This is a genomic window from Gillisella terrae, from assembly GCF_004801395.1.
GTDB classification, from domain to species: Bacteria; Pseudomonadota; Alphaproteobacteria; order Rhizobiales; family Rhizobiaceae; genus Allorhizobium; species Allorhizobium terrae.
Window position 1 is genome coordinate 1 of record NZ_SSOA01000016.1, and the last position, 57,671, is coordinate 57,671.

Consider the following 57,671-nt stretch of genomic DNA (forward strand, 5'->3'; position numbering starts at 1 on the left):
CGTGAAACGCCCCTGCGCCAATGGTACTTCGTCTTAAGACGCGGGAGAGTAGGTCGCTGCCAGGTCTGCTAAAGGCAATCGTTGATACAAACACATCAAAACAATCTTCTCACACAAACATCGGCCCCGCCGAAAATTCAATGGGTCGCTCAAGCGGCCCTTTTGCATTCAAAGCTCAAATATTACGCGGGGTGGAGCAGCCCGGTAGCTCGTCAGGCTCATAACCTGAAGGCCGCAGGTTCAAATCCTGCCCCCGCAACCAAATTCATCAAAAACCCCGTATAACATGTTGCGGGGTTTTTCGATTCTTGGGCGACGGTACATACAGGTGTCAAAAGACAGTGTTGCTTCCTTGCCAAGACTTATCCTAGCTGAAATGGGTGGAGGGCTGCATAGAAGGTTCCGCAATTAAATTTCTTGCAGCAGATTAAAGGTGTTACAGCGTCCTTTGTGCGCCATGCACGGCGCACGGCGCTGTAAGTGCCTCATTAGCATCATTTGAAGCGCCGCGCGGAGGAGCGTTTTCTGATGGGGCTTTTGTGTCGGTGTCGTCGAGCTCTCCAAGCTCTTCTTTCAGCCGCTGACGAGCTCGGTTCATCCGACTTTTGATCGTGCCAACTCTGCATCCATGTATCTTGGCGACTTCCTCATAACTCTCGTTCATCAAAGTTACCAGAACAAGAACATCGCGGTATTGCTGAGGAATGCGCATCAAAGCGCTGTGTACGTCACGCGCGTGCGCGCTCCATTCTTGTGTGGCAGGTGTCGTCAGGGTGTTTAGCATGCCGTCTGGTATGCCAACAGTTTCTCGTTTGCGTTTTCGATACCGGGTGCTGAATGTGTTTCGCATGATCGTAAAAAGCCAGGATTTCAGCCGAGTCCCTTCCTTGTATTGATCAAAGCTGTTAATGGCACGCACCAGCGTTTCTTGAACCAGATCATCTGCATCTTCTGGATTGCTGCAAAATGTCCAAGCGAACGCACGCAGTGCGGGTATCAGCTCCACGATTTCTTCTCGTGCCATACTTATACCTGCTATCCTGGATTTCAGTTGGAGTTATTGGTAAACAACGTGCACAATCAGCAAATGTTCCGGGTAAATCGCGCAACCACGGTTGCGTTTGATTTGTTGGACCAGTCTCCGCAGATAAATTTGCTTGAAAGAAGGGTTGTCCGCAGCCTTTTTTCCGGTGACCAACGCTTTAGTGGGAAGCTGATTAATCCGCCTGTAAAATTATCGACTATCTCTATTGTCGGGATGTTCCGCTGCTTGATCCGATATAGCGGCACAAATCATGCAGATTTGCGGGCCAAGACAGATTAATAAGCCCCATGGAAAAGCAAATATGCAAAGAAAACCGTCCGAAATCTGCGAAGCTTTCGGAACGCCTTGGATTTTAAAGGCGCAAGATCAGCGTCGCCATCAATATTACAGGTCAGTAGCAGCACATGAGTCATGAAGACACCACCGTTTTGGGCGAAATTTCAATAGCAAAGCTTGATCGTCACCATCTGCAAGGAGGATTGAATCTTTCGCAAGAGTTTTCTTGGCCGTACCGTCTGGAGGATTGGGCCTTCGCATTTGAGATTGGAGAGGGTGTTGTCCTGGAGCGGAACGGCGAGGTTCTCGGCACTGCTCTCTGGTGGTGCTATGGACAATCTTATGCAGCCGCGGGCATGATTATTGTGACGGAGAAAGCGCAGGGTGGGGGCAATGGATCACGTTTGTTCGATGCGCTGTTGCAAGCAACCGAGGGGCGCAACGTTCTCCTCAATGCCACTGCAGAAGGGCTACCGCTCTATCTTCGCCGTGGCTTTGAAAAGTGGGGGATGGTGCACCAGCATCAATGCGTCCTGCACAAGGGATATACGGTGAAGCACCGTGATGACATACGCGATGCGGTTGCCAGTGATTTCGGCCGTATTCAAGCTCTCGACTGTCAAGCGATTGGGATGCCGCGCGAAAGACTTGTAAATGCGCTGTTAAATGCCGGAGAAGCAATCGTGCTGGAGCGCGAAGGGCAGATCTCGGGGTTTTCCCTCCGCAGGCGTTTTGGCCGCGGCTATGTTGTCGGGCCGGTTGCAGCAAGTGGTGTTGAAGATGCAAAATGCCTGATAGAGGCGCAGCTCGCCAAACTTGCCGGAGAGTTCGTGCGCATTGATGTTTATGCCGAAGACGGATTGAGTGAATGGCTGGAGGAGCGGGGTCTTAAACAGGTGAGTGAGGCCATATCGATGGTGAAGGGCGTGTTGCCCACTGCAACAGCGCCAATGCATATGTATGCTGTTTCCAATCAATCGTTCAGCTAAAGCATGTCTCGTTTTATTGTCCGCAATGAAACGAGACATGCGAAAAAAGAAAGAGCGACTGCATCATTCCTTAAATCGGAGTGGATTTAAGGAGGAGATTATGGCGCAGATGAAACGTGCCACACCCCATGCACCATTTCTGGCGCAACAGCTCCCGATATCTGCGGCTTCATGAATTTGAGAGAGCCGAGCAACAGGTGCTTTATCAAGGCTGGTTGTTATTTTTCAATGCCATGAAAACGGCTGTGGCCAGCATTGCAATCAGCGCTGCCGCAGACGTGAGCAATACGGCATGCGCAGATGAGAATGCCTGTTTGCCCGCGATAATCAAGGAGGCTGCGCTGGCACTGGAAAGCTGTTTGGCGATCACATAGGTATCGCCAATCGAGTGACGAGCAGCGTCGGCAAGCTCTGGCGCTATGCCGGCGGGCACCACCATTGCCGAGGCATAGACCGCCGAAAGCGCCACTCCAAAAAAGGTGATGCCGAGGCCTGCGCCCAACTCGTAGCCCATCGCCTCTAATGCGCCCCCAGAACCGCCCTTTTCGGCCTCGACTGCCCCCATGATGGCAATTGATGAAGCGGTAAGGCCTATGCTCAAGGCAAGACCTAGCGCCACGAGGAGAGCGGAAATGATCTCCCTGTGATGATGAAAATCAAACTGCGCAAGTGCAGCCAGAGACGCGGCCGCAGTGATAAGCGAAAGGCTTGCTACACGGCGCAGCCCGAAGCGGTTGGACAAAAAGCCTGCGATGGGACCACCAACGCCTGCGGCCACCATGATTGGCAGCATGAAAAATCCTGCCTGTAGGGGGGATTTGTCCAGCACAAATTGCAGCTCTTGTGCAATTGTCAGTTCAACGCCAGCAAGTGCTCCGGACGTTACCACAGCCATTGCAATTCCCACCACAATCGGTCGACGTGTTAACAGCGACAGATCGAGCATGGGATTTACTGCGCGGCGTTGGCTTTTGACAAAGAAGGTGAGGGCAACCACGCCAAAGATTGCTGCCGATAAGGCAACCCACAAGGATTGCTTGCCACTGAAGCCGGATTTTACGGCAAAAACCAGCGCGACAATACCGACGATCAGCATAAGGGCCTGATTCAGGTGCCAGTCACCCAATTTGCCGCGCTGGCTGCGTGGCAACGCATAGGCGATGGCCGGGCAAATCAGCACAACAACGGGAATGTTGATGAGAAAAACAGATCCCCACCAGAAATGTTCAAGCAGTGCGCCGCCCACCAACGGACCAACGGCAGCTCCCGCCGAGCCGACTGTTCCCCATAAACCCAGCGCGATTGCGCGTTCACCGGGGTCTTCAAAGGTGAGGCGGATAATTCCCAGCACACAAGGCATAATCATGGAGGCACCGAAGGCAAGCAAGATGCGCCCGCCAATCAGCATGGTGGGAGTGGTCGAGAATGCCGCCACGATAGAAGCGAGGCCGAAAACGGCAAGCCCTGTCAACAGCAGTTTGCGATACCCGATGCGATCGGCCAGCGTACCCATGGGCACGAGAAGTCCCGCCATCAGCAGAGAATAGATGTCGATGATCCAGAGAACCTGCGTGGTTGAGGCCTGCAATGCCAATGTCAGGGACGGAACCGCGATGTGCAGGATTGTCATATCCAGCACGACCGGCAAAAAGGCCAGCATGACCGCAACAAGAATCAGCCATCGCCGTTTGCGAGAATAGGAGGGGATCGTGAACTCATTGGTGTCTGGCAAAGGTGACATTTTTACGCCTGCGGTTACGCCTGTTTTGCGAAAACTGTAGCATCTCGCCGCAATCCGGCTTTGCACGCTACAGGCCAGTGCGTTGTCTCAAACGCATGGCCCATTATGACCTATCGATGCCGTTTTGCGGTTTGATGTAGAATTTGTGGAGATTGTGTGCAGGCGACGCGCTGAGTCTGAATGCGGTACGCGAAATTGCCGGTTAAACTCAAGAATCGGGCATTCGAAGGGATATTTCAAACGTCGCTCCACCTTTTGGTGAGCGTCGGTACCGGATTTTACCGCCATGGGCCTCAACGATGGCGCGCACGACGGACAAGCCTAAGCCATTGCCACTTGCTTCATTGAAGCCAGCATGAGCACCGCGCTTGAATGGCTCAAATGCCCAAGGCTCGAGCTCACTTGGAAGACCCGGGCCTTCGTCTGAAACACAGATAACGGCCAGTTGGTTTTCCTGTGAAAGCGTGATCTCTATCGTGCCGCGCACAGCGTAGCGTCGAGCATTGGTGACCAGCGCCAACAGAGCTTGACGAATGCGCAGCGCATCTGCGCGCACAACGATATCAGCCAGATCAAGGGTGAGGTGGAAGCCCGCTGCGTTCAGTTCCGGCTCCATCACATGCATGAGATTATGGATCTCATCGTGAAGCCGGATTGGCTCTATGTGCAGATCCAGATGTCCGCTGTCGGCGAGTGTCACAGTTCTGAGATCTTCGACCAATCGAGCCAGAGAATCCACCTGGAGGATCAGGCTTTGCAGCGAGCACTCGTCAGGCTCGAACACACCATCGATAATGCCTTGCAAACGCCCCTTCAAAATCGTCAAGGGCGTTCGCAATTCATGGGCAATCATGGCGTTCCACAGGGTCACATCCGCTGCCATATCTTGCAGGCGCTGGGCCATGGCATTGAAATCGCTCACCAGATGGGCCGTTTCACCCAGCGAATGGTCTCCAGGTGTGGCACGGGCAGAAAGATCGCCATCCTTGATGCGTCTGGCGCTTTGGGCCAAGGATTCGAGGGGCTCAAGAATGCGCCTTGCCAGACGCACCGAGGCAATGGCTGCCATGATCAGAGCAAGGAAAATTAACACGGACAGCACAAGGAAATCTGTGCCCGTCAGCAACCCATCTTCGCTTTCGCTCCAGGGGCTGAAATAGAAGATGATGCTGAAGGCCAGATAGGTGCCAAAAAACACCAGCAGTCCTGCGATAACGGTCACAGCCGACATGGCCAGCAATATTTGGCGGCTCAATCCCTGACGCAGCATCATGCCTCAATCACTAATCTATATCCAATGCCGCGGATACTGGCCAACATGCCCTCTGCTCCGGCCAACTCCAGCTTTTTTCGCAATTTGCTGAGGTGGCTATCCACCGTGCGGTCCATGGCGTCAGAACCGGGAAGACAGGCATCAATCAACTCGCCACGGGTGAAGGCCTTGCTTGGGGTGCGTGCCAGATGGGCAAGCAACCTGAACTCGGTCAGCGTCAACGTCACCGGTTTCACCACACCATTGGATTCAAGGCTCACCTGATAGCTGTCAAGATCAATGGTCAAGCGCCCGACACGGATGGTCGCACCGGTATTGGCAAGGCCAGCCCGGCGCAAAATTGCTTTGGCTCGGGCAACGACCTCGATAGGATTAAAGGGTTTGACGATGTAATCGTCTGCGCCAATGCGCAAACCTTGCAGTCGGTCCACCTCTTTGTCGAGGGCCGTGATCATGATGACGGGCGTGTTGCCGCGTCTTCGCAGTTCGGCCAGCACCTCCCAACCGTCCAGGCGTGGCATTGTGACATCGATCAGCGCAATATCGGGTTTGAGCGCCAGATGCAACTCAAGCGCGACCTTGCCGTCGCGAGCGTGCACGGTGCGAAACCCTTCGCGGATAAAATAAGCTTCGAGGATGTTGGCGATTTCAACATCATCCTCGGCGATCAAAACAAGTGCTGTCATGAGAATTCCGTCTCCTTGGCTTCATGATTGCCATTGAAATTGGCTGCCGTCGAGCATTCATTCGTCGCCTCCATCGCTTGTTAACACAACCTCCACAAAGCCGAAACGTCAGGCGCTTAAGGCCCATGGGATGAAATGCGACTTAGGCTTTGGGCCTCTTATGTTTTGGATGGTAATCGATCATGCGCCGCAAACCTCGTTCAATCAAAATTGCTTTGCTTATCGCCTCAATGGGCTTTCTGGCAGCTTGCAGCGATGAAAAGGCCGCCCAGCAGGCACCAAACCCTGAGCCGTCTGTGACCGAGCGTGTCAGTGTTTTGTCCGTGCAGCCAACCAAAGTCGTTGTCTACGATGAATTGCCGGGCCGGGTATCTGCCTATAATACCGCTGAAATACGGGCTCAGGTCAGCGGCATTATAGAAAAGAAACTGTTTGAGGAAGGTGCGACGATTGATGCTCATGCGCCGCTTTTCCAGATCGACCCCGCGCTGTTCATGGCAGAAGTGGATGCAAGTGCTGCGGTGCTGGCGCGCGTTGAGGCCGAGTTGTCGAACGCTCGCATCAAATTTGAACGCACCGAGCTGTTATCCTCCAAGCAGATCAACAGTGCGGAAGCCCTGAACAATGCCGCCGCTGCCCTTGCGCAAGCCAAGGCCAATGTCGCGGAAGCGCAAGCCAATCTGGCGCGGCGCAAGCTGGAACTGTCCTATGCCACGATCAAGAGCCCGATTGCGGGCATCATTGGCCGGTCATTCCTCGGTGAAGGTGGGCTTGCATCGTCATCGGCCACCACGCCTTTGGCGGTGGTGCAGCAGATTGACAAAGTCTATGTCGATGTCCGGCAATCCTTGATGAGCAAGGAAACACTGGAGGATATGGCGACGAAGGCTGAGGAAGCAGCCCTTGATCTTCCTGTTAAAATCTACAGGATTGCTGGCCAGGCTTATGATCAGCCGGGCAAAATGCTGTTTTCGGATATCACGGTTGATACCTCCACGGGCAGTGTCGGGCTCAGGGTTCTGGTTCCGAACCCTGATCAGCAATTGCTGCCTGGCATGTATGTCCGCGCCAAAGTGCCACGTGCCATCTACAATGACGCATTGATGGTGCCGCAAGAAGCGGTATTGCGCGAGCCATCCGGGCGGCCGCAACTGGTCGTGGTCGATAAGGATTCTCACGGCAGTCGGCGCAATGTCTCCTTGGGCCCACTTGTGGATGGCCAATATATTGTCCTCTCCGGCCTCAGCGCCACAGACAATGTTGTCGTGCTCGGAAAAGACCGTGTGCAAGATGGCGTGACGCTGGAGACAACGCCCTATACGCCATCCGCCCCTGAAGTGAAGGGTTGAGGACCACCAATCATGCCACAGTTTTTCATCAACAGGCCCGTGTTTGCATGGGTCATCGCTATTCTTATTGTCATTGCTGGCGTTGTTTCCATTCCGCAGCTTCCTGTGTCGCGGTTTCCGGTCATTGCTCCACCAAGCGTGTCAATTTTTGCGACTTACACCGGTGCGACGCCGCAAACCATCAATGACAGCGTGACCGGCTTGATCGAGCGCGAGCTTTCAAGCGTCAAGAACATCCTCTATTTTGACTCATCGGCGGATTCATCCGGCAGCGCCAATATTACCGTGACGTTCAAGCCAGGCACCAACCCTGAGCTTGCCCAGGTGGATGTGCAAAACCGCTTGAAAGCCATTGAGCCAAGATTGCCAGAACAGGTGCGCCGTGCGGGCCTGACGGTGGAGGCAGCGTCTTCGGGCTTCCTGATGATCGTTTCGCTCAAATCGTCAAATGGTAAGGTAGATCCGCTGGGGCTGGACGATTATCTGGTGCGCAATATTGCGCCGGAACTTAAGCGCGTGGCGGGGGTTGGCCGCGTGCAATCGTTCGGCTCTGAAGCGGCGATGCGCGTCTGGGTGGATCCTGTTAAGCTGGTTTCCTATTCCTTGTCGATGACAGAAATCACGCAGGCCATCCAGACGCAGAATGTGCAGGTGGCCGCTGGCCGGGTTGGTGAAGCGCCGACAGTGCCGGGCCAGAAGGTCAGCGTTCCTCTCAGTGTTTCCGGGCAATTGCAGAGCCCTGAGGAGTTTGCCAGGATTATTCTGCGCTCCAATCCCGATGGCTCCAAGCTGACGCTGGGCGATGTGGCGAGAATCGAGGTTGGATCGCAGACATCAAGCTTCTCGATCATGGATGGTGGCAGGCCTGCGACGGCTGCGGCCATTCAGCTGAGCCCCGGTGCCAATGCGGTCAGCACATCGCAAGGTGTCCGCGACCGGCTGGCTGAACTGGCCACCACCATGCCTGCGGGTATGGAATATGCCATTTCCTATGATACGGCACCCTTCGTAAAGGTGTCGATCCAGAAGGTTTTGCAAACCCTGCTGGAGGCTATGGTGTTGGTGTTCCTCATCATGCTGTTGTTTTTGCAAAACATTCGCTACACCCTGATTCCGGCCATCGTTGCGCCGATTGCGCTGCTTGGCACGTTTGCGGTGATGTTTGCCATTGGCTACTCGATCAACGTTCTGACCATGTTTGGCATGGTGCTGGCCATTGGCATCATTGTGGATGATGCGATTGTGGTGGTTGAAAATGTCGAGCGCATCATGGCCAAAGAGGGGCTTTCGCCGCGCAAGGCGACCCAAAAAGCCATGACGGAAATTTCAAGCGCGGTGATTGGCATCACCCTTGTTTTGACGGCCGTTTTCCTGCCGATGGGCATGGCCAGTGGCTCTGTCGGGGCAATTTATCGACAGTTTACGGTGTCGATGGCTGTTTCCATCCTGTTTTCGGCCTTTCTGGCGCTCAGCCTGACACCGGCCCTTTGCGCAACCTTGCTCAAGCCGATTGCTGCGGATCACCACACGCGCACCGGCTTTTTTGCCCGCTTCAATCGTGGGTTTGAACATCTGACAGCGCGCTATGCGGGTTGGGTTGGTGTATTGATCAACAAGACCGGGCGGGTCATGGTGATTTATGCCGCGATTCTCGCAGCGCTGGCCTCTGGCTATAATTCTTTGCCAACGGCATTTGTGCCGCAAGAGGATCAGGGCTCCTTCATGACCTCTTTCACGCTTCCTGCCGATGCGACAGCGGAGCGGACAAGGGCGGTGGTTAATCTCTTTGAAGAGCATGTCAAAACCCGGCCCGATATCGTCAACAATTTGACTGTGATGGGATTCGGTTTTTCGGGTTCTGGCCCCAACACGGCCCAGTCTTTCACCACGCTCAAACCATGGGGTGAACGCACCACCACGTTGGATGAGGAGCTTGCGGCGGCAACGGCAGCCATGTCTGCGGCCACGGAAGGCGAGATCTTCAGCCTGAAACCGCCGACGATTGATGAGCTGGGTACGACCTCAGGCTTTGCCCTGCGTCTGCAAGACCGCGCCAATCGCGGAGACGCGGCACTTCTTGCCGCATCTTCACAGCTCACGCAGCTGGCAGCCAAGAGCAAATTGCTGTCTGATGTGCGTGTTGATGGTTTGCCGAGCGGGCCAAGTGTGACCTTGAAGATTGACCGCGCCAAGGCGGCAGCACTGGGTGTGGCTTATTCCGCCATCAACGACACGCTCAGTGGTGCGGTTGGCTCCACCTATATCAATGATTTTCCGCGCGATGGTCGTTTGCAGCAGGTTATTGTGCAGGCTGAAGCCACGAGCCGGATGCAAGTGGAGGACGTGCTGAATCTGCATGTCAGAAATGATACGGGCAAGATGGTGCAGCTAGCGGAGTTTGTGACGGCGGAATGGTCGACCATTCCTTTGCAGGTCACACGTTACAATGGTTACCCCTCGATGAGCATTTCCGGCTCGGCCACGGCTGGCACCTCCAGCGGCGTTGCAATGGCGGAAATGGAGCGTTTGGCCAAGCAATTGCCCAAGGGCTTTGCCGTGGAATGGACGGGACAATCGTTGCAAGAGCGGCTTTCGGGTGCGCAGGCCCCGATGCTGATGGCGTTCTCCTTCCTGATCGTCTTCCTGGTGCTGGCGGCCTTGTATGAAAGTTGGACGGTGCCACTCTCGGTCATGCTGGTGGTGCCACTCGGTGTCATCGGCGCGGTGATTGCTGTTCATCTGCGGGGCTTGGAAAACGATGTGTTTTTCAAAGTCGGATTGATTACGCTGATTGGCCTTTCTGCCAAAAACGCGGTTCTGATTGTCGAATTTGCGCGTAAACTGCAACAAGACGGCGAAAGCCTGAAAGACGCCGTCATCTTGGCAGCACGGCTGAGACTGCGCCCGATAGTGATGACATCACTGGCCTTTTCGCTGGGCATCGTGCCTCTGGTCATTGCGCGGGGTGCGAGCTCGGAAACGCAGCGTGCGATTGGCACCGGCCTGTTTGGCGGCATGATTTCGGCAACGGTTCTGGCTGTGCTGTTTGTGCCGGTCTTCTACGTGATTGTCATCAAGCTGTTTGGAAGAGGCAAGCGCAATCAGGAAAGTGACGTGTGATCGATTGAGACAGCAATACCGCCAGTCAGAGCCTGACTGGCGGCAGGATCGTTTAACCATTACAGCGCCGTGCGCCATACATGGCGCACAAAGGACGCGGTAACACTCTAAATCTGCTGCATAATTTTCTCCTTAAATCGATTCCGATTTAAGGAATTATGCAGTAATGATGCTGGGCAGCCAGAGCGTAAGTTGCGGAAAGATCGCAATCAGAACCATCAGCAACAGAGTGCAGAGCAAGAATGGCACGGCTGCCATCACCACCTGGCGCATGGTTGTTCCGGGCGGACTGACACCCAGCATAACAAACAGCAACAGACCAAAGGGTGGGGTCGCAAGGCTCAGTTCCAGCGCCAGCAGGGTCAGCACACCAAACCACACCTCGCTGAAATGATAAAGATGAACCAGCGGCATGAAGATGGGCAGAACCAGCATCATGATGGAAAGCTGATCCATAAACATGCCCATGACAATCACCACCATCAACATGGCAAGCAGCATGACTGCGGGCGGAAGATCAAAGCCGGTTGAAAACTCGATCAAACCGCGAGACGCGCCGGAAAAGGCCAGAATCTGCGAAAATGTTGTTGAGCCAATGATGATCAACAGCATCATGGCCGAGACTTTGACAGATCCCATCAGGGATTTTCGGATCACGGACCAATCAAGGCAACGATAGACCGCGGCGAGAATCAGCACCGAAATCGCACCGCAGGCAGCCGATTCCGTGGGTGTTGCCCAGCCGAGCAAAATCAGACCAACGACCGAAAACACCACAAAGCCCATGGGCAGGACATCGCGGGTCAGTGCCCACACAACCTCTCCTATGCTGAATCTCTCCGTCGCGTAGCCGGGGGCGGCGTCCGGGTCGATACGGATCAAAATCCAGATGACGGCGACAAACATGAGTGCAAGAATAAGCCCCGGAATGAGACCGGCAACCAGCAACGCGCCTACATCAATACGGGCTAAAGATCCGAGCAGGACCGCAAGCGATGAGGGGGGAATGATCATGGCCAGACCGCCTGTGGCCAGAATTGGTCCCATGATGATATGCGGCTTATAGCCCCGCGCGATCATATCGGGCATCATGGTTGTGCCCAGCATGGCGGTGTTTGCCATGGACGAGCCGGAAAGCGTGGCAAAGATCGTGCCACCGCCGACTGTCAGATACGCGAGGCGGCCCCGCACCCCGCCAAAACATTTGTCGAGCGCGTTGAAAACCCGAAACGCGAGGCCGGAGTGAAACAGCAATTCGCCCATGATAAGAAACAGCGGGACAGGCACCAGCGCAAAGCTGGTGACCGAACTGGTCGAGTTTGCGATCATCTGCTCAACGCCGATCAGCCCACCCATGAAGACATAAACACCGGCCATATTGATCAGTAAAAATGCCACGGCAACCGGGATGCCGATGAACATCAGAACCATAAGGCCGCCAATCAGAAATGCGGTCGCTTCATACCACTCCATCATGTCAATGGTTCCCTTCTGCGCCTGAATACACGTCGCCGCGCAACAGCAGGCGCACAAATTCACAGGCCATCAACACAAAGCCGACGGCGAGAAAGGCATAGAGAAGCCAGGCTGGGAGATTGACGGATCGCATATCCACCGAGCCGTCCATCCATCGCTGCATGGTGAGGTCGGCGGAGATAAGGCCTAAAAACCCCAGAGACAGCGCGGAAACGACCAAAGCCAATTGTCCAACGATCGTTTGCAGGCGTCGTGGCAGAAGATTGACGAAGGATGATAGCGACACATGGCCATTGATCCTGACCAGCCACGGGGCGGCTGCCATGGTGGAAAACAGCAAGACATATTCCACAGCAGCACTGATCCATCGCAGTGTCTGCATGTTGAGGTTCCGCATGATGACGTCAAGCGCGACAATAACGGTGACGAGTGCCAGACTTGCCGCCGCTATATAGGCGAGGGCAAAAATGAGTCGGTCATAGAGTGATATTATGGTTTTCATGGAGAAGCCTTCCGCAAAAGACAGCCACCTGCCCAAAAAACAGGCAGCCTTACGAGATGAAGGTGAAAATGCGCTTGGAGTCTGTCAGGTGCAGATCGGACCTGACAGACTCTGGAGCCTATTGTTTTTGTTTATCTTTGCCGAAAACCGGGTTCCAGTTTTCCCTGACAGGCTCTAATCGGCGAAATAGTGGGCGCGCAGTTTCTCATAATCAGGCGAACCTGAAGCCTTCAGCCGGTTCCAGACGGAATCATAGGCTGTTTTGAGATAGGCATCGCGGGCGGCCCCCTCCAGAACGATTGCTTTCATGCCCTGCTTGTCAAACTTGGCATTCATGCTGGCCGTCATATCCTGCCACTCTTTGTAGGAGGTACCTTCAAATTCCACCGCGGTATCTGTGAGGATTTTCTTGGAATCGGCGCTCAAGGCAGCCCATTTGGTGGGGTTGATGTAAATGCCGAGGTCGGATTGCATAAAACCCGGCTCAATACGGTATTTCAGGAAACGATCCCAAGACCAGCCTTCCATGGCGGATGGAGGGTAGGCCATGCCGTCAAAGGTGCCGCGTTCCAGACCTGTGTAAACATCGGGCACCGGAATTGTGACAGGCGTTGCGCCCATTTTTTCAAAAAACGCATTGTACAGCGGTGATGCGCGTAAGCGCAGGCCGCTCAGATCAATCTCGCCATCGGCTTTCAGCTTTGGCTTGTTGATCAAAAATACATTCAACGGCGCTGCTGGTGCAAAGCGCGCCAGCACGTGGATTTTCAAGCGCTTGGCGGCGATTTCCTGAAAGAGGGCAAAGCCACCGTTTTCGCGCTGAACACTTGGGGGCAGATTGCTGCCCACCCAGGCATCGGCCTCCGGCATGCTGCCCAATGAGTAGCTGATCGGCGCGTAGGTCATGTCGATTGAGCCACGCGCAACCGCTTCTGTTTGCTGAAAGCCCGGCACGATCTCCGGCCCGCCAATCACCGAAATCTTGATCTTGCCCTTGCCGCGCTCGTTTACCAGCTTCACGAAACGCTCATACAGTTGGGCCGTGGCATCGCTTGAGGGAAATACAGTGAGAGAACGAAGCTGATCCTCAGCAAAAGCGGCTGTCGATAAGGTCAGTGTAGTAACGCCGGATAGAATTGCCAGCACAAAAGAAAGATGTGTTTTGATACGTGGAAGTCGTGACATTGTGTTCCCCTATCAGTTCCTGATATGATTGTTATGGTCAAGCGCGTCGACATCAGCGTTTTTCCGCCCTGTTGAACGTGAACAAGACAGCTGGCCGATTTTGGTTTTTGGGCGTCTTCGAATTTTTTTCAAAATTTCGTGATCACCAGTAAATGCAGGCTAGCACGTTGATGCGCAGAAGATTTTTGCGTTTTTTGGAAAACATTTTTGTGCGGCTGATTGCAGTGAAATCGTCTTTCGCTGCGTGACAGGGCATGCTGGCGCATCCACACTTTTCCTCCTGTAAGGGGTCACCTGTGCATAATTCCGTAAACGTCCGTCGCTTTGAGGCGAAGATTATGCCGCCGATCGAACGTGTTATGGTGTTCTTGGCGCGTTTTTATAAACCGCATAGCGCTCTGGATATTCAGAGGTGCCGTGCGGATATACTTACCCTGCGGTGCAAAGTCGCTTTTACAGTTCTCTGCACCTGGCTTGGATTACGAGGCTAACAGCGGGTGAAAGCGGCGGCTGAACCAGACCAGACCATCCGTATTGCCTTCAGCCAGTTCAGTTGCCATCACCTCGCAGAAAAACACGGTGTGGGTGCCGCGCGTTTGACATTCGACAATACGACAATCAAAGGCAACCGCTGCATCTGCCAGCACGGGTGCGCCGGTGCCGTTGCTGTGCCATTCGGTTCGAGCGAACCGATCGTCGCCGGTCCAGCGGGCAAAGGCGCGCGACAGCTCTTCATGGGCGGGGCTGAGCACGTTGACGCAAAGCACCTTGTTTTCGACAAAGGCGTTGTGGGCGTGGCTGCTTTTGTTGATGCAGACCAGCAAGGTGGGCGGCGTATCCGTGACTGAGCATACGGCGGAAACGGTCAACCCGTGGCGGCCTGCCGGGCCATCGGTGGTGACAATATTGACCGCCGCACCCAGGCGGCTCATGCCGTCGCGAAATGCCTGGGCCTTGGGCGAAATTTCGGGTGCAGTCTGTGGAGTTGTCATGATCAAATGTCCAATACCAGAGTTGAAGATGACGCACGCGAACAGCAGGCACAGATCATCGTGCCTTCTTCTCGTTCTTCGTCGGTCAGAAATTTGTCGCGATGATCGGGAATGCCTTCCAGAACGTCGGTGACGCAGGTGCCGCAGACACCTTCTTCACATTTCACTTCAATTTTGACACCTGCCTGAGCGAGTGCCTTGGCAATGGTGTTGCCAGCTTCCACCCGCACGGTGATGCCGGATCGCTTGGCCACCACATCAAATCCGCCGCCGGATTGATCGACATCCGCCGAGAAATATTCGCGGTGGACGTTGGCGGAGGCATGGCCTGCGGCTTCTGCGGTGTTGATCACCCAATCCATAAAGCCTTGAGGGCCGCAGACGTAGAGATGAACATCTTTTGCCGGGGCTGGCAGATCGCGCTTCAGGTTGAGCCGTTGATCCTCTGCCTGATCATCAAAGTGATACACAACGTTTTTCGCCCATGGTGCATCTGCAATCATGGTTTTGAACGCGGTAACCTCGCTAGAGCGCGTGCAAAAATGCAAGATAAAATCACGACCGATGCGATGAAGCCGCTGTGCCATGGCCAGCATGGGCGTGATGCCAATGCCGCCACCCAGCAACACGGTTTGCCGTGCTGTTTCATCCAGCGGAAAATGATTGCGCGGGCCTTCGACCTCAAACTGGGCTCCCACCGTTGCGAGCCGGTGAACGGCTGTCGAGCCGCCGCGCGATTTGGGGTCCAGCAGAACACCAATTTCGTAGAAGCTTTGCTCTTGCGGGTCCGAACACAGTGAATATTGCCGCCACAGATCAATCTGATCATCCACCAGATGCAGATCGAGATGAGCGCCCGCTTCAAAGGCTGGCAGAGCAGCGCCAGACGGATCGACCAGCGTTAAGCGAACAATGCCGCCCGGCTCTTCGATCCGTTTGGCAACTATCAAGTTCATCGTGTTCGAGGCCATAATTCCACCTTATCTCATATAAAGGCCGCCATTGACGTCCCAGCAGGCGCCATTGACGAAACTTGCTTTAGGGCCTGCCAGCAGCGCCACCAATTCGGCCACAAAGACCGGATCGCCCAGCTCTCCCACCGGAATATTGGCAAGCGCTGCCTGCATTTTATCCGGGGTGATCACCGAGCGAACCATGGGGGTGTCCATGGGGCCGGGGGCAATGGCATTGCAGGTGACACCAAAGGGCGCGAGGTCACGGGCAAACACTTTGGTCAGTGTCAGAATGGCACCCTTGGAGGCGGCGTAATGCGCACCCGTTGCTGTGCCGCCATTTTGGCCCGCAAGCGACGCGAGATTGACGATCCGGCCATAGCCACGCTGTTTGAAGTGGCGACCAAAAATCTGGCTGCCCGCAAAGGTGCCGCCAGCATTGGTGGTCAGAATAGCGTTGAAATCGGCCGGGTCGATGTCGAGTAGGGGTTTGACGGCGGTGCGCGCCGCATTGTTGACCAGCACTTCCACCGAGCCCCAACGCTCGATGCAGCGGTCGAGGATGGTTTGAAAATCCTCGGGCTTGCTGACATCCAGCGTTGCGGTCACAGCCGTTTCACCGGCCAGATCCAGTTCAGAAGCGAGGCTTGAGCCTGCATCCGCATCAAGATCGGAAATGACAACCCGGAAGCCTGCGCGGTGCAATGCCCGCGCAATCTCGGCACCAACGCCACGGGCAGCGCCCGTGACAACGGCGGTTTGGATTTTTTCAGGAAGAGGTGCGGCCATTAGAACAAATAGCTGAACGAATTCAGCATCCCATCCGAGTTGAGAAGGCGCACCACTTTGGTGCGGATTTTAATGCCGTCTGCGGCCATGACCAATGTGTGGGTCATATTGGCAGCCCAAACCCGCTGCCTGCCAAACTTGTCTTCAATCACATGTTCGGCGCTGGTCACCGTCACCTCATCACCCTCAACATGGGTGATGACAAAGCGTGACACGGTTCTGATGGTTTTGGCCGGTGGTGCCGACGAGATCGAGAACCCTTGCTGAAAGCGCTTGATGCGTTCACGACGCATCTTGTCATTGTCGTGGCACAGGTTCAGCGCATTGTCGAAATCCTCGGTGTCGCCGATGGGCAGCGTGTACATGCCCTCTTTGAGCCAGAGCGCCAGCCAGGCGTCATAGTTTTTGCCATCCAGCAGGTCGGCCTCAGCCCACAGAAAAGCGCTGACCTTTTGCAAAAGCGCGTCGTCCTTGATTGTTGTGATCATGTTCATACCGACATCATCCTCTTCCACATCGAATACGCGGCGCGCATTCCGGTTTCCGCGCTGATGTGACCTATGGGTCCAGCTTCGCCGGGGGTTTCATCAACGATGCCGCGATTGACCAGAATCTTCAGCTCCTCACCGCCTTGAGTGCCGCGCTGCACGCGCTCCCACACCTCGGCATCATCCGGCGAGCCAAAGCCCATCGGGCCTTGAAAATGCTCATGCAGGCGCAGGCGCATGCGGTTAGCGGCTGCCGGGCCGCCCTCCATGCCAAGGGCAATGTGACGAATATCGGTTTTATCCACCGAGATCGGCGTCAGAACACGGAAAAAGGACAACGAAAACGACACATTGGGGAAAAGGTTGAGGTTAAAGCCAGCGCCGCCAACCGCACGGACAATCTTGCGCACCTGATCGTCCGGATAGCCCTCATCGCGCAGCTCTTGCGCCAGCTCTTCGAAACGGTCCGGAATTGGATCGTCGAGATTTTCATCGAGATCGACCAGTTCCGGGATCATCACCATCACCGAGTGGCCATTGCCGAGATCCTCAACACAGCCTTTTCCGGTTTCCAGAAACTGGAAAATCTCATTGGTCTGGCCATCAAGCGACTGAAGGAAGCTCTTGTGCACCACCGGGAAGTGATAGGCATCGGTGGTGTTTTCCAGCTGAACCTTCCAGTTCATCGGCACGCTAAACTGATGCTCGCCCAAAACCTTGACCGGAAAGCCACCGCCCTGCTTCATAAACAGGTCGATCCATTTCTTCACCGGGCCGAGAAAATCCGCCAGCGGCTCAATGTCCTCGTTGAAGGTGGCGAAAATCATGCCGCCATAGCTCTCGGTGCGCAGTTTGCGCAAGCCGTGGCTTTCCTTGTCAAAGTCATCGCCATATTGCTCAGGGTAGGGCAGGGCGCGCAAGGAACCATCGAGAGCATAGCCCCAGCCATGGTAAGGGCATTGGAAAGACGATGTCTTGCCCTTCTTGACCTCGCAGACGGTGGCCGCTCTGTGGCGACACCGGTTGACCATGACGTGGATCTGGTCCTTGCGGTCTCTGACCACGATCACCGGGTCCTGACCGACGGTGGAGAGCTTGAACGATCCCTTTTCAGGAACCTCGCTCTGATGGGCCACCCAAACCCAGGTGTTGTGAAAAATCCGCTGCATCTCTTCCTTGAACAGGTCCGGATCTTCGTACATGGAGGTTGCCACTTTGGCATCTGGCGAATAGAGCGCGTCCAGATCGCTGAATTTCATTTGTGCTTGCGACATTGGTTGTTCCTCTCGCAAAATTGATAGGTCTGGCGCAAATTCATAGGTCTGGAATGGTCAGCGCACGGCCCATACGGGCTTCAACGCGCATGTATTTCCAAAGGCGGTGGTCTTCTTCATCGACCACAATGGTGCGCAGCAGATTGCAGGCGGCGATCACAGACTGGCGATTTGGAAAATCGCACATCATGTACCAGGTCCAGGGAAAGGAGGCTGATGTGCCCACTTGTGTCTCATCATCATCCAGCGTTCCCAAAACAATGACGCCTTCAAGCTTGGCAACCCCGCTCATGAACTCCTGCGTGCCTTTCCAGACCGGACCGATCTTGTTGAACGGAAGATCGAAAAACGCGGGCTGCACGGCCAAGCACAGAAGCGTGCGGATGGGTGTCGGTTCTGTCATCATAAAATCCTCAGGTTGCAACAATCACGGATAGCCAGCGGGCGTCGGCTGCTCAAACAGGGCGGCTCCAGCGGCCTGCCACGAGCCGGAGTTGATAAAGGCGTGCTGGGCAACGCACGCTGCATCAATCATCGCGCGCCCAAGCGGATGGCCAGTGGCCATGGCTTCGGAACCACCCATCACAAAGGCGAGGCGGGCGGCTTCAGCGCCATCCTGCGCGGCTTTGGAGGCGGCATGACGCAGCCGGATCATGGTCGGGCGATCAACCTCGCCCTTGGTTTGCATCTGCTCCCAGCCATGTTCGATGGCGTCATAGAAGGCGGATCTTGCCCCCATCAGCACACCTTCAGCCTTGGCATAATCAATCTGGATATAGGCGCGCGCAGCCGGGCTTGGCGCACCGGTGACGGACGCGCGGCTGATGGCATTGTTGCGCACCCAATCGAGTGCTGAACGGGCCGTTCCAAGGGCCACCACCGCCAATACCTGGGCGGCCAGCGCCATGGCAGGATAGTGAAAGATAATATCATCCTGCTGCGGCTTGCCACCGCGAATGAAGGTCCATTCTTCCGGCACAATCACCTTGTCGGCAACAATATCGTGGCTGCCGGTTGCCCGTAGACCCATGGTATCCCAGGTTTCGTCAACGGTGATTTTATCGCGCGGCATAACGGCGGTGCGCGGTAGGGGATTGTTCTCACCCTCGACTTTAATACCGGCACCCACAATCGATGCGCCCATGACGCCCGAGCCCCATGGCCAGCGGCCACTGACTTCAAAGCCCTGAGGCGTGGTGCGGGCAGGCCATGGCGGAAACATTGCACCGGAAAACACGGTGTTAGGGTCCGCACCATAAATCTTGGCATAGGTTTCTGGTGGCAGCGACGCCAGATAGGTTGCTGAAACGCCGAAACTTGCAACCCAACCGGCCGAGGCATCGGCCATCGAGATTTCTTCAATCAGGCGACAGAAGGCCTGCGGTGAAATGTTGTCGCCACCAAAGCGGGTTGGCACAAAAGCGCGATAAACGCCGATGTCTTGAAATTTCCGCACAATATCGAGCGGAATATGACGCAGGGCCTGAAATTCCTCTCGCCTTTGGATGATTTCAGTTTTCAGGGCCTCAAGAGCAGCCCCCGGTGCAGGCGGGTTGTGGGAATTCATGGTGTTATTCCTCCGTCCGAAAAATCAGATGTGTGTCAATAAGCCAGCGGGCAATGGCGCAAAGGTGCGCATCCTGCCCTTTGCGCGCCACAAGCTGGATGCCTGAGGGCAGGCCATCTGCCGTCTTAGTGGGCAGAACGATGGCCGGATGGCCTGAAAGGTTGAAAGGGCGCAAATAGCGGGTCAGCGACAGAACTTTGGATGGATCGCGCGCTTCGCTCAGCAATGGCGGCGCAATCGGCATGGCGGGTGTCAAAAGAACATCATAATTGTCCAAAATGGCATCAACCTGCGCGCTAAAGCGCTGCCTGACATCTTCAGCCGCAGTCATATCCGCATCGCTGACTAAGCGTGCGCCTTCAAGGCGTTTGCGCACATCGTCACCCAAGGGGGCACCAGCATCAAGCAGGTGTGCATTGGCCAAAAGGGTTTCACGGGCAATAATCGTCATGCCTGCGGCAAAAGCATCGTCGAGCAAATCCAGCGTAACGAGTTCAACCGTGCTGCCATCTCTGGATTGCACTGCCCTTGCAGCTTGCGCCATCTGCGGATCGATCTTGTCGTCAAGCGCCAGACTTGCAATTCTTGGGGCGCTGTCGAGGCTCTCCACCCGAAACGTCGGATCAATCGCCGCCATGGCCCGCTCAATCATCGAGATCGTTCTGGCAAAGGGACCAATGCAGTCCAGCGAGCTTTGGGCGGGCTGTGCGCCCGTGCGATCCACCCGGCCAAAACTGGGCTTGAGGCCAATGACCCCGCAACAGATGGCCGGTTGGCGCACCGAGCCGCCAGTGTCGGTGCCGATGGCAAAATCCACCAGACCAGCGGCTGTTGCAACGGCTGAACCGGATGAGGAACCGCCGGGAATACGGTCTGGCCATCTCGGGTTGATCGGCGTTCCCTCAAAAAGATTAACACCCGTCATGCCATAGGCCAGCTCATGCATCCGGGCTTTAGCAACAATCTGACAGCCGGATGTGAGGATATGGTCAATCACCGTGGCATGACGGGCAGCGGGGGCTGCTGTGCTTAACGCTTCACTGCCACAGCGGGTGACCATGCCTTCAATATCGATGCAGTCTTTGATGGCAACGCGTGGCCCGTTTGGATCACCAAGCGCAATTGTGGCGACGAACGCCTGATGGCTTTCTGCTGGAATGCTCATGATGCACCATTTTTATATCAGCCTTTTGGCTGGTTCCCTTTATTGCGGTAAAATTACTGTAAATTTGCGCACTGTCAATTGAAAAACACCTTTATTGACGATTATTATTTCGTGATTTCAGGTGTTTACGCACAGGTTGCCGTAATCGCAGTGGCTTTGCGAATCCGGTTCAACAGGCTGACAATGTTCAAATTTCTCACTGATCTGACATCATTTGCCAGATCTCCCGCTTCACACGTTAACATGAATATTCACGTAAAATTATTGCGTATTTTGAAAAACTGTTTGCAGGCCAGCGCAATGAGCATGATTGGCCGAATTAACAAGCACTTAACGCCCTCCCAAACGTCATGAAGAATAATTACATGAATATTACCGCTTGACCGATGGCTCACCTGCGTTAGGCTTTTGCACTGCCACCCGGCATTCATCAATGCGCCGCCCAGTTCGACGGCCCTCCTGCATAATTCCTGAAATCGGAATCGATATAAGGAGAAAATTATGCAGCAAATTTAGAGTGTTACAGCGTGTTTTGTGCGCCATATTTGGTGAGAGGCGCTGTAAAATTAGGGGATTGGAAAAGCGCATCGTCTCCCGCGCGTGAGACATCACCCTCCAGGAAAACAAATTTAAACAGGGAACTTTTCATGACCAGCCAAACCGACCTTGCGAGCTTGATCCGCCGTATCGAAGTCCTTGAAGCAGAGGCTGACATTCGCCGCATTCAGGCCCGGTATATGTTTTTATGCGATACGCCCAACCCGGAATATGGCGTTGAGGACGATGCCCAGCGCATCGACCGCATCATGGAACTCTATACTGAGGACGCCGTGTGGGAAGGCGTAGGCGAATATTACACCAATCAATTCGGCAAGGCTGATGGTGCTGCTGCCATTCGTCGCCATTTTGAAGGTTTCTGGGGGGGCAAGAAAGATCCCGCGCTGATCTTGAATTGTCATTATCTGACATCAGAGCAAATCCACGTCCATGAAAGTGGAACAACGGCGGACGGCCAATGGGTGCATATGCAGCCCTGGCTGTTTTCTGATGGCAAAGCGCTTTTGCGCTCTTCGCGCCTCAACAACACCTTCCGCAAAGAGCCCGATGGTGTATGGAAAATCACCCGCACACGCACCGAAAATGTCTTTGTCGCCCCGCTGCCAGCCACATGGGCGTCGGATTATCCATCAAAATCCGTGCTGATGAAGCCGTAACATTCGGAAACGACAAGGATCGCTGTCAAAATAAACGCCGTGCACTCTCAGGAGCGCACGGCGTTTTTGCTTTTTATACTTGCGGTAGAATGCGCCCTTCAATCACGTTACAGCGCCTCTCACCAAATATGGCGCACAAAAGTCGCTGTAACACTCTAAATCTGCTGAATAATTTTTACCTTCAATCGATTCTGATTTCAGGAATTATCCAGTCGATAGAAGGGGCTGTGATCAGCGGTAAGCGACGCACACGGCCTTGGTCTCGAGGTAATTGTCGAGGGCACCACTGCCATGCTCGCGGCCAATGCCCGATTGCTTCATGCCGCCAAAGGGCATGTTCTGGTCGGGAATGTTGTGGCTGTTGACCCAGACCGTCCCTGCCTGAAGCTTTGGCACATAGCGCATCACCTTGTTCAAATCATTGGTCCAAAGCGACGCGCTCAGGCCAAATTTGGTGTCGTTGGCAAGGCGAATGGCCTCGTCCGGATCGCTGAACGGTGTGATTGTCACCACCGGGCCGAAGATTTCGTCCTGCATCAGCGCCATATCCTGACGCACACCAGTGAAGAGTTCAGGCGAAACATAATAGCCTTTTTCTGGTGCTTGCGCGCCAATCAGCGGGGTTGCGCCCTGCTCAATGCCACGGGCGATGCAGGCCTTGACGTGGGCCTGATGGCGCGCCGAGACAACGGGGTTGATCTGATTGCGGGGATCAAGGCCAGAGCCGATGGCAAGGCTGCGGGTAATGCCGGTTACAACCGCGAGAACCTTTTCGTAAATGCCTTTTTGCACATAGATACGGGTGCCTGCGCAGCAGGTCTGTCCGGTGTTGAAGAAGGCACCAATGCCGGCGGCAGCCCCCAAAAGCTCAAGGTCCATATCATCAAACATCACCATTGGCGCTTTGCCGCCAAGCTCAAGTGTGACGCGCTTCATATCGCGCATGGCCTGAATGCCGATCAGCTTGCCAGTCTCTGTTGAGCCGGTGAAGGTGATTTTGGCAACGCCGGGATGGGCAACCAATGGTGCGCCCACAGCCTCACCCATGCCGGTGACGACATTGACAACCCCTTCAGGAATACCAGCTTCAAGGCAAAGCTGGGCCAGACGAATGGAGGTGAGCGGGGTTTCTTCTGCGGGTTTCAAAACCACGGTGCAGCCAGCGGCCAGCGCAGGCGCAATCTTCCAGGCAGCCATCGTGAGCGGAAAGTTCCAAGGTGTGATGGCAGCAACCACGCCGACAGCTTCTTTGCGAGTGAAGGCCTGATATTGCATGCCGGGGGGAATAGCGATGGATACATCCAGCGTTGAGCCTTCGATCTTGGTGGCCCAACCCGCCATATAGCGGAAATATTCAGCTGAAGACTGCACTTCGATCAGCCGCGAGAGCATGATGGATTTGCCCTGGTTCAGCGTTTCCAGCTGTGCCAGCTCTTCGCCATTGGCCTCAATCAAGTCCGCCAGCTTGAGCAATATGCTCTGTCGTTGGACGGGTAGAAGCTTTGACCACGGACCCTCAAATGCGGCTTGCGCCGCGCGCACGGCCAAATCCACATCGACCGCATTGCAGGCAGGCACATGGGCCAGCACGTCGCCGGTGGCAGGATTGTAAACCGCATAGGTTTCACCAGACTGGGCGAAAACGGACTTGCCGTCAATCAGGGCCAGAGGCGCTTTTAAAAATTCTGAGACCGAGGCGGCAACAGACTCGACGGCGAGATCAGGTTGAGCAATGTGCATTTTATGTTCCCTTGGAGTTAAATTTTATCATTGTTCTGGTGGTCAGCGCTGTGCACGATGCCATGTATGATTGTGTTAAACTGATCCCGATTGTGCGCGGTCTGCGTCAGGACACAGCACAAAATCATAATTGGCGCGCCAAGCTTCGCTGAGGCTGTCAGCCGGTTCAAATGAGACGATGAGCGATTGTTTGACGCCAAACACCGCGTCTGAGACGAGATAGAGGTCGCCAGCCGCAAAAATATGGGTGATAACCCGCCTAAAACCGGGGGCTGTCACCATGAAATGCATGTGGGCAGGGCGCCAGGGGTGGCGACCAAGGGCGGCCAGCATTTTGCCCACAGGCCCATCATCCGGGATGGGATAGGAGACCGGCTTGATGCCACGGAAGGCATAGCGGCCATCGGCTCCGGTTCGAAAAACGCCCCGATTGTTGAAAGGCGGCTGGATTCCGGGCTGCTGCACGTCATAAAAGCCATCTTCATTGTCGGACCAGACATCAATCAGCGCGTCCTTGATGGGATTGCCGTCCAGATCCAGCACCCGGCCTTGGTAGAGGCAAATCTCGCCCTTGCCATCAAGGCTGATATTGGCTCCCATCTCCCGCTCCGGGGCACCGGCAACATGGAAGGGGCCGAAAACAGTGGTCTCCGTCGCGCCGCTCGGGGCTCTGTTGTTGATGGCATCCACCAGCATGGAGACGCCAAGCGTGTCGGAGAGAAGAATGAACTCCTGCCGGTTGCCAGAACAGATTTGCCCGGTCCGGGTCAGAAAATCGATAGCGACTTCCCATTCTTCCTCGGTTAATTCAACGTCACGGATAAAGTCATGCAAATGGCGGACGAGCGATGACATGATCTGGCGCAGGCGCGGCGATGTTTCTTCTCCCATCCTCCCATTGACGACATCAACGGATGTTTCCTCAGTTAAGTAGCTCATTATGTCATCCTCCCGATGTTCATTTTTCTCGTCACCCCTCTGCCGTGACAGGCGGCGCGCCTTCAAAAGCGCGCTGAAGTAAATCTCTTATGGCTGACAACTCAAGCGGTCGGGGGTTCCAATAGCTGTTGGACAGGGCGATATGGGCGGCTCGGTCCACACCATCCGCAGGCATTCCGATCTCTTTGAGGCTGGTTGGCGCGTTGACGCTGTGCGCAAGTCTCTGCAAGGCAAGCGCTGGATCAGGGCCTAAAACACCCTCAAGTGCCACCATGACCTCGGGCATTGCCGGGGCATTATAGGCCAGCGCATGGGGCAGGATCACCGTGTGGGTCTCGGCATGGGGCAGATCAAAGCTGCCGCCCAGTGTGTGACACAGCTTGTGGTGCAGCGCCATGCCAACCGAGCCCAAGCAAATACCACATAGCCAGGCCCCGTAGAGCGCATCAAAACGCGCATCCCGATCGGTGGGGTCTTTGGCAATTTTGGGCAAGGCCACGGCTAGCGCTTTGATGGCTTGCAGCGCAAGGCTGGAAATCACCGGATTGCTATCGCGGGCATACAGGGCCTCAACGGCATGGGCCATGGCATTGATGCCTGAGGTGCCGGAAATGCCGGGGGGCAGGCCGAGGGTCTGCTCCACATCATAAATCACGACCTCTGGCAGAACTTTCAGCGTGGTCTGTGTGCGCTTGGCCCCATCGCTGGTTTCACCCAGAATCGGTGTCATTTCTGATCCGGCATAGGTGGTGGGCAAGATGATTTGTGGCAGATCGGTGCGCAGCGCAATGGCCTTGGCAAGCCCGGTGGTAGAGCCACCACCAACGCCCACCACAACATCGGCATCCACTTCTCTTGCAAGGCTGACAGCCTGCTCGCTCACATCAACTGGCGTGTGCATGACAGCACCAGAGAAGATGCCGACGCAGGTGGCACCCAGCAAGCCAGCCAAATGCTCCGCTTGCGACGTTTGCGCAGGCGTTGATAAGACCAGGGCGCGGCGCGCGCCAAGTTGCTCAACCTCATCCGGCAATTGGGTTGTGGTGCCGAAGCCGAAAATGACGCGGGCAGGGTGGCCGGTATAGATGAAATTTTGGCTGCTCATACCAGTTCAACCTCGGCGTTCTGCATGGGATAATCCACCTGATGGCGGGCAATGCGCAAGCCTTCCAGCCTGTCGCGCACCGCAAGATGGGCCGGGTGGGTGGCATAGGCATCAAGCGCGGCCTGGCTTTCGAACTCGGTGACGAGAACAACATCGCACGCATAAGAAATGCGGCTGGTATCAACCCCGACTTCGAGCTTGATCATGCCCGGAATTTTCCCCTTCAGCCCTTGGAATTCGCGCATGATGGTTGCGATATTGCCTGCCTTTTCAGCGGGTGTCGCACCGGCGGCATTCCACATGACGATGTGGCATATGGGGGAGGAGGTGGCCGAGGTTGATGTCATTCGCGAACTCCGCTGGCGCTTAGAGTTTGTTAGGGAAAAGTGGAATCCGGTTTTCCCGAAGAACAAACGAAAACAAAGAAATCTAGAGCCCGTCAGGTTCAATCTGAACCTGACGGGCTCTAGAAGGTGATCAAACCATCTGCACTACCCTTTCATCGTTTTATTACAGGATAAATCACGTAAATTGGAAAACATTCTTGCGAAATTTGCAAAAGACAAGGATTGGCCTTGCAATGTGACAAATTTAAGTGAAAATTACCGTTAAAAATAAGGGGAAGAGCCATGGATCGTTTCACAGAGCTTGAGGTCTTCACGAAAATTGCCGACGAGGCAAGCCTGACCCGCGCCGCAGAGATTCTCGGGCTTTCTGTTTCGGGTGTCAGCCGGTGTCTGACCAGTCTTGAGGCCCGGCTTGGTGTGCGACTGGTGCAGCGTACAACGCGGCAATTGTCGCTGACGGCTGAAGGCGAGCGCTTTGCTGATAGCGCCCGCGATATCCTGATGAGCCTTCAGACCGCCGAAGACAGCGTCAGTCTTGTTTCGGCGGAGCCGCTGGGCACTTTGCGCGTTGGTGCTTCGCTGTCCTTCACGCTGCTGCATTTGCTGCCGGTGATCCAGATGTTCAAGCAGAACCATCCGCGCGTGCGGGTCGATCTGCAAGTCTCCAACCGCTATTATGATATTATCGAAAATGGCCTTGATCTTGCGATCAGGACGCGGCGCATGGAGATGGATAGCTCTGTGACCATTCGCAAATTGGCAGAACTGCCAAGACTTCTGGCGGCGTCGCCGGACTATCTGGCGCGTTTTGGTGTGCCGCGCTGTCCTGAAGATCTGGAGCGCCACGCCATGCTTTTATACACCTTGTCTGACGATTGGGATCATCTGACGTTCGAGCGCAATGGCGAGACAAAACGTGTGACGGTCAGTGCCGAGGTGACCTGCAATGATGGGCAGGTGCTGCTTAGATCGGCACTCAATGGCATGGGAATATTGGTTCAGCCAGCCTATATCATCAAAGACGACCTCGATGCGGGCAGGCTTGTTCCAGTCCTTGCCGATTGGAAGCTCCAACCGCTGATCATGAATGTGGCGTTTCCAACCCGCACCCATCTTCCAGCAAGAACACGGCTGTTTATTGATGCGCTGGTGCAATATTTCCGCGAGCATGATCTGGAGCGAGTATGGAATGAACAGCCCAGCCCCGTCACAATCATGCCTTTGACGGCGGATGACCTGCCCAGCCCTTGAAGGCTCTGGAAAACACCGCGCCATCGGCATAGCCCAAGGCTTGCGCCACATCAGACATGGTCGAGGCGCTGGTGGAGAGCAGCCTGCTGGCCAGTTCCTGCCGACACGCCTGTGTCAGAATGCGGATTGTGGTTCCCTCATCCTCCAAGCGTCGTTGCAGGGTTCTGGGCTTCAGGCCCAGTTCTTCTGCAATCAGACCAATGGTGATGGGGCGCACACCGATATAAAGCTCGATGAGCGATTTCACTTTCGCGGTTATGCTGTTGCCAACGTTGGTTTCATTGATCAGATCGCCGATGTGCCGTTCCAGAATAAGCGTCAGCTCTTTGTTCTCGGTGCGGTAGACCCGATCGGCTTCCTCCACGTTCATAATAATACGGTTGCTGGACTGTTTGAACAAAACCGGGGCTTTGAAGATCCGGCGGATAGCTTCCGCCTGCTCCGGTGCTTCGTGCTCAAAATGCACTTCCATGGGCCGCCAGTTGACCTTGAAATTGGTGCGGATCAGCTGACAGCTCGCAGCCAGCGAATATTCGGCATCATGGCGGCGTGGCCAGATCGAGTCGTCGGCGATGCGATAACTCCAGATCAGGATGTCACCATCCTGCCGGACGCTGGACGTTGTTGAATTTTGCAAGGAATTCACAAATTTCGAAAGATTCTCAAAGGCGGAGCGAATGGTGGGCGAAAAGGACACCAGCACACCCATCGGGCCAATATCGCCGGGTGTTAAGGTCGCACCCAGCTTAGCGCCAAAAACAGGGGCATCGAGAGAACTGGCCGCATCTTCAAAAAACGCCACAAAACGATGAAGGGGAATGACGGCATAGGGGTCATCAAGAACTGATAGCAGAATCCGATGCTTGTGCAGCAGCTCGCGCGCCTTGCTTTGGCGAGAGGCGAATTGTTCGAGCAAAGGTTTGATCGCAGCAACCCTGATAAAGGCAAGGGATCGTGCTGGCTTCAGGATGTCATTCATTGGTGCCATCCAAATTTACGGTAATATTGACGCATATTATCAAATCCGTGACATGATTTGCAATACTGCCAGCGCCAAAATGAGGTTTAATCTCATCAACAATAAATGAAAATAAAAGGGGTTCAACATGCAAACTGGAGAGAGCACACCTGTGCCTTCTGATAAGTTGGCGCGCAATTCGATTGGAGTTGCGCATATTGTCTTTTTCGTTGTCGCCGCCGCAGCACCACTGACAGCCGTCGTTGGTGCCACGCCACCTGCCTTTGCCTTTGGCAATGGTGCAGGCGTGCCGGGAGCCTTTGTTCTGGCCGGGCTTTTGTATCTGGTCTTTTCTGTCGGTTTCACCACGATGGGCCGCCACGTTCGCGGTGCTGGCGCATTCTATACCTATATCGCCAATGGTATTGGCAAGCCAGCCGGTGTCGGCGGTGCCTTCATGGCGCTTTTGACCTATAGCTCCGTGCAAATTGCCGTCTACGGCATGATCGGCGTTTTCACCCAAACCGCGTTTGCAGCGCTCGGCGTTGATCTGCCGTGGTGGGTTTGGTCCTTTTCGTTTTTGCTGATCGTGCATTTTTCCGGCCAGCGCAACATTGCCTTTTCAGGGGCCATTCTCGGTATCTGTATGCTGGCGGAGATGGTCATTCTTCTGATGCTGGATATTGGCATTGTGCTGCACGGTGGTGGGCCGCAAGGGTTCAGCGTCACCTCATTTGCCCCTGAAACGGTGTTCAGCCCCGGCATTGGCGTCTCGCTCGTCTTCGTTGTCGGCTCGTTTATCGGCTTTGAAGCAACCGCTATTTTTGGTGAAGAGGCGCACCGCCCCGAGATCACCATTCCACGGGCAACCTATGTCTCGGTGCTGTTGATTGCCATTTTCTACGCATTCTCCACCTGGGCAATTGTGCAATATTATGGACCGGACAATATTCGCACTGTTGCCAGTGGTGCCTTGAACACGCTGTTCTTTGATGCCGCCACCAAAGTGCTTGGTCCATGGGCAGCGCATGCCATGAATATCTTGCTGATCACCAGCCTGTTTGCCTGCATTCTGTCGTTCCACAATACGCTGAACCGCTATTTCTTTGCTCTGGGCAGAGAAGGTCTGGCCTTCAAGGTGCTTGGCAAGGTCCATGCGATCCACGGCTCGCCCTATATGGCAGGCATGTTGCAGTCGTCCATTGCAGCCATTGTGCTGGCCGCCTTCGCCATTACCGGGCAGGATCCCTTCACCGTGGTGTTTTCCTACATGTCAGCACTTGCCGTGTTGAGCATTTTGAGCACGCAGGCACTGGTTTCTATCGCGATCTTGATGTTCTTCCACAACAACCGCAGAGGCCACGGCGTGTTGAGAACGGCGGTTGCTCCCGCAATCGCGCTTGCGGCTCTTGCTGGCGCAATTGTACTGGTTATCTCCAATCTCGATCTTCTGGCGGGTTCGTCGAACATTGTCGTCGACTCCTTCCCCTTCATCGTCATCGCTGTTGGCATCCTCGGTGTGCTCTATGCGCTGTCGATCAGGAAAACCAGTCCGGCACGTTACGCAGCCCTTGGCGAAATTTTTGAAGCGTGAGCGCACGGGGTTGCGCTGCAACCCCTGCCAACCGCGTTTTCATTCAACACCGCATCCCATCAAACCACCATCGACTGCCCGATCTTGATCGTCGGGCGGCCAGAATCCTCGCAACCCAACACGAGTTTTTATAATGAGCTATGATACCAAGATCGACTTCATCTACCTCTCCGAGCAGGACATGATCCGTGCAGGGGTGACAGACATGCCCCAATGTGTTGACGCGATGGAAGAAATGTTCGGCCTGCTCTACACGGGTGATTATCGCATGGCTGGCCCCAACAGCGATTCTCACGGTGCTGCGATCTCCTTTCCAGAGAATTCTCCTTTCCCGGATATGCCAAAGCCAACCGCTGACCGCCGCTTCATGGCCATGCCCGCCTATCTGGGTGGGCGGTTCAAAACCGCTGGTATGAAATGGTATGGCTCCAACATTGAAAACCGCGAAAAGGGCCTGCCGCGCTCCATTTTGATGTTTTGCCTCAATGATGCCGACACCGGCGCGCCGCTTGCCTTCATGTCGGCCAATCTTTTGTCGGCCTATCGCACCGGTGCCATTCCCGGCGTTGGCGCGCGGCATCTGGCCCGCAAGGATTCGAAAGTTGTCGGCATTTTGGGTCCGGGCGTGATGGCTAAAACCACGCTCGCGGCCTTCATGGCCACATGCCCCAATATTGATACGGTCAAGGTGAAGGGGCGGGGCCAAAAGAGCCTTGATGCGTTTCTCTCCTGGCTGGCCGAAACCTTCCCACAGGTCACAACGGTTGAGGTTGTTGATAGCATTGAAGCGGTGGTGCGCGATTCAGATCTCGTCACCTTCTGCAATTCCGGTGCCGTTGGTGATCCATCGACCTATCCCAAGATTCAGCGCGCATGGGTCAAGCCGGGTGCATTTCTGGCCATGCCAGCCCTTTGCGACATCGATGACGGCATGGAGCATCCCGATATTCGTAAAGTGGTCGACAATACCGGCCTTTATGATGCGTGGTATCACGAGCTGCCAAAGCCCGCGCATGTGCATGTGCCTATTCTCGGCGTGAAGTTCATGGACATGATTGCTGAAGGCAAAATGAGCCGTGATCAGCTTGAAGACATTGGTAAAATCATTTCCGGCGACGCCGTGGGCCGTCAAAATGATGATGAAATCATTATCATGTCGGTTGGCGGCATGCCTGTTGAAGACGTGGCCTGGGGCACGATTGTGTACCGCAACGCTATTGAGCGCGGCATTGGTGTCAAGCTGAACCTCTGGGATGTTCCCGTGCTGCGCTGACCACAGCCAAAAGCCGTCTCACACAAAAGAGGCGGGTGGATTTTCTGAGTCCGCTTCATGGCAGGGCGCTTTACCCAAGCAAAGCGTCTTGCCGCTTATTTCACTCAAAAAGCAATGGAAATACGATGACCAAGGTTGTGAAGATCAAAACGGGTTCCAAGTTTGAAGAGCATGGCAGCTATTCTCGTATCGTCGCTGTCGACAACTGGATTTTTGTCTCCAATACCGCCGGTCGGAATCCGCAGACAAAAGAAATACCCGAGGATGTGACCGAACAGGCCAAACAAGTGTTTGCCAATATTGAAGCAGCTCTTGCCGCCGTTGGCTCCTCGCTTGCTGATGTGGTTGCTTCGCGCGTTTTCATTCAAGACCCCGATGATACGCTGGCGGTTATGACGCTGGTGGGCGAGAAATTCCGCGGGATCAATCCCGCCAGCACGGTCACCTGCCCGCCGCTTGGCTCCACCGTCTATAAGGTCGAGATCGAAGTGACCGCCTATAAGGGCGCATCCTCAGCTGAGGTTGAAGAGCGCACGATTTCGCTGTGATCGCCTTTGGCGCAATAGCATAAACCATTGCGCCAATTGCTTTTTTGATTGATTCAAGGACATCAGCCATGGCCCCTACAATTTCTCCGGTCCAAACATCTTCCGATTTTCCCGCAAGCACCACGGTTGTTGTGATTGGCGCAGGCATTGTCGGGCTGACGGCGGCTCTGACATTGGCCGAGCGCGGCATTCCCGTCGTGGTGCTGGAAAAGGGCAGAGTGGCAGGTGAGCAATCCTCGCGCAATCTGGGTTGGGTGCGCAAAATGGGACGCTCTGCGCCGGATGTGCCAATGTCGCTGGCGGCTGACAAGCTTTGGGCCGAGATGCCGGAGCGGGTCGGGGCTGATGTTGGCTATCGGCAGGCCGGTATCATGTATCTGGCCAGAACAGATGCGGAAATGGATATGCATCGCAACTGGATGAAATCTGTCAGCCAGTTGTCGCTTGATTCAAAGCTTTTGAGTGCAAACGAGATCGATAATCTTGTACCGGGCGGACAAGGCAAGTGGGCAGGGGGCATTTATACGCCCTCCGATGGCCGGGCCGAGCCAACCCTTGCCCCAAGTGCAATCGCCAATGCTGCCATCAAAAAGGGCGCGGTCATTGTCGAGAATTGTGCGGTGCGCACGCTCAGCACGTCAAATGGCAAGGTCAGTGGTGTGGTGACGGAGCGCGGTGAAATCCGCTGCGATCAGGTGCTGCTGGCAGGTGGGCTGTGGTCACGGAAATTCCTTGCCAATCTCGGCGTTTCTCTGCCCACGCTGCCGCTGATCTCCTCAGTCATCCGCACCGCCCCCATGGAAGGACCAACAGAGATTGCGGTTGGCGGGCCAGATTTCTCTTTCCGCCGCCGCGCCGATGGCGGCTTTACCATCACCCAGCGCGGTGCGCTGGGCGCACCGCTTCTGCTCGATCACCTGCTGATTGGACTGCGCTATCTGCATATGTTGCGCGCTCAGCGCGATCTGCTTCGCATCAGTTTGGGGAAGGATTTCTTGCGCGATATCGCCATGCCACGCCGGTGGGGGCCAAAAAGCAAATCGCCGTTTGAGCATATCCGCACCATGGACCCGCCAACCATTCCCACCCTCAATGACGAGGCGATGCAGAACCTGATTGCCGCATGGCCCGCGTTTCGACAGGCAAAAATCGAAGAAGTCTGGGCGGGAATGATGGATATTACCCCGGATTCGCTTCCCGTTATTGCGACAGTTGCAAAAATCAAAGGCTTTACCGTGGCATCGGGCTTCTCAGGCCACGGCTTTGGCACAGGCCCCGCCGCTGGCCAATTGGCCGCAGATTTGATCACCGGCGACACACCGCTTATCGATCCTTCGCCCTACCGACTGGAGCGTTTTTGATAGCCAAGGTCTGTCAGGGCAAGTGGCCCTGACAGACATTGCACATGTCCCATCAGGTGCCCGCAAGCCGCAGCCCTGCTTCATCAAACAGATGAATGTCTCGGCTTTCAAAGCTGAGCTGTACCTCTGTTCCCTTTGCCAGATCATGCTGACCGGCCAGCACCGCAAGAATGGTTTCGCCAGTTACTGCATGGGCGTGAATAACGGTTTCCGAGCCAAGTGCTTCAACCATATCGATGTGGGCGCTGATGCCGTTTTCCTCCGGCTTTGCCAGACGGATGTGCTGCGGGCGGACCCCGACATTGATTTTCTGTCCGGCTTTTGCATCAACGGCCGTGCGCGACGTGGTGAGTTGCGTTTCACCCAGCACGGTCAGCCGTGTGCCATCAGCACCCGTTGAGAGAATTGTGCCGGTAAGAAAATTCATGCTCGGCGCACCAATAAAGCCAGCCACAAAGCGGTTTGCCGGTGTGTTATACAGCTCCAGCGGCGTGCCGACCTGCTCGATCTTGCCCTTGCGCAACACCACAATCCGGTTGGCCAGCGTCATTGCTTCAATCTGATCATGGGTCACATAGATCATCGTGGTTTTGAGGCGGGCGTGCAAAGCCGAGAGTTCGGCACGCATGGAAATGCGCAGTTCCGCATCGAGATTGGAAAGCGGCTCATCAAGCAAAAACGCGGTTGGGTTGCGCACAATGGCGCGGCCAATGGCAACACGCTGGCGCTGGCCGCCGGAAAGCTGGCCGGGCCTGCGGTTCAGGTAATCGCCGATTTCCAGCATTCTGGCAGCTTCTGCAATGCGGCTGTCGATCTCGTGTTTCGGCAAACGGGCATTTTCAAGCCCAAACGCTAGATTTTGCCGCACCGTCATGTGCGGATAAAGCGCGTAAGACTGAAACACCATAGCAAGACCGCGATCGGCGGCGGGTACATCATTGACCAATTCGCCATCGATATGGATTTGCCCGCTGGTTGGCTTGTCCAGCCCGGCAATCTGGCGCAGCAACGTGGATTTTCCGCATCCCGATGGACCAACGAAGACGATGAATTCGCCATCCTGGATATCCAGATCGATGCCGTGGAGAATATCCAGTGCACCGAAAGACTTGACGACCTTTTGCAGTGTGATCCGGCCCATATTTTTCACTCCTATTTCAGACCGGTGGCCGCAATGCCGCGTGTGATGAACCGTTGCAGGAACACGAAGACGAGGACGACCGGGATCATGGTAACGACTGTCATGGCCAGAATGTAATGCCATTGAACGTTGAGTTGGCCGGAATAGACATTCAAGCCCACTTGCAGGGTATAGAGGGAGGATCGGCTGAGCACGATCAACGGCCACAGAAAATCATTCCAGCGCCATACCACCGAGAAAATCGCCAGCACCGCCAAAGCCGGTGCCGAGAGCGGCATGACAATGCGCCAGTAAATCTGCCATTCCGAGGCCTTGTCCATGCGGGCTGCATCAATCAGCTCATCCGGTATGGTCAGCATATATTGGCGGAGCAAAAACACTCCTGTCGGCGTGGCAACGGTTGGCAAAATAACGCCCCAGAGATTGTCCAAAAGCCCCAGCTTGGAGACCACCGAATAGAGCGGCACCATGATAACGCCCAGCGGCACCATCAAGGTTGCAACAATCAGCAGCAAAATCAGGTTCTTGCCGGTGAACTGATATTTAGACAGGGCAAAGGCCGCCATGGAGTTGATGGCAAGGGTGATGATGGTTGCCATGGTGGTGACAAACACCGAATTCCACAGATAGCGCAGAAAATCGAAATGCAGGAAGGGCTGCGTATAGTTCGAGGTCTCAAACGACACTTTCTGCACGGGCGTGCGGTCCTTGATATTGACCTTGATGATGGTGCCCGGATTTTTCGGATCAACCATTTGCGCCATGATGCCAATGCGCCGCACTTCGGCAAGCTCGGCCTTTTTGCCGTCTGGCAATGTCACGGTAAAGATCGGCAGCGGCTTGTCATAGCCTTCAACCTGCACCGTTTGCGACACATAGGGCAAAAGGGCTGGCGGAAACTCGGCCAAGGCCGCAGGCGTTTTGAAGGACGACAAGGCCAGCCAGACGGCGGGGCCGAAAATGATAAACAACCCGCCGAACAGCCACACCCATGTGGCAATATCGCTCCAATGCCAGCGGCTTCCGCCACGGCGGCGGGTTAGAAATGCGAGAACATGTGCCATCAGCGTTCTCCCTTTTTCTCGTTACGGCGCGAAGCCGCCATTTGCAAAAGTGTGAGAACCACCAGAACGGCTCCCATGAGAATGGATGCAGCCGCCGCAAGGCCGGGGTTGCGCAATTCCGAAGCAAAGCCCATTTCATAGATATATTGCACGATATACATGGTGCTGGTGCCCGGCCCGCCGCCGGTGAGAACGAAGGCTTCATCAAAAATCTGCACGGCTTTGATCAGCGCCAGAACCAGCACAACAATCAGATTGGGCATCAAAAGCGGCAGGGTGATGCGCCAGAACATGCGACCGCGACGGGTGCCATCCATTTCGGCGGCTTCATAGAGATCCTTGGGAATGGCCTGCAATCCGGCCAGCAAGATCAAGGTGTAAAAGCCAACATGCGCCCAGATCGACACGCCAATGGTGGCGGCAAAGGAGCTGGCCCGCTCGGTCAGCCAATTGGTTGGCTCGGTGCCAAACACGCTCAACAGAAAGGCGTTGAGAATGCCATTGCGCTGCAAAATCCAGCGCCAGATCAAGCCAGTGACCACAGGTGAAAGCAAAACCGGGAAAAAGAAAACCGCGCGCCAAAAGCTTCTGCCGATCAGCTCGCGGTTGAGAATGAGGGCGGTAATGAGGGCCACCACAATCATCAATGTGACCTGAATGACCACAAACCAGGCAGTGTTGCTAACGGCAATCCAAAAACCATCCTGAACACAGGTGTTGGGATCGAGATAGTCTTTGCAGGCCATGATCTGGCGGTATTGATCAAGCCCGACATAGCTGCGCTGATCCAGAAAGATCGCGGGGCCGCCGGTCATCGAATACATGAAATTGATCACAAACGGCACAAGAACGAACACGGCAAAGATGGCCATATTGGGTGCGAGAAAAAAGGCGGCCATGCCGCGGGTGCCCGTCGCCTTTTGCAAGGCGCGCAAGGGAATGTCGATCAAACCCATGATCCGACCAATGGCAGCGCCCGCAATGGTTTGCGCAATATTTGAAAATCCGCCCGGTTTTTCAACCATAGTGCCCCCTTGACCGGATGGTCAGCGCTTTGTGTGCTCCAACCACGCCGGTCTTGCTGTGAATGTTCAGCAATCTGAAAATGCAAGTTTCAATCGGGGTGAGCTTTGGCTCACCCCGATTGGCTTATTTGGCTTCTTGCACCTTGGCAGCAATGTCGGAATCGATGCGCTTGAATGCGTCGTCCAAAGACATTTCACCTGCCATGACCTGCGATATGCGGCTGACCAAAGCGCCGTAATAGGTATCAGACCATTTCCAGCCCGGCAGTTTGAGCGCAAGAGGTGCTGTTGTCGTGGTTGCCTTGACAAAGGTGTTGAGGGCGGCCTTGGCCTGCGCATTGTCCGTCTTGAAGTCCAGCTTGCCAGCAATCACTTCTTTGTTGGACGGCAAGAACAGGGTGCGCTCGGCAAATTCCTTGGCAACCGGGGTTGAGGCCAGATAATCCATCACCTTGGCCACATCCTTTGGATTTTTGGTGGATTTGATAGCCACCAGACCTGCGCCTCCGGGCATGCCGGTGCAAGCCGCAGGACCGCATGGACTGCCAATGGCAACCCAATCAAAATTGGTGCCGATCTTGGTCATGAAGTTGGGAATTTGCCAGGAGCCTGCATAATACATCGCCACTTCGCTGTTGATGAAATCATCAGCGGCGGCGCGATAGGACGTGCCCGCACTGGACACCCAGACATCCTTGTCGGCTGCGCCATCCGCAGTCCATTTGACCAGATCCGTCAGGTATTTCTTGGCATTCGCATCCAGCGGTGCTGGCATGCCATCGGCACCAATATAATTGGCACCATAGGAAATGGCTGGTCCGGTGATGCGATGGCCGGAGCGATCAATGGCGAAAGCCGCTTTCAATTGCTGGCTTTTGGCAACTTTTTCCGAGGCCGCGACCCAATCATCCCAAGTGGCCTTTTCGCCGGGAAGCGCTACGCCCGCCTGCTCAAACAGGGTCTTGTTGGCAAAACCACCGGTGAGAGTAATTTGCGTCATGAAACCCGGAATGATGCTCGATCCATCGGGACGCATCCAGTCCATCTGATCGCCGTAGTTTTTCTTCCAGAAATCGGCGTCCTTGAGATAGGGCGTCAGATCGAGCCAATATTGCGACAGTGATTTGAGGTTGGTGACGCGGGCAATATCCGGCCCGTTTCCGGCGGCCAATTGCACGGGCAATTGTTCCTTGATGGTGCTGTAGGACACTTCATCGACGGTGACGTGAATGTCGGGATTGGCCTTCATGAAGCGGTTGATCAGATCCTTGAAGACCTGCCCTTCGACGCCATCGGAATACCACATCACCCGCACATCACCCGCAAATGCTGCGGTTGATGATAAAAGCGCAAGGGCGGTCGTTGCCAGAATGATTGTTTTTCTCACCATCGTCTCCTCCTTCGATGGACGGATGTTACCGTCATTTTTTGAAAGGCGGGGCGCTCCTTCCCAAAACGCCCCGCCCGGATCACATTTACTAGCTCTGTAATGGGCCTCTTGGCATAGGCGCGACATCCCCCTCCACGGTCCAATTGGCAGGATCAAGCACTCTGCCTTCGGCAGAAACACGCCCGTCTTGATGGAACGTAACCCGCCCGTATTCGGGATCATCGATCGTAATCGTGCCATCAGCGTTCACATTAGCACTTAGCGATCCAAAGCGTGTGGAAAAATCGGATTGCGTGCCATGATCTTGCAAAGACCCCAGGCGTACGATCCACAGGCTGCGATGTCCGTTGAGGCGCAGCTCGTTTCCGGCGGTCGGCCCGTCATCGACCAGCTCAAAAGCACTGTCACCTTTCAGCAGAACCAGACCTGTTCCTGACGTTGCAACCGCCACCTGCCCGGAAACGTCACTGGCATCGAACTCCTGCCGCGGGAACCATGCATGGGTGAAATCGGGCTGTTCGGCGGCGCATTCAAACAGCATGACGGCCAGACCGCGATAATGGCCAAGCCTTGGCAGCGAGCCGGAACCACCCCAATAGGATGGGCGGCCATAGCCGGAATGGATGGTTTCGCCGGGATGGTTGATCCAGATTTGCGCATCAGGATTTGTGCCAAGCCGCAGTTGCAGCACAGTTTCCTGATAGCCCCATTCGCCCCAGCGATAATGGGCCGCCGTGCCCATCGCAAAGTCCTTGGTCTTGTAATGGTAGAGCCGGGCCATGCGGTCCTGACCTTGCGCAAACATCCATTCTTGCGCATCGTCCCCTTGCCAATCGGCAATGGCGGAAAGCGCATCGGGGATGGTCAAGCCGTGATCGCGAAGGCTGATGGCCATTTGCGGCAGGGCATGAACGCGGCGGCCAAAATTGCCGGTGCCCCAGATCAGGCGGGCAATGCCCGACAGTTCCAAAGAGCCAGCGGCGCGCAGGGTGTGCTCATAAGAGCGGCCTTGGGCACCGGTCAAAATGCCATGGTGGGCCGACAGGGCAACAATTCTCACCAGTCTTTTGACAGCACGCCCCGCCCGCTCGCGAATATCCTGATCGGGCGCTAGAGCAAAGAGAGCGGTCAAGCCTTTGAGGTCAATCGGGAAATAGGGGGCCGAATTGAACTCGGCCATTTCCCACGCCTCAAAATGGTCAAGCCATGCCCGGACGCGCTCTCGACCCACTGCGGATTGCTCATGGCCCAAGCGCCCGGAACGCTGAAAGCGCGATTGCGGCAACAGGCTACCTGCCAGATAGGCCGCCGTGTGGAACAGAAGCGCGTGGTTTTCTGAGAAATACCACTGCACATCATTGCCAGGCTCATCCATCCAGTAGCGATAGGACAGGATGGTGTGATCAATCTGGGCCACCAGATCGGGTGCCATATGCTGGGCATAGGCGCTGCGGCACCACAAAAGCGGCACAAGGGCAAAGTCGGCGCAGTCGTGGCAATCCTCAATGGTCGGCAGGGTTGCCCGGATCATTGCATCGGTTTTGTCGCCAAAGCGATTAGATGCGAGGCGGGCGAGGGCCGTGACATTGTCCGGCTCGCCATACTCCGAGATCTCGTCCAGCGCTTCAGCAATGCGGGCCTCAATCGTTGCGGGGGCAAGGCCCTGACGCTCGGCGGGGCAAATTTCGATGCCGAAAACCCGCGATGCCGTAAAACCGTTGGAGCGCAAATCAACATGAAAATGCCGAAAATCGGCAGGCAGTTCAGTGGTGTCGCCAAGGGGCAGGCGTGTCTGGCCAGCCGAGAGGGTCAAAGACAGCTTGACGCTTTCCTCGCGCGACATGAAGTCACCGGCAATGGTGATTTCAACATTCACATCGGTCGAGACGGGGGCGGAGGTGATCAGCGCAACGACGCCAGATCGATAGACCGGCTTTTCAAAATGCATGCTGTCGAGCGCTTTTTCAAACTCGTTGGCGACCTTGGCCGCCACGGGCACCGGCAGCGCCTGCTCTGCTTGTGGGCCTGCAACATAATCCAGCTGGAAGAAATAGCGCGCGTCGCGCTCGGCCAGATCATCAAACCATAGCGAAATGGTGTTTTCGCCGGCTTTGAGCTCAACCGTGAAGTCTTTCTTGGCCTCAAGGTTGCGCACATAATCGGCCATCCAGCCAATTTCCGCGCCATTGACCAAAAGCACCGCACCACCGCAGGTGCCAAGCCGCAAGGTGGCGGTGCCAGCGTCTTTGGCCCAGATGGTTGTGCGGGCCCATGTGCCAATCACGGTGGGGCGAAACCAGAAGCCGGAGAGATCAACCCGTGGCGAGCCAAACGGCAGCCAGAACCGATCAAGCGCAAATTCTGATGTTGCCTCTGGCCGCTTGCCACGGCGCTCGACACCAAAGGCGGTGCGGCAGGGGTATTCATGCGGAATGAAATTCTTGTGCTTGGTCAGGAAGAAGAAGGGGTCCATTTCCCCTTTCATCGGCTGATCAGGCACATCATAGCGGGCCTCATCCGTGGCACTGACCTGCCAATAGGTGACGGGTGCGCCAAGGGGCAGGGGTCTGCGCAGGTAATCAACAGAAGACGCAGTCATGTTCATTTCAACTCCGCGACACTAACAGGAGAAACATCGGTATAGGCTTGGTTTTCACCGGTCATGCCCCAGACAAAGGCGTAAGGCCCGGTGCCAGCCCCCATGTGGATCGACCAGGCTGGTGAGAGCACCACATCGCTGTCGGCGACAATCAGGCTGCGGGTCTCATCGGGACGGCCCATCAGGTGAATGACGCGCTCGCTATCGTCCATATCAAAATAGCAATAAGCTTCCATGCGCCGCTCATGCAGATGCGGCGGCATGGTGTTCCAGATGCTGCCGGGGGCAAGATCGGTAATGCCCATCAACAGCAGGCAAGAAGGTGCCACTTCCGGGTGAATATACATGCGCAGCCTGCGCTTGTTGGCACGGGCATCCTCGCCCAGATCCAACGGTTTGGCTTCACTCTGCGTGATCAACCGATGGGGAATATCGCGCCCGGCGGGTACGGAATTCATATAAAAGCGGGCCGGGTTGGCGGCATCCGCGCTGGCCAGAATGACGCTTTTCGCACCGCGCCCAACATAGAGTATGTCGCGGTTGTTCAGCGAAAACACCTGTCCATCGACGGTGATCGTGCCCGAACCGCCGAGATTGGCAATGCCCATTTCACGGGCGGTAAAAAACAAAGGTGTTCCAACATCTGCACCATCGCCAAAGCGCAAGGGCGCATCGGTCGGGCAGGCACCTCCGACAATCATGCGATCGACATGGGTATAGGCAAATTCAATCTGGCCGGGTTGAAACAGTTTTTCGATCAGAAATTCAGCGCGCAGCCGCTTGGTGTCGAAGCTCGGAATATCATGGGGTGAAACGCCATAAAGAACACGCATGATTCATGCCTCCGCATCAGATGGGATGTGGGCTAAAGCTTCCGTCAGGCACAGAATGGCCAGCGCCTGACCATAGCCGGTGGGCTGGATGGGAATATCGCGATAAAACTGCAAATCATGGCCCATGCGCGTACCGTAGGACACGTTGGAGACGGTGCCGGTGTCGTCAATATTGTCCATGACGACTTGAAGCGCTTTCAGGCCAGCTTCTCGGCATGTTTTTGGGCCAATGCCCAGCCGCGCGGCCTTGAGCAGACCATAGCCAATGCCTGCGGTGGCTGAAATTTCCTCATAGGAGGACGGATCATCCAGCAAGGTATGCCATGCACCGGAGGGCGCTTGCAGGGCCAAAAGTGCCGAAATCTGTGTTTCCAGAACGCCGAGCAGGAAGCTGCGCACCGGTGCCGGTATCTCTGCACAATCGACCAGATCCAGAATGCCCAGCACAACCCACGAATTGCCGCGTCCCCAAAGGGCGCGGGCGAAATTATGACGGCCATCAAAAGTCCAGCCGTGGAACCAAAGGCCCGATTTTGGATCGGCCAGATAGCGGCTGTGCAACAGGAATTGATGGCAGGCTTCATCAACCAGTTCCTGGCGGCCACTTGTCTGGCCGTAACAGGCCAGAAACAGGCCAACCATCACCAGCGTGTCGTCCCAAAGTTCCTGATCGTTGATCTTGTCTGAGACAATATGCGGCAGGCCACCTTCAGCGGTGCGCGGCATTTCGCTCAAAACGCGATTTGCCCAATCGTCGAGAACACTCTCCCAGCGCGGATCGCGTGTCTCGCGCCACAGAAAAGACAGGGCCAGCATGGGGGCTGTGGTGTTGATGTTCAGCTTCGGCAGACCTTCTGCGATGCGATCCGAATACCAGCCTTCCAGCAAGGATTTCAGCGCATCATCCTGTGTTGCCTGCCAAAGCCGCACAAGCCCATAGAGGCCTATCCCTTGTGGCCATTCCCAGGATTTGAAGCTGATATAGTCGCCGGGTGTGCCGTCGAGATTTGGCTCAACATATTGGCCATCATGCTGCAAATTGGTCATGCCCGCAACAAGCGCGCTCAAGCGTTCGCGTATCACGCGTCCGTCAAGTGTCATCTGGAAACTCCTCCCAATATCCGCAGTACAGCGTCTTCCCTCGCGCACTGCGTTGTTGAATGCAGTGGTGACATAGCGAATAGATTTGCGCAATATGAAAATTTATTGCAGTTTGCGCGAAGGTAGTTTGAGGACGGGCAGATGACGAAACTGGGCAAGCGTGGCAAACCAAGCCGAAAAGTGCGGCTGGAAGATATTGCAGAGCGATGCGGTGTCTCGCTGAGCACGGCATCTCGTGCCCTTGCTGGTGAAAAGGGCGTGCGCCCGGAAATTCGCAATCAAGTCATGGACATGGCGAAATCACTCAACTACGTGATTCCGGTGGCGGTGAGCTGTAAAAAAGTGGTTTTGGCTGCCAGCAGCGCGGCGATGATCGACTATGTGCGCAATCAGTTCACGGCGCAGGTGTTGGAAGGTCTTCATCAGCGGGCCGATACTTTAGGGATCGAAATCGTCACCCAGCCGATTGTTGAGCGAAGCAATATCGCTGAGTCGTTGCAAGAGGCATTGGCAGATCCAGACGTTGCGGGCTTTTTATTCCTGACTTTGGACGACGAAGAAATTTTGGCGCTGACACGCGATTTCAGCAAGCCTGTGGTGCTGATTAATGGGGATGATCCTTTGATGCGACTGTCCAGTGTCACACCGTGCAACCGCTCTGCCACGCGCATGGCAACAGAATATCTGCAAAAGCTTGGCCACACGCGCATTCTCTTCATGATGCGGCGCGGGCGGCGCACCATTGAGCGCCGTTTTGAAGGCTGGCGCGATGCCATGGTTCAAAACGGTATCAGCGATGTGCAAGACATGGTTGTCGATGTTGAAGACTGGCTCCCGGACCTTGCGTCTGATGCCATTTTTCAGCGCATTGCTGAGCGGGGGCTGGATTTTTCGGCCGTGTTGACGGCAGGTGAGAGCCTTGCGGCAGGAGCCATGGTTGGTGTGCAACGGGCTGGTTTCACGGTGCCGAAGGACGTTTCGGTTATGGGCATGGATGACTTGCCGCAGGCCGCATTTTACAACCCGCCCTTGACCACCATTCATATTCCCATGCGCGAAATTGGGGCCTCTGCCCTTGATCTTCTGCTCGATGGCATTGGCGGCCTATCCCGGCCTGCCCGTCGTATAGAGCTTGCATGTCATATCGTTGAGCGCAAATCCACCGCAGGCGTTGCCACACCGCCTTCGCCGTGACATCACCTGTCACGCAAAGGGTTCGGTTGGTCCTTTGGCGGGCATCGTGAACCATGCAGGCCCGCTTGCTGTCATGTGGACGATGTCTTCGAGGCGCAAGCCGAATTGTCCGGGCAGAACAATCATCGGCTCATTGGAAAAGCACATGCCTTCTTCGAGAGCGACGCTGTTACCACGTACGATATACGGCTCTTCATGGCCCTCAAGGCCGAGACCATGGCCTGCGCGATGCGGCAGGCCCGGCAGGCGATAATCCGGCCCAAGACCATGGTTTAGCAGCACATCACGGGCAGCATTATCCAGACTGCCACAGGTTGCACCGATGTGAGCAGCGTCAAACACGGCCTGCTGGGCCTCCCGCTCAATCGCCCAAATCCGGGCAAAATCCTTTGTTGGCGCATCCAGCATATAGGTGCGGGTAATGTCGGAATGATAGCCATCAATGCGGCAGCCGGTGTCTACCAGCACAACATCGCCCGGCTGATAATATTGCTCGCCATCGGCCCCATGGGGCAGCGATGTGGTCTCGCCAAAAGAGACGATACAGAATGTAGAGCCATTGCTTGCGCCAAGACGTCGGTGTTCTTCATCAATAAAACGAACCACTTCCGATGCCGCTATGCCGGGCCTGATCATCGCATGGGCTTTGCGCTGAACTTCCAATGTCAGGTTCATGGCATATTGAATAATCGAGATTTCCGCAGGTGATTTCCGAAGGCGTTGGCCGCGCAGAATTGGCCCGCCATCGATCAATCTCTCTGCACTGATGTCCCGGCTCAGTGCATGATAAACAAAAAGCGGCACGGCATCGTCAACGGCGAGCGGCATTCCTTGCGGCAATAGCGATGCGACGAGCCGTGCGCTGCTTTCATCCTCTTCCCAGACTTTTATGTCGCCGGGCACATGCGGAAGTGTTTCAACCCGGCTGCGTTCAAATCCAGGGACGATATAAACGAGATCGGTGGCGGTGATCACAGCACCCAGCAGGCGCTCGCTGGAATGCCAGACCAGACCGGTGAAGTAGCGCAGGCTCTCGGTGGAGCCGATCAGCACCGCGCCGATGTTCTTTTCCGCCATGGTGTTGCGCAGGGTTTCCAGCCGTTGAACGCGCTCTTCCATGGAGATTTTGGGCGCAATCTGCAGTGAGGACATGATGTGAATTCCTTGGTTACGTTAAGCCCGACCTTCTTTAACCGCATGGCAGGCGACGTTGACCGTACCGGTCATGGTCATCAGCGGCATTTCTGCCTTGCAGCGGTCGTTTGCCAAGGTGCAGCGCGGATGAAACGGACAGCCAGTGGGCGGGTTCAGCGGCGATGGCATTTCGCCAACAAGCTTGATCCGCTCGCCGCGCCGATCCGGATCGGCAATCAAAGTCGCGGACAATAGCGCCTTGGTGTAGGGATGGCGCGGGTTATCAAACAGCGCCTCCACCGGGCCGCGTTCCACTGCATGGCCCAGATACATCACCACCACATCGTCGGCGATGTGCCGCACCACGGCCAGATTGTGGGAGATGAACATCATGGTCAGATTGAGCCGGGTTTTAAGCTGTTTGAGCAGATTGAGGATCTGCGCTTGCACAGACACATCAAGCGCCGAGGTCGGCTCGTCACAGACCAGAAATTCCGGCTGAAGAATGAGGGCGCGGGCGATGCCGATGCGCTGGCGCTGACCACCGGAAAACTCATGCGGATAGCGGTCTGCGGCCTGCGGCGGCAGGCCCACCAATTCGAGCATATCGGCAACGGCTTTGCGGCGGCTGGCTTTGTCGCCAATGCCGTGAATGATCAAGCCTTCTGCAATGGAATCGCCAATGGGAAGGCGCGGGTCCAATGAGGAATAGGGGTCTTGAAACACAATTTGCAGGCGGCGGGTGGAGGTAAAATCAACACTTAGGCCGGGGCCGGCAATCTGTTTGCCATCAAAAACAATCTCGCCTGCGGTGGGGGCAAACAATCCCACCACAATGCGCGCCAGCGTGGATTTGCCACAGCCGCTTTCACCCACCACGCCCAATGTACGGCCGCGCTCAATGGTCAGGCTGATGTCGTTGACGGCATTGACATAGCCTTTGACGCGCTGAAAAGCGCCGCCCGTAACCGGGAAGGCCATTTTGATATGGTTCATTTCAACAAGAGCGCTCATGCTGGCTGTCCCTCGGAATAGGCCGGTGTGGTCAGCCAGCATCGACAGTGGTGGGCGTGCCCGATCTCGCTGAGTTCAGGAACCTTGCTCACGCAGCGCGGGTCATTGGCCTCGCGCCGCAGCGTGCAGCGTGGCGCAAACAAGCAGCCCTCCGGCAAATGGGTAAGTTGCGGCACGCGCCCCTCAATCACCTCGAGCATGTCCGGCGATTGGCCAAGCACGGGTACCGAGCGCAAAAGCGCCTGCGTGTAGGGATGCTTTGGCGATTTGAACAGCGTTCTCACATCGGCCAGTTCCACCACCTGTCCGGCATACATCACAGCGACATGGTTTGCCATTTCGGCGACTACGCCAAGATCATGGGTGATCAAAATGATGGCGGTGCCGAAATCGCGTTGCAAATCGCTCATGAGATCAAGTATTTGCGCCTGAATGGTGACATCCAGTGCGGTGGTCGGCTCATCGGCAATCAACACTTCCGGCTGGCAGGCCAGTGCCATGGCAATCATTACCCGCTGTGCCATGCCGCCTGACATTTCATGCGGATAAGCTTTCATGCGGCGTTGGGGGTCTGGAATGCCCACAGCACTCAACATGGCAATCGCCGCAGCCTCGGCCTCGCTTTTGTTCATGTTTTTATGCAGCCGATAGACCTCGGCAATCTGCCGCCCCACGGTGTGAACAGGATTGAGCGCGGATGACGGGTCTTGGAAAATCATCGAAATCCGGTTGCCGCGCACCTTGCTGGTGTCCATCGGCGACATGGTACGAAGATCGACCCCATCCAGCAGCACTTCACCACCAACGATTTTGCCGGGGTAGGGCACAAGCCCCATGATGCTGAGTGCTGTGATTGATTTTCCGCAGCCGCTTTCACCGACGATGCAAAGGGTTTTGCCAGCTTCAAGCGAGAGAGAGACACGATCAACTGCCTGCGCTGTGCCGGATCGTGTGTCAAACCGCGTGCTGAGGTTGCGGATATCGAGAATAGGATGGGTCATGCTGTCCTCACGTATGCAGCCGCGGATCGAGGGCGTCACGCAACCCGTCACCCAGAAGGTTGAAGCCAAGCACGGTCAGCATGATGGCAAGGCCAGGAAAGAATACCAGATGCGGCGCGGAGAAGATCTCGTTGCGGGCAGAGCCAAGCATGGTGCCCCATTCCGGTGTTGGTGGCTGGGCACCAAGACCCAGAAAGCTTAGGCCTGCCGCATCCAGAATGGCAGTGGCCACCCCAAGCGTTGCCAGCACCACAATGGGGGTGATGGCGTTGGGCAGCACCCGCAAGAACAGAATGCGCCATTTGCTGCCGCCCAGAACGCGCGTGGCGGCGACAAAATCAAAGGTTTTGACCGAGAGAACGCTGGCGCGGGTGACGCGCGCATAGGCAGGCACCGAGACAATGGAAATGGCCAGAAGCGCATTGCGAATGCCCGGCCCCAGCACGGCCACGATGGCAATGGCCAGCAGCAAGGACGGAAAGCCGAGGATCACATCCATGATCCGCATGATGATATTATCGACCCAGCCTCTGAAATATCCGGCAATTGCCCCCAGAAACACGCCGATGACAAGGGCTGTGGTGACGGTGGTGATGCCAATGATCAGGCTGACGCGGGTGCCATAGAGAATGCGCGAAAAGGAATCGCGTGCGTTGCTGTCGATGCCCATAATATGCTGTGGGCGGCTGGCATCGCAGCCAAGCAGATGAATACAGGGCGGCTCGCGCCGTTTGACCTGCTCAATGCCGATCAAAACCTGATCAGGGTTATAGGGCGCAATCAAGGGTGCGAAAATCGCCACCAGAATGAGGCTGCCAATAATGAACAAGCCGACTTGACCGGAACGAAGCCGCAGCAGGCGCCCCATCGTCTTGCGCCACAAGGGAACCGGATCACCGATCAGGCCATCTTCGAGAATGGTCTCTGCAGCATTGGCCGATGCAATATTCAAACGTGTCATGAGTGATCCTATTGTGGGCGAATGCGGGGATCGAGATAGGTATAGGAGAGGTCCACCAGCAGATTGATGGCCACATAGGAAACGGCAATCATCACGGTGAAGGCCTGCACCACAGGATAGTCTCGCGCAAAAATGGCTTCCACCAGCATGCGGCCAACGCCTGAGAGGCCAAAGACCGTTTCGGTCAAGACCGCACCACTGAGCAGCGCGCCCATTTGCAAGCCCAGAATGGTGATCACCGGCAAAAGCGCATTGCCCAGCGCGTGTTCTCGCACCACGCTTTTTTCCGGCACGCCTTTGGCGCGGGCGGTGCGCACATAATCACGCCCCAGCACATCCAGCAGCGATGAGCGGGTCATGCGGGCAATGACCGCCATGGGAATGGTGGAAAGGGCCAGAACCGGCAGGATCATGTGGCGCACAGCATCCCAGAACACGGCCCAGTTTCCGGTCACCAAGGCGTTGAGGATGTAGAAATTGGAGAAAAACTCGAGGATTCTGCTCCAACTGCTGTCCGCTGCCAATTGCCAGTGCCATACTTCATAGAAGGGAATGGAATTGACCCCGGCCGAAAGCCGCCCCGATGGTGGAAGCCAGAAAGGCGTGCCGCGCAGCATAACCCCAAACAGATAAGCCAGCATCAGGCCTAGCCAGAACACCGGCATGGAGATACCGGCATTGGCGACGACCATGGTGCCAACATCGGCCGCAGAATTATGACGACGGGCGGCAATGACGCCAAGGCCAACACCTGTGATGGTGGCAACAATCAGCGCCAGCACCGCAAGCTCGACGGTCATTGGCAAACGCTCAACAATGATCTGAGTGACAGGCCGTGAAGAGCGGATGGATATGCCGAAATTGCCGTGCAGCATGTCGGTGACATAAATGAAAAACTGTGCTGGCAAAGGCTTGTCGAAGCCGTAGCGCGTTATGAACGCAGCACAGGTTGCGGCATTGGCTTTTTCGCCGAGCATTGCCTTGCACGGATCACCTGGAATGAGCCGGGCGAGTGCGAATGTCACAATCAGAATGCCGAAAATAACGGGAATCGATATCAGTAAACGTTTGAATGCGTATCCGAGCATCGCAGGTCCTATCACCGGATTTCATTGCATAAGCTATCGGGCCAGCACCGGCTGCAAAATAGATCATGCAATAAATAGAATATGTTATAGCCAATCCCGCCAATCCTGTCGGTCGGGTTGCGCTATAAACGGCCGGGCAAACGTGCCCAGCCGGATGTGTCCGCGATGGAGTTACTTCTTCTTGACGTTCATCAGCCCACCCCAGAGGGATGAGAAGTAATCGAACGAGCCAGTATTGCCGACATGGGCAGGATTTGACGCATCCAGACCCGCAGCCCAAGAGACCACCACATCATTGGCATTGAAATCCGATCCGTCGGTGAATTTCACACCTTTGCGCAAATGGCAGGTCCAGACGGTGGAATCGTCATTGGCATCACAGCTGGTGGCAAGGCCTGGGGTGATGTCGCCGCTGTCCTTGGCATAGTTGAGAAGCGTTTCGGTGATGGGTGTGCAGGCGTTCAGCGTTTCGCCGTCGGTTTCATCGCCGCAGTAGAGGCTGATTGGCTCGGCGTTTTGCATAAATACCAGCGTGTCTTTGCCGGGAATTTCATCCTGCAACAAGGGTGAGCCAAAGGGGCGCACAGATGCGTTCTTCAAGGTTGCACGGGCGGCAAAAGCGGCAGCACCATGCGCGATTGGCACCATGGGCACGTGCTGGCGAATGGCATCGTTGACGGCCGCATAAATCGGCTCGGCCTTTTTGACATCGGCAATGGTTCCGCCTTCAGTCAATCCCTTGGTAATATCGGGGAAGGTGGTGCCGAACATCTTTGATGTTTTGCCAAAGTGATAGTCGAGGAAATTGGTGATATGCGGATAGTCAGCACCCCAGCCCAGCAGGTAGAAGCCGTCGAGGCGCCCTGCGCTGGACTCGTCAATAAACTTGCCGGATTCCATCGGAACCACCTCGGCGTCAATACCAAGATTTTTCTTCAACTGGGTCTGGAACTCAACCGCAACCACGCTGGGTTCCGGCAGGTATGAGCGGAAAACATCGCGATAATAAATCTTGGTTTTGAAGCCGTTTGGAAAACCCGCATCCGCCAATAATTTCTTGGCAGCACTGGCATCAAAACTGTACCAATCCTTGCCCGCACAGCCATTGGGCAGCGAGCAGGGGGTGAAATGCGAGGCGACAATCGAGCCTTGCGGGTAGAAATTGTCAACAATCCGCTGCCGGTCGATACCCATGGCAATGGCCTGGCGCACCTTCTCGTTGTCAAAAGGTTTTACCGTGTTGACCATGCCGAGATAGAGGATATTCGGAGCAGGCTGCGGCAAGAATTGCAGATCGGGATCGTTTTTGACGCTGTCAAAATCGTCGGGGCTGATGTTGGTGATTTCGTCTACGGTGCCAGCGCGCAACTCATTCAGGCGGCCTGCACCGGACTGGTTCCAGCGGAACACCAGCTTGTCGAAGGCGGGCTTGTCGCCCCAGTAAGCGTCATTGCGCACCATGGTGATGGAGTCGCCACGGTTCCAGCTTTCCAGCTTGAAAGGGCCGGTGCCAATGGGGTTGTCCAACAGCTTTTTGGTCGGGCCCAATTCTTCGATGTGCTTGGCGGGCTGAATGCCAAAGGGCACAAAGGCGGCCTTGGCCTTGAAAGCCGGATCTGGCGAGCACATGGAAAATGTCACAGTGTGCTCGTCAGTGGCGACGATGGATTTGATTTTGCCGCCATAGCTGCAATCCGGTGCCGTCAGGTTTTTACCTTCAAAAGCAAAGGCCGGATACGTGAGCAAAGCAGCAACCGACACGGCAACGGCTCCGCCTAAAAGACGAAATTTCATACCTTTAATCCCCAGTTTATCTGTTCGCGCCTTGGCGGCACCCTCATTTTTATGATGCGGATAACGTGTTGTTTTTGTTTTTCATCTTTTCCGCGAAGATGAAAATTCCGTCGTTCTCATTCTCGGCTTTCGTCCGCGCCGTTGAGGTCGTCTTGACTTTGCCGCCGGGTGGCATACTGCTAAGATGTCAGACCAATTGTCAAGCGGTCGACAAAAGGAAGAATTCTGAATGACAAGCCCTCCCAAGGCCATGCAGCCTGACACCACACCCCTTGAAAAGACCCATAGGCAGTCCCCGCATCTTGTGGAACTGCCGCCATTGGATCGCGTTCAACAGGTCAGCACTGCTATGGTTGGCTATATCGACAAAGCGGGTCTCAAGCGTGGGGACCGTTTGCCAACCGAGCGCGAACTGATGAATGCCCTTGGCGTGGGACGCTCCACCGTGCGCGAGGTTCTCGGGCGGTTTCAGGCGCTGGGTGTGGTGGAAACCAAAAAAGGCAGTGGCACCTATCTGCTACAACAGATCAATGCTTCCACGGTCCACATGCCGCTTCGGGTCGAGACCGATAATCTGCGCGATGCGCTGCTGCAAACGCTGGAGGTGCGCCGCGGCATTGAAGTGGAGGCCGGAGCATGGGCGGCCTTGCGCAGAACCGAGGATGATCTCAAACTGATTGAGCAAAAGCTCGATGCGATGGAGCGGGTGCATCTTGCCAAAGGCACATCGGGTAAGGAAGATCTCGCCTTTCATGTGGCGATTTACGATGCCACCCATAATCCATTATTTGGTCAAATCCTCGCGCAGATGCGCGAGGCGTTTGAACGGTTTTGGGACAAGCCTTTTGATCGGCCGGATTTTGCCCGCCGTTCCTTTCCCTATCACCGCACGCTGTTTTGCGCGATTGCCGATCAGGATAGCGCGGCGGCCCGCAACGAAACCCTGAAAATTCTGGCCATTGTCGAAGAAGACATCAAGGAAATGTCCAAATGAGTGACGCTTTTGATAATCTGCAAAGGGCTTCCTTGATCACAGCTCATGATGAGAGCAACGCATATGATGCGGTGGTGCCACCCATTGTGCAAACCTCTCTTTTCACCTTCAGCGATTACGATGAAATGGTCGCCACCTATCGCGGAGAAAAGCAGCGTCCCGTCTATTCCCGTGGATTGAACCCTACGGTGCGGGTGTTTGAAGACATGCTGGCAAGGTTGGAAGGTGCGGATGATGCGCTTGCTTTTGCCAGCGGCATGGCCGCGATTTCGTCCACGGTATTGAGCTTTGTTGAGCCGGGGGATCGCATTGTCGCGGTGCGCCACCTTTATCCGGATGCCTTTCGGTTTTTTGAAACGCTGTTGAAGCGCATGCGCGTTGAGGTGATTTACGTTGATGGGCGTGATGAGGATGCCGTTGCCAAAGCGCTTCCCGGAGCAAAGCTTCTCTATCTCGAAAGCCCGACAAGCTGGGTGATGGATGCCCATGATGTGGGGGCCTTGGCGGCGCTGGCAAGGCACCACGGTGTTTTGTCCGTCATCGATAACAGTTGGGCGACGCCGGTTTTTCAGCGGCCTTTGACTTTGGGCGTCGATCTCGTGCTGCATTCCGCCTCAAAATATCTGGGCGGACACAGCGATGTTGTTGCCGGTGTGGTTGCCGGACCCAAAGCGTTGATCGAGCGCATTCGCAACGAAACATTGCCCTATCTCGGTGGCAAGCTCTCGCCCTTTGATGCATGGTTATTGGTGCGGGGGCTGCGCACACTGCCAATTCGCATGAAAGCGCATGAGGCATCAGCGCTGGAGATTGCCCATCGCCTGCAGGCACTGGATATCGTCGAGAAGGTCTGCCATCCGGCCCTCAACAACGGCCTACCGCCTGGATTGCATGGCACTTCTGGGCTGTTCTCCTTCATTTTCAAAGACCAGATCACTATTCGCACCTTCTGCGATCATCTGGCGCTGTTCAAACTGGGCGTGAGCTGGGGCGGCCATGAGAGCCTGATTGTCCCGGGTAATGTTGTGGCCAACCAAAAGGCACCGCCAAGCTTTGCCGCCGCTTTTGGTGTTGATCCGCTGTCTGTGCGTTTGCATGTCGGATTGGAGGGCACGGAAGCACTCTGGAGCGATTTGCAGGCCGCGATTGCGGCGGCGCGAACCGAGTGATTTGTTCAACGTTTCAGCGATGGAAAGCCGCGTGATGACTGATATTGAAACCATCCTTGCCCGTGTTGATGCCAATTTGCCCTCCAGTTTGGAAACGCTGTTTGAGCTGGTGCGCATTCCGTCGATCTCGACCGATCCGGCCTATCAGGAGCCTTGTCGGAAGGCGGCGGAGTTTCTGGCTCATTACCTGGCTGGATTTGGTTTTGATGCATCGGTGCGTGATACCACGGGCCATCCAATGGTGGTGGCGCATCATCCGGGCCACAGTCCCGATTGCCCGCATGTGCTGTTTTACGGTCACTATGATGTGCAGCCGGTGGATCCACTGGCTTTGTGGAGCCATGATCCGTTTGAGCCAGCCATTCGCGAAGCAGAAAACGGAGAGAAAATCATCACCGGACGTGGCACCTCCGATGATAAGGGGCAGTTGCTGACCTTCACCGAGGCCGTGCGGGCCTTGAAAGAGACAAAGGGCGGCTTGCCGGTGCGCATCACCATACTGTTTGAAGGTGAGGAAGAATCGGGCTCTCCCTCGCTCCGACCTTTTCTGGAGGCTAACCGGCAGGAGTTGACGGCAGATTTTGCCATGGTGTGCGATACCGGCATGTGGGATGCGCAAACGCCAGCGATTTGCGCAAGCCTTCGGGGTCTGGTGGGTGAGGAAATCACCATCAAGGCCGCCAGCCGTGATCTTCATTCCGGTGGCTATGGCGGTGTTGCAGCCAATCCGCTGCATGTCCTGAGCGACATCATGGCGGGCTTGCATGATGAAACCGGAGCGGTCACCTTGCCCGGTTTTTACGATGGTGTTGATGAAACGCCCAGCGACATCAAGGCGGTTTGGGATGAGCTGGAAAAATCGCAATCGTCCTTTCTCTCAGACATTGGCCTATCCACCCCTTCTGGCGAAAAGGGCCGCTCAATTCTGGAGCTGCTCTGGGCGCGGCCAACAGCCGAAATCAACGGCATGTCCGGCGGCTATACCGGTAAGGGGTTCAAGACGGTGATTGCCGCAGAAGCCATGGCGAAAGTGTCCTTTCGCCTTGTGGGCCGTCAGGACCCACAGAAAATCCGCGACAGTTTTCGCAGCTTTGTCACCTCAAAGCTTCCGGTGGATTGCAGCGTTGAGTTCCAAGCTGAGGGCGCATCGCCCGCCATTCAGCTTGCTTATGATTCACCGTTGCTTGCAAAAGCAAAGGCAGCATTGTCACAAGAATGGCCAAAACCGGCAATCGTTGTCGGCGGCGGCGGCTCCATCCCGATTGTTGGCGATTTCCAGACCATGCTCGGTATGGAATCTCTTCTTGTGGGCTTTTCGCTGGATGACGATTGTGTGCATTCTCCCAATGAAAAATACAATCTCACCTCTTTTCACAAAGGCATCCGCTCCTGGGTGAGAATATTGATGGCGGTTTCGGATGAGAATGTGCCCGGTTCAACCTGACCAAACCAGAGTTCTTATCCCCAGGACAGCTGATCCTTCGGCAAACGCCCGCTTGGGTCATGCACCCTGACCTGATGCGGCAAATCTTCTCCCCAATGCCAGAGCACAAGATTTATATCGTCATGTTCCGCCCCCGGCGCAAAGCTTGGGACAAGAATACCCGAGATATTGCGCGTCCGCAGCCGGTCAAAAATCCCCCATGAGGCGGGCCGTGTACCCCCTGCAAGCGCCATTGCCCAAGGGCAGCTCAACTCGTCCAGGGTAACGGCATGGTCATTTCGCCCCTCCGGTGAGGTCAGATCGGCAATATCCTCGCAATCGATCTCATAGGAGCATAGCACACAAGGGTCGATACGATGGGCAAAACCTTGATTGGCTTCCTTGATGGCAGTCATAATGCTGAGAGCCAGATAGAGGGCTGGCACGCCTTTGGGGTTAAAACGCGCACCGCGAATGGCGGCTCCTTCTCCTGAAAGCGGCTTGAAAGACCATCTCGGATCATGGGCGCGATAACAGGTGCCTTTGAACCTCAAGCGAAACCACCAAGTGCCATATGGTCGAGATAGTCTCTGACGGCAGAGGCCTTGCCATCTTTCACCAGCGCTTCTGCTGTTCTTCCGCCAAAAGCGGGCAGGGGCTGGGCGCGATACCAGGCCATGGCTTGTTCCTTGCCGCCAGCCCAATCGGCAACCCGGCTGATGATTTCCAGCATTTCCAGCAGCCGCCCTTGCGTGCGTGCCGTATTGCTACGGGCAGCGCGATAGACGGTTTCGCGCGACAGTCCGGCTGTGTCGGCCAATTGCCCTTTGGACATGCCAAAATCATTGGCCACGGCCTCAACAGCAATCTTGCCGCCTTTGCCCATGTAAGACAGCACAAGCGGCTCGGCCTGAACGGGCGTCTGAACGGGCATGTGTTGTACAGAGCTCATATTGATCGCCTCGTGCTAGTTTGTCATAAACTATGCCATATCTGACGTACATTATATATGGCATTTCACCGGCAATCGCAAGAAAATCACCAATCGCGTCATTTTAGCCCAATTGGCCAAGTCGAATGGGTCAAGGCAAGCGGGTCAAGACAAGCGAGTGAAGGCAAGCGGGCCGGGGCGACGTGCCGCCCCGGCCACATCCATCGTCACCGCTTGACATAGGCCTTCCAGGGGTGCGCTTCCTTGAAGCCCAACACTTCACGAGCCTTTCGGTTGGAAATAGGGGCATCATCAGCCCCCATCGGGCGCGTCACGGGCGTATCGGGGCAGTATTTGGCGAGAAATTCCGAAGTCGGCAGATCAGCGGTAATCGTATCATTGACGGCGTTAAACACCTGATAGCCAAGGCCGTCTTTCTCGATGCACAGATGCACGATCTCGCCGAGGTCTCTCGCGTCGATATAGCTCCAGGCGTTTCGCTTTCGCGACATTGGATTGTCGAGATAGCTGGGAAAATTGGCGTATTCATGCGGCTCAATCACATTGCCGATGCGCAGGGCATAGATATCGGCACTATAGCGCATGGCAAAGGCGCGGGCTGTTTTCTCATTCACGACTTTTGACAGACCATAGCTGTCCATCGGGTCGCTATCATAGTCCTCTTCAAGCGGAAACGAATGGAAATCCTTGTCGCCTTCCGCAAAGCAGACGCCATAGGTGGTTTCGCTCGATGCAATAATGACCTTGCGCACACCCAGTTTCATGGCCGCTTCAATGACATTGTAAGTTCCAACCACATTGGCCGAGAACGTCTTATTGTCAGGCTCGATCATCACCCGGGGAATGGCGGCAAAATGCACAATGGCGTCTGGTGCAGATGGCGGTGCTCCATCGTTATAGCCGTCAAACCCAAAGTGGGTGGTGAATGCATTGAAGACCTGACCGCTGTCGGTAATGTCGGTGATCAGCGTGTTGACGCCGGGCAGATCAAGCGGCTTCAGATCGACATTGAGGATGGAATAGCCCTTGCCCAGAAGATGAGGAACAGCATGACGGCCAGCTTTGCCTGTGCCGCCCGTAAAGACGATGCGTTTGGTCATTTTCATTCTCCCTTATCTCGTCAGTAAGTGTGTCCTGTCGCCAATCTGTCAAGCCATTGAGGCCGTGAACCTGTGCTGAAGAGGCGAGATGAAGGGCGTTGCTCATGGTTGAGATTGGCGCTTATCACGAACCTATGATTTGACGGTTATAAGCCAAGCTATAATAAGGATACTAATTATATTGGCGCTTATGATCGAGGTAAAACCCGTGGAGCTCAACCCAACCCTTGGCTTTTTGCTGCATGACGTTGCGCGGCTTTTGCGCAAGCGGTTCGAGCAGCATGCCAAGGACATCGGTTTGACCCGCACCCAATGGCAAACGCTGGCATATCTGGCGCGCTGCGAGGGCACCAATCAGGTCAGTCTGGCTGAGTTGCTGGAAATAGAGCCAATCACCTTGGCACGGGTGGTTGATAAGCTCTGCGAACGTGAGTTGATCGAGCGCCGGGCGGATTCCAACGACCGGCGGGTCAAGCGGCTCTATCTTACCGATGTGTCGCGCCCGCTGCTGAGCGAAATCCGCGCGCTTGGCGATGCGACCCGCGCTGAAGCGCTGGAGGGCGTGTCGGATGATGACCGCCAGCGCCTGTTTGACATCTTGAACACAATGAAAGTTAATCTTCTAGGGGCCTGCCGATCTTCGGCTTGCGAATAACATGTCTGATAACCTTTCCCTTCGCACCGGCAATGACAACACTCTTGGTGAACTCAAACAGGAGCATCCAGAAAAACCACAACCGGCCGCCGCCCCTGTGAAATCAAAACTTTCCCGTCCGGCCCGCACCCGTCTTCTCTTGTTTGCGCTGGTGCCCGTGGCGCTTGTCATCGGCGGATACGCCTATTTCACGGGCGGGCAGGTGATGACGACGGATAATGCGTATATCGGTGCCAATATTGTTGGGGTGACTACCGATGTTTCTGGCCTCGTCAAGTCGATTGATGTGCATGAGGGCGAGGCGGTCAAGGCTGGTCAAGTGCTGTTCACGCTGGACCCACGCTCGTTTCAGATTGCAGTGGATGGTGACAAGGCCAAGCTGGGTGCGGCCCGAGATCAGATACTCAACCTTCAGGCCAGTTATCAGCAGAGCCTGGTCGAGCTGGGTCAGGCTCAAGCCGATTTACCCTATTATCAGACCAATCTAGATCGCCAGCAGCGCTTGCAAAACACCTCGGCATCCACGCAAGCCAATCTTGATGACGCCCAACATGCTCTGCTTGCAGCGCGAGAAAAAGTCGACGTCGCCAAAGCCGCCGTCAGCGTAGCGCTGGCCCAATTGGGAGGCAAGGCCGATGCGCCCGTGGAAAGCTATCCCGTTTATCAGGAGGCCAAGGCCGCGCTGGACGATGCCCAAAGGCAGCTGGACCACGCAACTGTGCGGGCTCCCTTCAACGGTATTGTCACGCAGGTCAGCAGCTTGCAGGTTGGCAGCTATATGACAGCCTCGCAGGCAGCATTCGAGCTGGTATCCAATGATCATATGTGGATTGATACCA

At 55.5% G+C, this 57,671-nt stretch carries 51 protein-coding genes and 1 tRNA gene (1 of these 52 running past the window's edge); 16 read left to right on the forward strand and 36 right to left on the reverse strand.

Annotated features, from left to right (window positions below; all coding sequences use genetic code 11):
* Positions 1-185: 185 nt before the first annotated feature.
* A tRNA-Met gene (locus tag E6C51_RS18940) sits at positions 186-262 on the forward strand.
* A gap of 174 nt (positions 263-436) precedes the next feature.
* On the opposite strand, the gene E6C51_RS18945 is transcribed toward E6C51_RS18940, so the two are convergent.
* Complete coding sequence (locus tag E6C51_RS18945) at positions 437-1,024, reverse strand: sigma-70 family RNA polymerase sigma factor (protein WP_190237154.1); 588 nt, start codon at positions 1,022-1,024, stop codon at positions 437-439.
* A 425-nt stretch (positions 1,025-1,449) separates the two neighbouring features.
* On the opposite strand from E6C51_RS18945, the gene E6C51_RS18950 reads away from it, so the two are divergent.
* Positions 1,450-2,310, forward strand: coding sequence for a GNAT family N-acetyltransferase (locus E6C51_RS18950; RefSeq protein WP_190237155.1), 861 nt, complete (start codon positions 1,450-1,452; stop codon positions 2,308-2,310).
* Between the two features lie 205 nt (positions 2,311-2,515).
* On the opposite strand, the gene E6C51_RS18955 is transcribed toward E6C51_RS18950, so the two are convergent.
* The 3 genes from E6C51_RS18955 to E6C51_RS18965 form a co-directional block, all read right to left on the reverse strand.
* On the reverse strand, positions 2,516-4,051 hold the full coding sequence (locus E6C51_RS18955) for an MFS transporter (RefSeq protein WP_190237156.1): 1,536 nt from the start codon (positions 4,049-4,051) through the stop codon (positions 2,516-2,518).
* 208 nt (positions 4,052-4,259) lie between these two features.
* Positions 4,260-5,324 (reverse strand): ATP-binding protein, encoded by a 1,065-nt coding sequence (locus E6C51_RS18960; RefSeq protein ID WP_190237157.1) that lies wholly within the window; start codon positions 5,322-5,324, stop codon positions 4,260-4,262.
* The gene (locus E6C51_RS18965; protein WP_190237158.1) at positions 5,321-6,010 is read right to left on the reverse strand and encodes a response regulator; all 690 of its coding nucleotides are present in this window, start codon (positions 6,008-6,010) and stop codon (positions 5,321-5,323) included. The genes E6C51_RS18960 and E6C51_RS18965 overlap by 4 nt, the downstream gene beginning before the upstream one ends.
* Positions 6,011-6,192: 182 nt before the next feature.
* On the opposite strand from E6C51_RS18965, the gene E6C51_RS18970 reads away from it, so the two are divergent.
* Together E6C51_RS18970 and E6C51_RS18975 are read left to right on the forward strand one after the other, a co-directional pair.
* A complete protein-coding gene (locus E6C51_RS18970) occupies positions 6,193-7,359 on the forward strand; it encodes an efflux RND transporter periplasmic adaptor subunit (protein WP_230987468.1) in 1,167 nt (388 codons plus the stop codon).
* Positions 7,360-7,371: 12 nt separating this feature from the next.
* Positions 7,372-10,479, forward strand: coding sequence for a multidrug efflux RND transporter permease subunit (locus E6C51_RS18975; RefSeq protein WP_190237159.1), 3,108 nt, complete (start codon positions 7,372-7,374; stop codon positions 10,477-10,479).
* A 156-nt stretch (positions 10,480-10,635) separates the two neighbouring features.
* On the opposite strand, the gene E6C51_RS18980 is transcribed toward E6C51_RS18975, so the two are convergent.
* From E6C51_RS18980 to E6C51_RS19030, 11 genes are all read right to left on the reverse strand, one after another.
* Positions 10,636-11,952 carry a TRAP transporter large permease gene (locus tag E6C51_RS18980; protein ID WP_190237198.1) on the reverse strand — a complete coding sequence of 439 codons (1,317 nt, stop codon included), beginning with the start codon at positions 11,950-11,952 and terminating at the stop codon, positions 10,636-10,638.
* A 4-nt stretch (positions 11,953-11,956) separates the two neighbouring features.
* The gene (locus E6C51_RS18985) at positions 11,957-12,457 is read right to left on the reverse strand and encodes a TRAP transporter small permease (RefSeq protein ID WP_190237160.1); all 501 of its coding nucleotides are present in this window, start codon (positions 12,455-12,457) and stop codon (positions 11,957-11,959) included.
* Positions 12,458-12,631: 174 nt separating this feature from the next.
* Entirely contained in the window at positions 12,632-13,642 is a 1,011-nt protein-coding gene (gene dctP, locus E6C51_RS18990; RefSeq protein WP_190237161.1) for a TRAP transporter substrate-binding protein DctP, read from the reverse strand.
* Positions 13,643-14,121: 479 nt separating this feature from the next.
* Positions 14,122-14,634 (reverse strand): flavin reductase, encoded by a 513-nt coding sequence (locus E6C51_RS18995; protein WP_190237162.1) that lies wholly within the window; start codon positions 14,632-14,634, stop codon positions 14,122-14,124.
* A 2-nt stretch (positions 14,635-14,636) separates the two neighbouring features.
* Positions 14,637-15,605, reverse strand: a complete 969-nt coding sequence (locus E6C51_RS19000; RefSeq protein ID WP_190237163.1) for a PDR/VanB family oxidoreductase — start codon at positions 15,603-15,605, stop codon at positions 14,637-14,639.
* A gap of 9 nt (positions 15,606-15,614) precedes the next feature.
* Positions 15,615-16,376 (reverse strand): SDR family NAD(P)-dependent oxidoreductase, encoded by a 762-nt coding sequence (locus tag E6C51_RS19005; RefSeq protein WP_190237164.1) that lies wholly within the window; start codon positions 16,374-16,376, stop codon positions 15,615-15,617.
* Positions 16,376-16,870 carry an aromatic-ring-hydroxylating dioxygenase subunit beta gene (locus E6C51_RS19010; RefSeq protein ID WP_190237165.1) on the reverse strand — a complete coding sequence of 165 codons (495 nt, stop codon included), beginning with the start codon at positions 16,868-16,870 and terminating at the stop codon, positions 16,376-16,378. The genes E6C51_RS19005 and E6C51_RS19010 overlap by 1 nt, the downstream gene beginning before the upstream one ends.
* Positions 16,867-18,138 (reverse strand): aromatic ring-hydroxylating oxygenase subunit alpha, encoded by a 1,272-nt coding sequence (locus E6C51_RS19015; protein ID WP_190237166.1) that lies wholly within the window; start codon positions 18,136-18,138, stop codon positions 16,867-16,869. The genes E6C51_RS19010 and E6C51_RS19015 overlap by 4 nt, the downstream gene beginning before the upstream one ends.
* 40 nt (positions 18,139-18,178) lie before the next feature.
* Entirely contained in the window at positions 18,179-18,541 is a 363-nt protein-coding gene (locus E6C51_RS19020) for a hypothetical protein (protein ID WP_190237167.1), read from the reverse strand.
* Positions 18,542-18,565: 24 nt separating this feature from the next.
* Positions 18,566-19,705, reverse strand: a complete 1,140-nt coding sequence (locus E6C51_RS19025; protein ID WP_190237168.1) for an acyl-CoA dehydrogenase family protein — start codon at positions 19,703-19,705, stop codon at positions 18,566-18,568.
* 4 nt (positions 19,706-19,709) lie between these two features.
* Positions 19,710-20,870, reverse strand: coding sequence for an amidase (locus tag E6C51_RS19030; RefSeq protein WP_190237169.1), 1,161 nt, complete (start codon positions 20,868-20,870; stop codon positions 19,710-19,712).
* 647 nt (positions 20,871-21,517) lie between these two features.
* Between E6C51_RS19030 and E6C51_RS19035 the strand changes: the two genes are divergently transcribed.
* Positions 21,518-22,084, forward strand: coding sequence for a nuclear transport factor 2 family protein (locus tag E6C51_RS19035; RefSeq protein WP_190237170.1), 567 nt, complete (start codon positions 21,518-21,520; stop codon positions 22,082-22,084).
* 231 nt (positions 22,085-22,315) lie between these two features.
* Here the strand turns inward: E6C51_RS19035 and E6C51_RS19040 are convergent, their stop codons facing one another.
* The 4 genes from E6C51_RS19040 to E6C51_RS19055 all read right to left on the reverse strand — a co-directional run bounded on the left by E6C51_RS19040 (position 22,316) and on the right by E6C51_RS19055 (position 26,215).
* Entirely contained in the window at positions 22,316-23,824 is a 1,509-nt protein-coding gene (locus E6C51_RS19040) for an aldehyde dehydrogenase family protein (RefSeq protein ID WP_190237171.1), read from the reverse strand.
* Between the two features lie 75 nt (positions 23,825-23,899).
* A complete protein-coding gene (locus E6C51_RS19045; RefSeq protein WP_210235016.1) occupies positions 23,900-24,766 on the reverse strand; it encodes an intradiol ring-cleavage dioxygenase in 867 nt (288 codons plus the stop codon).
* Between the two features lie 28 nt (positions 24,767-24,794).
* Positions 24,795-25,868 (reverse strand): maleylacetate reductase, encoded by a 1,074-nt coding sequence (locus E6C51_RS19050; RefSeq protein WP_190237173.1) that lies wholly within the window; start codon positions 25,866-25,868, stop codon positions 24,795-24,797.
* Complete coding sequence (locus E6C51_RS19055; protein WP_146937795.1) at positions 25,865-26,215, reverse strand: Dabb family protein; 351 nt, start codon at positions 26,213-26,215, stop codon at positions 25,865-25,867. Before E6C51_RS19055 ends, E6C51_RS19050 begins: the two co-directional genes overlap by 4 nt.
* A gap of 282 nt (positions 26,216-26,497) precedes the next feature.
* Between E6C51_RS19055 and E6C51_RS19060 the strand changes: the two genes are divergently transcribed.
* On the forward strand, positions 26,498-27,466 hold the full coding sequence (locus E6C51_RS19060) for a LysR family transcriptional regulator (RefSeq protein WP_190237174.1): 969 nt from the start codon (positions 26,498-26,500) through the stop codon (positions 27,464-27,466).
* On the opposite strand, the gene E6C51_RS19065 is transcribed toward E6C51_RS19060, so the two are convergent.
* Positions 27,429-28,445, reverse strand: a complete 1,017-nt coding sequence (locus E6C51_RS19065) for an AraC family transcriptional regulator (RefSeq protein WP_230987470.1) — start codon at positions 28,443-28,445, stop codon at positions 27,429-27,431. The two genes, E6C51_RS19060 and E6C51_RS19065, sit on opposite strands and share 38 nt — an antisense overlap.
* A 127-nt stretch (positions 28,446-28,572) precedes the next feature.
* On the opposite strand from E6C51_RS19065, the gene E6C51_RS19070 reads away from it, so the two are divergent.
* The 4 genes from E6C51_RS19070 to E6C51_RS19085 all read left to right on the forward strand — a co-directional run bounded on the left by E6C51_RS19070 (position 28,573) and on the right by E6C51_RS19085 (position 33,200).
* On the forward strand, positions 28,573-30,018 hold the full coding sequence (locus tag E6C51_RS19070) for an APC family permease (protein ID WP_190237176.1): 1,446 nt from the start codon (positions 28,573-28,575) through the stop codon (positions 30,016-30,018).
* Positions 30,019-30,151: 133 nt separating this feature from the next.
* Positions 30,152-31,291 (forward strand): tyramine oxidase subunit B, encoded by a 1,140-nt coding sequence (locus E6C51_RS19075; protein ID WP_190237177.1) that lies wholly within the window; start codon positions 30,152-30,154, stop codon positions 31,289-31,291.
* 125 nt (positions 31,292-31,416) lie between these two features.
* Positions 31,417-31,839 (forward strand): RidA family protein, encoded by a 423-nt coding sequence (locus E6C51_RS19080; RefSeq protein ID WP_146937808.1) that lies wholly within the window; start codon positions 31,417-31,419, stop codon positions 31,837-31,839.
* A 68-nt stretch (positions 31,840-31,907) separates the two neighbouring features.
* Positions 31,908-33,200, forward strand: coding sequence for an NAD(P)/FAD-dependent oxidoreductase (locus E6C51_RS19085; RefSeq protein WP_190237178.1), 1,293 nt, complete (start codon positions 31,908-31,910; stop codon positions 33,198-33,200).
* A gap of 52 nt (positions 33,201-33,252) precedes the next feature.
* Here E6C51_RS19085 and E6C51_RS19090 read toward each other — a convergent pair whose 3' ends face one another.
* The 7 genes from E6C51_RS19090 to bglB form a co-directional block, all read right to left on the reverse strand.
* Positions 33,253-34,341, reverse strand: coding sequence for an ABC transporter ATP-binding protein (locus E6C51_RS19090; protein ID WP_190237179.1), 1,089 nt, complete (start codon positions 34,339-34,341; stop codon positions 33,253-33,255).
* 11 nt (positions 34,342-34,352) lie between these two features.
* Positions 34,353-35,405 carry a carbohydrate ABC transporter permease gene (locus E6C51_RS19095; protein WP_190237180.1) on the reverse strand — a complete coding sequence of 351 codons (1,053 nt, stop codon included), beginning with the start codon at positions 35,403-35,405 and terminating at the stop codon, positions 34,353-34,355.
* Positions 35,405-36,361 carry a carbohydrate ABC transporter permease gene (locus tag E6C51_RS19100; protein WP_230987473.1) on the reverse strand — a complete coding sequence of 319 codons (957 nt, stop codon included), beginning with the start codon at positions 36,359-36,361 and terminating at the stop codon, positions 35,405-35,407. Before E6C51_RS19100 ends, E6C51_RS19095 begins: the two co-directional genes overlap by 1 nt.
* Before the next feature lie 193 nt (positions 36,362-36,554).
* A complete protein-coding gene (locus E6C51_RS19105) occupies positions 36,555-37,820 on the reverse strand; it encodes an ABC transporter substrate-binding protein (RefSeq protein ID WP_190237182.1) in 1,266 nt (421 codons plus the stop codon).
* Positions 37,821-37,908: 88 nt separating this feature from the next.
* Positions 37,909-40,419, reverse strand: a complete 2,511-nt coding sequence (locus E6C51_RS19110; RefSeq protein WP_190237199.1) for a hypothetical protein — start codon at positions 40,417-40,419, stop codon at positions 37,909-37,911.
* A gap of 2 nt (positions 40,420-40,421) precedes the next feature.
* Positions 40,422-41,252 carry a 5-dehydro-4-deoxy-D-glucuronate isomerase gene (kduI, locus tag E6C51_RS19115; protein WP_190237183.1) on the reverse strand — a complete coding sequence of 277 codons (831 nt, stop codon included), beginning with the start codon at positions 41,250-41,252 and terminating at the stop codon, positions 40,422-40,424.
* Between the two features lie 3 nt (positions 41,253-41,255).
* Complete coding sequence (gene bglB, locus E6C51_RS19120) at positions 41,256-42,353, reverse strand: beta-galactosidase BglB (protein WP_190237184.1); 1,098 nt, start codon at positions 42,351-42,353, stop codon at positions 41,256-41,258.
* 150 nt (positions 42,354-42,503) lie between these two features.
* On the opposite strand from bglB, the gene E6C51_RS19125 reads away from it, so the two are divergent.
* Positions 42,504-43,547, forward strand: coding sequence for a LacI family DNA-binding transcriptional regulator (locus E6C51_RS19125; RefSeq protein ID WP_407920835.1), 1,044 nt, complete (start codon positions 42,504-42,506; stop codon positions 43,545-43,547).
* A 9-nt stretch (positions 43,548-43,556) separates the two neighbouring features.
* On the opposite strand, the gene E6C51_RS19130 is transcribed toward E6C51_RS19125, so the two are convergent.
* The 6 genes from E6C51_RS19130 to E6C51_RS19155 form a co-directional block, all read right to left on the reverse strand.
* Positions 43,557-44,699: a M24 family metallopeptidase gene (locus E6C51_RS19130; RefSeq protein ID WP_190237186.1), complete on the reverse strand. Its 1,143-nt coding sequence runs from the start codon at positions 44,697-44,699 to the stop codon at positions 43,557-43,559.
* 21 nt (positions 44,700-44,720) lie between these two features.
* Complete coding sequence (locus tag E6C51_RS19135; protein WP_190237187.1) at positions 44,721-45,695, reverse strand: ABC transporter ATP-binding protein; 975 nt, start codon at positions 45,693-45,695, stop codon at positions 44,721-44,723.
* On the reverse strand, positions 45,692-46,696 hold the full coding sequence (locus E6C51_RS19140) for an ABC transporter ATP-binding protein (protein ID WP_190237188.1): 1,005 nt from the start codon (positions 46,694-46,696) through the stop codon (positions 45,692-45,694). Before E6C51_RS19140 ends, E6C51_RS19135 begins: the two co-directional genes overlap by 4 nt.
* Before the next feature lie 7 nt (positions 46,697-46,703).
* Positions 46,704-47,657 carry an ABC transporter permease gene (locus tag E6C51_RS19145; protein ID WP_190237189.1) on the reverse strand — a complete coding sequence of 318 codons (954 nt, stop codon included), beginning with the start codon at positions 47,655-47,657 and terminating at the stop codon, positions 46,704-46,706.
* An 8-nt stretch (positions 47,658-47,665) separates the two neighbouring features.
* Positions 47,666-48,745, reverse strand: a complete 1,080-nt coding sequence (locus E6C51_RS19150) for an ABC transporter permease (protein ID WP_190237190.1) — start codon at positions 48,743-48,745, stop codon at positions 47,666-47,668.
* Between the two features lie 171 nt (positions 48,746-48,916).
* Positions 48,917-50,539 carry an ABC transporter substrate-binding protein gene (locus E6C51_RS19155; protein WP_190237191.1) on the reverse strand — a complete coding sequence of 541 codons (1,623 nt, stop codon included), beginning with the start codon at positions 50,537-50,539 and terminating at the stop codon, positions 48,917-48,919.
* A gap of 250 nt (positions 50,540-50,789) precedes the next feature.
* On the opposite strand from E6C51_RS19155, the gene E6C51_RS19160 reads away from it, so the two are divergent.
* The 3 genes from E6C51_RS19160 to E6C51_RS19170 are packed head-to-tail and all read left to right on the forward strand — an operon-like array spanning position 50,790 to position 54,146.
* Entirely contained in the window at positions 50,790-51,533 is a 744-nt protein-coding gene (locus tag E6C51_RS19160) for a FadR/GntR family transcriptional regulator (protein ID WP_190237200.1), read from the forward strand.
* Entirely contained in the window at positions 51,530-52,702 is a 1,173-nt protein-coding gene (locus E6C51_RS19165) for a PLP-dependent transferase (RefSeq protein ID WP_190237192.1), read from the forward strand. Before E6C51_RS19160 ends, E6C51_RS19165 begins: the two co-directional genes overlap by 4 nt.
* Positions 52,703-52,736: 34 nt before the next feature.
* On the forward strand, positions 52,737-54,146 hold the full coding sequence (locus E6C51_RS19170) for a M20/M25/M40 family metallo-hydrolase (protein WP_190237193.1): 1,410 nt from the start codon (positions 52,737-52,739) through the stop codon (positions 54,144-54,146).
* Between the two features lie 14 nt (positions 54,147-54,160).
* Here the strand turns inward: E6C51_RS19170 and E6C51_RS19175 are convergent, their stop codons facing one another.
* From E6C51_RS19175 to E6C51_RS19185, 3 genes are all read right to left on the reverse strand, one after another.
* Positions 54,161-54,679, reverse strand: coding sequence for an RES family NAD+ phosphorylase (locus E6C51_RS19175; RefSeq protein ID WP_146937848.1), 519 nt, complete (start codon positions 54,677-54,679; stop codon positions 54,161-54,163).
* Entirely contained in the window at positions 54,676-55,077 is a 402-nt protein-coding gene (locus E6C51_RS19180; RefSeq protein WP_230987472.1) for an MbcA/ParS/Xre antitoxin family protein, read from the reverse strand. Before E6C51_RS19180 ends, E6C51_RS19175 begins: the two co-directional genes overlap by 4 nt.
* A 206-nt stretch (positions 55,078-55,283) precedes the next feature.
* Positions 55,284-56,177: an NAD-dependent epimerase/dehydratase family protein gene (locus tag E6C51_RS19185; protein ID WP_190237194.1), complete on the reverse strand. Its 894-nt coding sequence runs from the start codon at positions 56,175-56,177 to the stop codon at positions 55,284-55,286.
* 208 nt (positions 56,178-56,385) lie between these two features.
* Between E6C51_RS19185 and E6C51_RS19190 the strand changes: the two genes are divergently transcribed.
* Together E6C51_RS19190 and E6C51_RS19195 are read left to right on the forward strand one after the other, a co-directional pair.
* Entirely contained in the window at positions 56,386-56,832 is a 447-nt protein-coding gene (locus E6C51_RS19190) for a MarR family winged helix-turn-helix transcriptional regulator (protein WP_146937852.1), read from the forward strand.
* 1 nt (position 56,833) lies between these two features.
* Positions 56,834-57,671, forward strand: partial view of an HlyD family secretion protein gene (locus E6C51_RS19195; protein ID WP_190237195.1) — the 5' portion only. It continues 365 nt past the right edge of the window; 838 of the gene's 1,203 nt are visible here — the first part of the coding sequence; the start codon lies at positions 56,834-56,836; its stop codon lies off the right edge, out of view.

Excerpts from the sequence above, each read along its gene's own strand:
- E6C51_RS18945 (WP_190237154.1), bottom strand. The coding sequence starts at position 1,024 with ATGGCACGAGAAGAAATCGTGGAGCTGATACCCGCACTGCGTGCGTTC.
- E6C51_RS19085 (WP_190237178.1), top strand. The coding sequence starts at position 31,908 with ATGGCCCCTACAATTTCTCCGGTCCAAACATCTTCCGATTTTCCCGCA.
- E6C51_RS19160 (WP_190237200.1), top strand. The coding sequence starts at position 50,790 with ATGCAGCCTGACACCACACCCCTTGAAAAGACCCATAGGCAGTCCCCG.
- E6C51_RS19165 (WP_190237192.1), top strand. The coding sequence starts at position 51,530 with ATGAGTGACGCTTTTGATAATCTGCAAAGGGCTTCCTTGATCACAGCT.
- E6C51_RS19010 (WP_190237165.1), bottom strand. The coding sequence starts at position 16,870 with ATGAACATGATCACAACAATCAAGGACGACGCGCTTTTGCAAAAGGTC.
- E6C51_RS18950 (WP_190237155.1), top strand. The coding sequence starts at position 1,450 with ATGAGTCATGAAGACACCACCGTTTTGGGCGAAATTTCAATAGCAAAG.
- E6C51_RS19025 (WP_190237168.1), bottom strand. The coding sequence starts at position 19,705 with ATGAATTCCCACAACCCGCCTGCACCGGGGGCTGCTCTTGAGGCCCTG.
- kduI (WP_190237183.1), bottom strand. The coding sequence starts at position 41,252 with ATGCGTGTTCTTTATGGCGTTTCACCCCATGATATTCCGAGCTTCGAC.
- E6C51_RS19185 (WP_190237194.1), bottom strand. The coding sequence starts at position 56,177 with ATGACCAAACGCATCGTCTTTACGGGCGGCACAGGCAAAGCTGGCCGT.
- dctP (WP_190237161.1), bottom strand. The coding sequence starts at position 13,642 with ATGTCACGACTTCCACGTATCAAAACACATCTTTCTTTTGTGCTGGCA.
- E6C51_RS19155 (WP_190237191.1), bottom strand. The coding sequence starts at position 50,539 with ATGAAATTTCGTCTTTTAGGCGGAGCCGTTGCCGTGTCGGTTGCTGCT.
- E6C51_RS19070 (WP_190237176.1), top strand. The coding sequence starts at position 28,573 with ATGCAAACTGGAGAGAGCACACCTGTGCCTTCTGATAAGTTGGCGCGC.
- E6C51_RS19110 (WP_190237199.1), bottom strand. The coding sequence starts at position 40,419 with ATGACTGCGTCTTCTGTTGATTACCTGCGCAGACCCCTGCCCCTTGGC.
- E6C51_RS18970 (WP_230987468.1), top strand. The coding sequence starts at position 6,193 with ATGCGCCGCAAACCTCGTTCAATCAAAATTGCTTTGCTTATCGCCTCA.
- E6C51_RS18995 (WP_190237162.1), bottom strand. The coding sequence starts at position 14,634 with ATGACAACTCCACAGACTGCACCCGAAATTTCGCCCAAGGCCCAGGCA.
- E6C51_RS19095 (WP_190237180.1), bottom strand. The coding sequence starts at position 35,405 with ATGGCACATGTTCTCGCATTTCTAACCCGCCGCCGTGGCGGAAGCCGC.
- E6C51_RS19065 (WP_230987470.1), bottom strand. The coding sequence starts at position 28,445 with ATGAATGACATCCTGAAGCCAGCACGATCCCTTGCCTTTATCAGGGTT.
- E6C51_RS19055 (WP_146937795.1), bottom strand. The coding sequence starts at position 26,215 with ATGACATCAACCTCGGCCACCTCCTCCCCCATATGCCACATCGTCATG.
- E6C51_RS19180 (WP_230987472.1), bottom strand. The coding sequence starts at position 55,077 with ATGAGCTCTGTACAACACATGCCCGTTCAGACGCCCGTTCAGGCCGAG.
- E6C51_RS18960 (WP_190237157.1), bottom strand. The coding sequence starts at position 5,324 with ATGATGCTGCGTCAGGGATTGAGCCGCCAAATATTGCTGGCCATGTCG.
- E6C51_RS18965 (WP_190237158.1), bottom strand. The coding sequence starts at position 6,010 with ATGACAGCACTTGTTTTGATCGCCGAGGATGATGTTGAAATCGCCAAC.
- E6C51_RS19135 (WP_190237187.1), bottom strand. The coding sequence starts at position 45,695 with ATGAGCGCTCTTGTTGAAATGAACCATATCAAAATGGCCTTCCCGGTT.
- E6C51_RS19130 (WP_190237186.1), bottom strand. The coding sequence starts at position 44,699 with ATGTCCTCACTGCAGATTGCGCCCAAAATCTCCATGGAAGAGCGCGTT.
- E6C51_RS19140 (WP_190237188.1), bottom strand. The coding sequence starts at position 46,696 with ATGACCCATCCTATTCTCGATATCCGCAACCTCAGCACGCGGTTTGAC.
- E6C51_RS19170 (WP_190237193.1), top strand. The coding sequence starts at position 52,737 with ATGACTGATATTGAAACCATCCTTGCCCGTGTTGATGCCAATTTGCCC.
- E6C51_RS19075 (WP_190237177.1), top strand. The coding sequence starts at position 30,152 with ATGAGCTATGATACCAAGATCGACTTCATCTACCTCTCCGAGCAGGAC.
- E6C51_RS19145 (WP_190237189.1), bottom strand. The coding sequence starts at position 47,657 with ATGACACGTTTGAATATTGCATCGGCCAATGCTGCAGAGACCATTCTC.
- E6C51_RS19015 (WP_190237166.1), bottom strand. The coding sequence starts at position 18,138 with ATGTCGCAAGCACAAATGAAATTCAGCGATCTGGACGCGCTCTATTCG.
- E6C51_RS19030 (WP_190237169.1), bottom strand. The coding sequence starts at position 20,870 with ATGAGCATTCCAGCAGAAAGCCATCAGGCGTTCGTCGCCACAATTGCG.
- E6C51_RS19020 (WP_190237167.1), bottom strand. The coding sequence starts at position 18,541 with ATGACAGAACCGACACCCATCCGCACGCTTCTGTGCTTGGCCGTGCAG.
- E6C51_RS19090 (WP_190237179.1), bottom strand. The coding sequence starts at position 34,341 with ATGGGCCGGATCACACTGCAAAAGGTCGTCAAGTCTTTCGGTGCACTG.
- bglB (WP_190237184.1), bottom strand. The coding sequence starts at position 42,353 with ATGACACTTGACGGACGCGTGATACGCGAACGCTTGAGCGCGCTTGTT.
- E6C51_RS18985 (WP_190237160.1), bottom strand. The coding sequence starts at position 12,457 with ATGAAAACCATAATATCACTCTATGACCGACTCATTTTTGCCCTCGCC.
- E6C51_RS18955 (WP_190237156.1), bottom strand. The coding sequence starts at position 4,051 with ATGTCACCTTTGCCAGACACCAATGAGTTCACGATCCCCTCCTATTCT.
- E6C51_RS19150 (WP_190237190.1), bottom strand. The coding sequence starts at position 48,745 with ATGCTCGGATACGCATTCAAACGTTTACTGATATCGATTCCCGTTATT.
- E6C51_RS19040 (WP_190237171.1), bottom strand. The coding sequence starts at position 23,824 with ATGCACATTGCTCAACCTGATCTCGCCGTCGAGTCTGTTGCCGCCTCG.
- E6C51_RS19080 (WP_146937808.1), top strand. The coding sequence starts at position 31,417 with ATGACCAAGGTTGTGAAGATCAAAACGGGTTCCAAGTTTGAAGAGCAT.
- E6C51_RS18980 (WP_190237198.1), bottom strand. The coding sequence starts at position 11,952 with ATGGAGTGGTATGAAGCGACCGCATTTCTGATTGGCGGCCTTATGGTT.
- E6C51_RS19035 (WP_190237170.1), top strand. The coding sequence starts at position 21,518 with ATGACCAGCCAAACCGACCTTGCGAGCTTGATCCGCCGTATCGAAGTC.
- E6C51_RS19000 (WP_190237163.1), bottom strand. The coding sequence starts at position 15,605 with ATGGCCTCGAACACGATGAACTTGATAGTTGCCAAACGGATCGAAGAG.
- E6C51_RS19060 (WP_190237174.1), top strand. The coding sequence starts at position 26,498 with ATGGATCGTTTCACAGAGCTTGAGGTCTTCACGAAAATTGCCGACGAG.
- E6C51_RS19050 (WP_190237173.1), bottom strand. The coding sequence starts at position 25,868 with ATGAGCAGCCAAAATTTCATCTATACCGGCCACCCTGCCCGCGTCATT.
- E6C51_RS19105 (WP_190237182.1), bottom strand. The coding sequence starts at position 37,820 with ATGGTGAGAAAAACAATCATTCTGGCAACGACCGCCCTTGCGCTTTTA.
- E6C51_RS19100 (WP_230987473.1), bottom strand. The coding sequence starts at position 36,361 with ATGGGTTTGATCGACATTCCCTTGCGCGCCTTGCAAAAGGCGACGGGC.
- E6C51_RS18975 (WP_190237159.1), top strand. The coding sequence starts at position 7,372 with ATGCCACAGTTTTTCATCAACAGGCCCGTGTTTGCATGGGTCATCGCT.
- E6C51_RS19005 (WP_190237164.1), bottom strand. The coding sequence starts at position 16,376 with ATGGCCGCACCTCTTCCTGAAAAAATCCAAACCGCCGTTGTCACGGGC.